General features: G+C 70.4%; 48 protein-coding genes and 1 pseudogene (2 of these 49 only partly in view). 19 read left to right on the top strand and 30 right to left on the bottom strand.

Features of this window, described 5'->3' with window-relative positions; translation table 11 throughout:
• Nucleotides 1-118, top strand: partial view of a hypothetical protein gene (locus F8566_RS20955; protein WP_151562343.1) — the final stretch only. 872 nt of this gene lie to the left of the window's left edge; 118 of the gene's 990 nt are visible here — the last part of the coding sequence; the start codon falls outside the window, past its left edge; its stop codon occupies nucleotides 116-118.
• On the opposite strand, the gene malQ is transcribed toward F8566_RS20955, so the two are convergent.
• Together malQ and F8566_RS20945 are read right to left on the bottom strand one after the other, a co-directional pair.
• Nucleotides 102-2,006 carry a 4-alpha-glucanotransferase gene (malQ, locus tag F8566_RS20950; RefSeq protein ID WP_151562341.1) on the bottom strand — a complete coding sequence of 635 codons (1,905 nt, stop codon included), beginning with the start codon at nucleotides 2,004-2,006 and terminating at the stop codon, nucleotides 102-104. The genes F8566_RS20955 and malQ overlap by 17 nt on opposite strands.
• A 42-nt stretch (nucleotides 2,007-2,048) precedes the next feature.
• Nucleotides 2,049-3,488, bottom strand: coding sequence for an amidase (locus tag F8566_RS20945; protein ID WP_151562339.1), 1,440 nt, complete (start codon nucleotides 3,486-3,488; stop codon nucleotides 2,049-2,051).
• 226 nt (nucleotides 3,489-3,714) lie between these two features.
• Here F8566_RS20945 and F8566_RS20940 point away from each other — a divergent pair, with 226 nt between their 5' ends.
• Entirely contained in the window at nucleotides 3,715-4,521 is an 807-nt protein-coding gene (locus F8566_RS20940; protein ID WP_151562337.1) for a nuclease-related domain-containing protein, read from the top strand.
• Between the two features lie 360 nt (nucleotides 4,522-4,881).
• Complete coding sequence (ilvD, locus tag F8566_RS20935) at nucleotides 4,882-6,729, top strand: dihydroxy-acid dehydratase (RefSeq protein ID WP_151562335.1); 1,848 nt, start codon at nucleotides 4,882-4,884, stop codon at nucleotides 6,727-6,729.
• 229 nt (nucleotides 6,730-6,958) lie between these two features.
• Here the strand turns inward: ilvD and F8566_RS20930 are convergent, their stop codons facing one another.
• From F8566_RS20930 to F8566_RS20920, 3 genes are all read right to left on the bottom strand, one after another.
• Nucleotides 6,959-7,183: an FmdB family zinc ribbon protein gene (locus F8566_RS20930; RefSeq protein WP_151562333.1), complete on the bottom strand. Its 225-nt coding sequence runs from the start codon at nucleotides 7,181-7,183 to the stop codon at nucleotides 6,959-6,961.
• A 40-nt stretch (nucleotides 7,184-7,223) separates the two neighbouring features.
• Complete coding sequence (locus F8566_RS20925) at nucleotides 7,224-7,733, bottom strand: HNH endonuclease (RefSeq protein ID WP_151562331.1); 510 nt, start codon at nucleotides 7,731-7,733, stop codon at nucleotides 7,224-7,226.
• A 297-nt stretch (nucleotides 7,734-8,030) separates the two neighbouring features.
• Nucleotides 8,031-8,618, bottom strand: a complete 588-nt coding sequence (locus F8566_RS20920; protein ID WP_151562329.1) for a DUF11 domain-containing protein — start codon at nucleotides 8,616-8,618, stop codon at nucleotides 8,031-8,033.
• 123 nt (nucleotides 8,619-8,741) lie between these two features.
• Here F8566_RS20920 and F8566_RS20915 point away from each other — a divergent pair, with 123 nt between their 5' ends.
• The 3 genes from F8566_RS20915 to F8566_RS20905 all read left to right on the top strand — a co-directional run bounded on the left by F8566_RS20915 (nucleotide 8,742) and on the right by F8566_RS20905 (nucleotide 12,647).
• Complete coding sequence (locus tag F8566_RS20915; protein WP_151562327.1) at nucleotides 8,742-9,662, top strand: hypothetical protein; 921 nt, start codon at nucleotides 8,742-8,744, stop codon at nucleotides 9,660-9,662.
• 84 nt (nucleotides 9,663-9,746) lie between these two features.
• The gene (locus F8566_RS20910) at nucleotides 9,747-11,834 is read left to right on the top strand and encodes a prolyl oligopeptidase family serine peptidase (RefSeq protein ID WP_151562325.1); all 2,088 of its coding nucleotides are present in this window, start codon (nucleotides 9,747-9,749) and stop codon (nucleotides 11,832-11,834) included.
• A 39-nt stretch (nucleotides 11,835-11,873) separates the two neighbouring features.
• A complete protein-coding gene (locus F8566_RS20905; protein WP_225993366.1) occupies nucleotides 11,874-12,647 on the top strand; it encodes a class I SAM-dependent methyltransferase in 774 nt (257 codons plus the stop codon).
• Nucleotides 12,648-13,569: 922 nt separating this feature from the next.
• Here the strand turns inward: F8566_RS20905 and F8566_RS20900 are convergent.
• Nucleotides 13,570-14,211 carry a GNAT family N-acetyltransferase gene (locus tag F8566_RS20900; RefSeq protein WP_151562323.1) on the bottom strand — a complete coding sequence of 214 codons (642 nt, stop codon included), beginning with the start codon at nucleotides 14,209-14,211 and terminating at the stop codon, nucleotides 13,570-13,572.
• Between the two features lie 8 nt (nucleotides 14,212-14,219).
• Nucleotides 14,220-15,842: an XRE family transcriptional regulator gene (locus F8566_RS20895; protein ID WP_151562321.1), complete on the bottom strand. Its 1,623-nt coding sequence runs from the start codon at nucleotides 15,840-15,842 to the stop codon at nucleotides 14,220-14,222.
• Between the two features lie 474 nt (nucleotides 15,843-16,316).
• Between F8566_RS20895 and F8566_RS20890 the strand changes: the two genes are divergently transcribed.
• The 4 genes from F8566_RS20890 to F8566_RS20875 all read left to right on the top strand — a co-directional run bounded on the left by F8566_RS20890 (nucleotide 16,317) and on the right by F8566_RS20875 (nucleotide 21,096).
• Complete coding sequence (locus F8566_RS20890; protein WP_225993364.1) at nucleotides 16,317-16,706, top strand: hypothetical protein; 390 nt, start codon at nucleotides 16,317-16,319, stop codon at nucleotides 16,704-16,706.
• 1,098 nt (nucleotides 16,707-17,804) lie between these two features.
• Nucleotides 17,805-18,821 (top strand): mechanosensitive ion channel family protein, encoded by a 1,017-nt coding sequence (locus tag F8566_RS20885; RefSeq protein ID WP_151562319.1) that lies wholly within the window; start codon nucleotides 17,805-17,807, stop codon nucleotides 18,819-18,821.
• Between the two features lie 74 nt (nucleotides 18,822-18,895).
• Nucleotides 18,896-19,279 carry a globin gene (locus tag F8566_RS20880; protein ID WP_151562317.1) on the top strand — a complete coding sequence of 128 codons (384 nt, stop codon included), beginning with the start codon at nucleotides 18,896-18,898 and terminating at the stop codon, nucleotides 19,277-19,279.
• 17 nt (nucleotides 19,280-19,296) lie between these two features.
• Nucleotides 19,297-21,096 carry a glycoside hydrolase family 13 protein gene (locus F8566_RS20875; RefSeq protein WP_225993363.1) on the top strand — a complete coding sequence of 600 codons (1,800 nt, stop codon included), beginning with the start codon at nucleotides 19,297-19,299 and terminating at the stop codon, nucleotides 21,094-21,096.
• Here F8566_RS20875 and F8566_RS20870 read toward each other — a convergent pair.
• Complete coding sequence (locus F8566_RS20870) at nucleotides 21,036-22,343, bottom strand: sensor histidine kinase (protein WP_151562315.1); 1,308 nt, start codon at nucleotides 22,341-22,343, stop codon at nucleotides 21,036-21,038. The two genes, F8566_RS20875 and F8566_RS20870, sit on opposite strands and share 61 nt — an antisense overlap.
• 10 nt (nucleotides 22,344-22,353) lie before the next feature.
• Complete coding sequence (locus F8566_RS20865) at nucleotides 22,354-23,019, bottom strand: response regulator transcription factor (protein WP_151562313.1); 666 nt, start codon at nucleotides 23,017-23,019, stop codon at nucleotides 22,354-22,356.
• A 182-nt stretch (nucleotides 23,020-23,201) separates the two neighbouring features.
• Here F8566_RS20865 and F8566_RS20860 point away from each other — a divergent pair, with 182 nt between their 5' ends.
• From F8566_RS20860 to F8566_RS20845, 4 genes are all read left to right on the top strand, one after another.
• On the top strand, nucleotides 23,202-23,696 hold the full coding sequence (locus F8566_RS20860) for a hypothetical protein (RefSeq protein WP_151562311.1): 495 nt from the start codon (nucleotides 23,202-23,204) through the stop codon (nucleotides 23,694-23,696).
• Between the two features lie 34 nt (nucleotides 23,697-23,730).
• A complete protein-coding gene (locus F8566_RS20855) occupies nucleotides 23,731-24,792 on the top strand; it encodes an efflux RND transporter periplasmic adaptor subunit (RefSeq protein ID WP_151562309.1) in 1,062 nt (353 codons plus the stop codon).
• Nucleotides 24,789-25,487, top strand: coding sequence for an ABC transporter ATP-binding protein (locus F8566_RS20850; protein ID WP_151562307.1), 699 nt, complete (start codon nucleotides 24,789-24,791; stop codon nucleotides 25,485-25,487). Before F8566_RS20855 ends, F8566_RS20850 begins: the two co-directional genes overlap by 4 nt.
• Before the next feature lie 800 nt (nucleotides 25,488-26,287).
• The gene (locus F8566_RS20845) at nucleotides 26,288-27,394 is read left to right on the top strand and encodes an ABC transporter permease (RefSeq protein ID WP_225993362.1); all 1,107 of its coding nucleotides are present in this window, start codon (nucleotides 26,288-26,290) and stop codon (nucleotides 27,392-27,394) included.
• 237 nt (nucleotides 27,395-27,631) lie between these two features.
• Here the strand turns inward: F8566_RS20845 and F8566_RS20840 are convergent, their stop codons facing one another.
• The gene (locus tag F8566_RS20840; RefSeq protein WP_151562303.1) at nucleotides 27,632-29,053 is read right to left on the bottom strand and encodes an alpha/beta hydrolase family protein; all 1,422 of its coding nucleotides are present in this window, start codon (nucleotides 29,051-29,053) and stop codon (nucleotides 27,632-27,634) included.
• Between the two features lie 286 nt (nucleotides 29,054-29,339).
• Between F8566_RS20840 and F8566_RS20835 the strand changes: the two genes are divergently transcribed.
• Nucleotides 29,340-29,951 (top strand): hypothetical protein, encoded by a 612-nt coding sequence (locus F8566_RS20835; protein WP_151562301.1) that lies wholly within the window; start codon nucleotides 29,340-29,342, stop codon nucleotides 29,949-29,951.
• Here the strand turns inward: F8566_RS20835 and F8566_RS20830 are convergent.
• The 3 genes from F8566_RS20830 to ettA form a co-directional block, all read right to left on the bottom strand.
• Nucleotides 29,912-30,556: a GNAT family N-acetyltransferase gene (locus F8566_RS20830; protein ID WP_151562299.1), complete on the bottom strand. Its 645-nt coding sequence runs from the start codon at nucleotides 30,554-30,556 to the stop codon at nucleotides 29,912-29,914. The genes F8566_RS20835 and F8566_RS20830 overlap by 40 nt on opposite strands.
• Nucleotides 30,553-30,993 carry an acyl-CoA thioesterase gene (locus tag F8566_RS20825; RefSeq protein ID WP_151562296.1) on the bottom strand — a complete coding sequence of 147 codons (441 nt, stop codon included), beginning with the start codon at nucleotides 30,991-30,993 and terminating at the stop codon, nucleotides 30,553-30,555. Before F8566_RS20825 ends, F8566_RS20830 begins: the two co-directional genes overlap by 4 nt.
• 908 nt (nucleotides 30,994-31,901) lie before the next feature.
• Entirely contained in the window at nucleotides 31,902-33,566 is a 1,665-nt protein-coding gene (gene ettA, locus F8566_RS20815) for an energy-dependent translational throttle protein EttA (RefSeq protein WP_151562292.1), read from the bottom strand.
• A gap of 84 nt (nucleotides 33,567-33,650) precedes the next feature.
• On the opposite strand from ettA, the gene F8566_RS20810 reads away from it, so the two are divergent.
• The 3 genes from F8566_RS20810 to F8566_RS20800 all read left to right on the top strand — a co-directional run bounded on the left by F8566_RS20810 (nucleotide 33,651) and on the right by F8566_RS20800 (nucleotide 35,769).
• Nucleotides 33,651-34,280, top strand: coding sequence for a TetR/AcrR family transcriptional regulator (locus F8566_RS20810; protein ID WP_151562290.1), 630 nt, complete (start codon nucleotides 33,651-33,653; stop codon nucleotides 34,278-34,280).
• A gap of 94 nt (nucleotides 34,281-34,374) precedes the next feature.
• Nucleotides 34,375-35,298: an NADP-dependent oxidoreductase gene (locus F8566_RS20805; protein ID WP_151562288.1), complete on the top strand. Its 924-nt coding sequence runs from the start codon at nucleotides 34,375-34,377 to the stop codon at nucleotides 35,296-35,298.
• Nucleotides 35,299-35,307: 9 nt separating this feature from the next.
• Nucleotides 35,308-35,769, top strand: coding sequence for an ester cyclase (locus tag F8566_RS20800; protein ID WP_151562286.1), 462 nt, complete (start codon nucleotides 35,308-35,310; stop codon nucleotides 35,767-35,769).
• 363 nt (nucleotides 35,770-36,132) lie between these two features.
• Here F8566_RS20800 and F8566_RS20795 read toward each other — a convergent pair whose 3' ends face one another.
• The 5 genes from F8566_RS20795 to F8566_RS20775 form a co-directional block, all read right to left on the bottom strand.
• Nucleotides 36,133-37,422 carry a sensor domain-containing diguanylate cyclase gene (locus F8566_RS20795; RefSeq protein ID WP_151562284.1) on the bottom strand — a complete coding sequence of 430 codons (1,290 nt, stop codon included), beginning with the start codon at nucleotides 37,420-37,422 and terminating at the stop codon, nucleotides 36,133-36,135.
• A gap of 276 nt (nucleotides 37,423-37,698) precedes the next feature.
• Nucleotides 37,699-38,640 (bottom strand): hypothetical protein, encoded by a 942-nt coding sequence (locus tag F8566_RS20790; protein WP_151562282.1) that lies wholly within the window; start codon nucleotides 38,638-38,640, stop codon nucleotides 37,699-37,701.
• Nucleotides 38,637-39,194, bottom strand: coding sequence for a single-stranded DNA-binding protein (locus F8566_RS20785; protein ID WP_225993361.1), 558 nt, complete (start codon nucleotides 39,192-39,194; stop codon nucleotides 38,637-38,639). The genes F8566_RS20790 and F8566_RS20785 overlap by 4 nt, the downstream gene beginning before the upstream one ends.
• A gap of 129 nt (nucleotides 39,195-39,323) precedes the next feature.
• Entirely contained in the window at nucleotides 39,324-41,012 is a 1,689-nt protein-coding gene (locus F8566_RS20780; RefSeq protein WP_151562278.1) for a P-loop NTPase family protein, read from the bottom strand.
• The gene (locus tag F8566_RS20775; RefSeq protein ID WP_225993360.1) at nucleotides 41,009-42,817 is read right to left on the bottom strand and encodes a GTPase family protein; all 1,809 of its coding nucleotides are present in this window, start codon (nucleotides 42,815-42,817) and stop codon (nucleotides 41,009-41,011) included. Before F8566_RS20775 ends, F8566_RS20780 begins: the two co-directional genes overlap by 4 nt.
• Nucleotides 42,818-42,926: 109 nt before the next feature.
• On the opposite strand from F8566_RS20775, the gene F8566_RS20770 reads away from it, so the two are divergent.
• Nucleotides 42,927-43,136, top strand: a complete 210-nt coding sequence (locus F8566_RS20770) for a hypothetical protein (protein ID WP_151562277.1) — start codon at nucleotides 42,927-42,929, stop codon at nucleotides 43,134-43,136.
• 760 nt (nucleotides 43,137-43,896) lie between these two features.
• Here the strand turns inward: F8566_RS20770 and cobA are convergent.
• The 12 genes and pseudogenes from cobA to F8566_RS20705 form a co-directional block, all read right to left on the bottom strand.
• Nucleotides 43,897-45,135 carry a uroporphyrinogen-III C-methyltransferase gene (gene cobA, locus F8566_RS20765; RefSeq protein ID WP_151562274.1) on the bottom strand — a complete coding sequence of 413 codons (1,239 nt, stop codon included), beginning with the start codon at nucleotides 45,133-45,135 and terminating at the stop codon, nucleotides 43,897-43,899.
• 124 nt (nucleotides 45,136-45,259) lie between these two features.
• A pseudogene (gene cobT, locus F8566_RS20760) lies at nucleotides 45,260-47,125 on the bottom strand (nicotinate-nucleotide--dimethylbenzimidazole phosphoribosyltransferase); the annotation flags it as partial.
• The gene (gene cobC / locus F8566_RS20755) at nucleotides 47,100-48,134 is read right to left on the bottom strand and encodes an Rv2231c family pyridoxal phosphate-dependent protein CobC (RefSeq protein ID WP_151562270.1); all 1,035 of its coding nucleotides are present in this window, start codon (nucleotides 48,132-48,134) and stop codon (nucleotides 47,100-47,102) included. The pseudogene cobT and the gene cobC, both read right to left, overlap by 26 nt.
• Before the next feature lie 51 nt (nucleotides 48,135-48,185).
• Complete coding sequence (locus F8566_RS20750) at nucleotides 48,186-49,214, bottom strand: sirohydrochlorin chelatase (RefSeq protein WP_151562268.1); 1,029 nt, start codon at nucleotides 49,212-49,214, stop codon at nucleotides 48,186-48,188.
• Complete coding sequence (locus F8566_RS20745; protein ID WP_225993359.1) at nucleotides 49,211-49,819, bottom strand: precorrin-8X methylmutase; 609 nt, start codon at nucleotides 49,817-49,819, stop codon at nucleotides 49,211-49,213. Before F8566_RS20745 ends, F8566_RS20750 begins: the two co-directional genes overlap by 4 nt.
• A complete protein-coding gene (locus F8566_RS20740) occupies nucleotides 49,804-50,061 on the bottom strand; it encodes an indolepyruvate ferredoxin oxidoreductase subunit alpha (protein ID WP_225993358.1) in 258 nt (85 codons plus the stop codon). Before F8566_RS20740 ends, F8566_RS20745 begins: the two co-directional genes overlap by 16 nt.
• Nucleotides 50,062-50,087: 26 nt before the next feature.
• On the bottom strand, nucleotides 50,088-51,875 hold the full coding sequence (gene cobJ, locus F8566_RS20735; RefSeq protein ID WP_151562266.1) for a precorrin-3B C(17)-methyltransferase: 1,788 nt from the start codon (nucleotides 51,873-51,875) through the stop codon (nucleotides 50,088-50,090).
• Nucleotides 51,872-53,224: a precorrin-6y C5,15-methyltransferase (decarboxylating) subunit CbiE gene (gene cbiE, locus F8566_RS20730; RefSeq protein ID WP_151562264.1), complete on the bottom strand. Its 1,353-nt coding sequence runs from the start codon at nucleotides 53,222-53,224 to the stop codon at nucleotides 51,872-51,874. Before cbiE ends, cobJ begins: the two co-directional genes overlap by 4 nt.
• Before the next feature lies 1 nt (nucleotide 53,225).
• Nucleotides 53,226-54,440 (bottom strand): cobalt-precorrin-5B (C(1))-methyltransferase, encoded by a 1,215-nt coding sequence (locus F8566_RS20725; protein ID WP_151562262.1) that lies wholly within the window; start codon nucleotides 54,438-54,440, stop codon nucleotides 53,226-53,228.
• Nucleotides 54,441-54,466: 26 nt separating this feature from the next.
• On the bottom strand, nucleotides 54,467-55,273 hold the full coding sequence (cobM, locus tag F8566_RS20720) for a precorrin-4 C(11)-methyltransferase (protein ID WP_151562261.1): 807 nt from the start codon (nucleotides 55,271-55,273) through the stop codon (nucleotides 54,467-54,469).
• A complete protein-coding gene (gene cobI, locus F8566_RS51395; RefSeq protein ID WP_225993357.1) occupies nucleotides 55,270-56,559 on the bottom strand; it encodes a precorrin-2 C(20)-methyltransferase in 1,290 nt (429 codons plus the stop codon). Before cobI ends, cobM begins: the two co-directional genes overlap by 4 nt.
• Nucleotides 56,556-57,671, bottom strand: the 3' portion of a protein-coding gene (locus F8566_RS20705; RefSeq protein WP_225993356.1) for a cobyrinate a,c-diamide synthase. The gene runs 255 nt beyond the window's last position; the window shows 1,116 of its 1,371 coding nt (coding positions 256-1,371); its start codon lies beyond the right edge, outside the window; its stop codon occupies nucleotides 56,556-56,558. The genes cobI and F8566_RS20705 overlap by 4 nt, the downstream gene beginning before the upstream one ends.

Genomic DNA, 57,671 nt, shown 5'->3' with positions numbered 1-57,671 from the left:
GGACGGCGGCTACCCGCTGCCCGGGCTGCCCGCGATCTTCTCGGCGATCGCCGGGGCGCCGATCGTGCCGGACGGGCTGCTGCGCGAGGTCACCACCCGCATCACCGCCAGTCTCTGAGCGGTTCGATCGCGGTCTCGACGCCGCGGTGCCCGGGCAGGTCGTCGATGTGGACGGGATCGCCTCCGGCGCCGGCCAGGGGGACGCGCCAGTTGGGGTACTCGTCGGTCGTGCCGGGCTGGTTCTGGGTGCGGCGTTCCCCCACGGCGTCGGCGAGCGAGATCCCGAGGAGACGGGCGGGCGTACGGGCCAGGAAACCGTGCAACGCCGCCACCACCTGCTCGTCGTACTCGGTGGAGCCCTGGTCGAGCGCCTTCATGATCGTGGTGGGCGGCACCTGGAGCAGCCCCTCGGCGTGCAGCAGGTCGAGCCAGTCCGCGAGCCCTCGCCGGTGCTCGTCCTCCTCGACCTCCAGCTCCCTGGTGAGCAGGCCGAGGCGGGCACGGAGGTCGAGGTGGTCGCCGTGCAGAATGCCGGTGATCGGCGGCATGTCGTGCGTGCCGACGGTGGCAAGGGAGAGCTCACGCCACCGCTCCGGCCTGCGGGGACAGCCCTTCCCGTCGCGTTCGAACCAGAGCAGCGAGGTGCCGAGGATCCCGCGCCGGGCAAGGTCCTCGCGCAGGCCCGGCTCGACCGTGCCGAGATCCTCCCCGATGATCACGGCGCCGGTCCGGGCCGCCTCGGCGACGAGACAGGCGAGCAGGGCGTTCCGGTCGTACGAGACGTACGTGCCCTCGGCCGGGGAGCGCCCCTCGGGCACCCACCAGAGCCGGGACACCTGCATGGCGTGGTCCAGCCTCAGCCCGCCGCCGTGCCGGAGCGCCGCCGCCAGCATCTCTCGGAACGGGGCGTAGCCGGCCTCCGCGAGCCGCCGGGGGTGCCAGGGCGGTTGGCCCCAGTCCTGGCCGCGCTGGTTGAACTCGTCCGGTGGCGCGCCGACGCTGATGCCGTGCGCGAACAGCGACCTGTACATCCACGCGTCGGCGCTGCCCTGGCTGACGCCCACCGCGAGATCGTGCACGATCCCGATCGGCATTCCGGCGGCGCGTGCCGCCTCCTGCGCGTGCCCGAGCTGCTCGTCGAGCTGCCACTGCAACCATGTGTGGAAGCCGGCGCGGTCGGCGAGCCGCTGGGCGGCCATGGTCACGGCGGAGCTGTCCGCGTCGCGCAGTTCCACGGGCCAGCGGCGCCAGTCGGTCCCTTGCTCCTCGGCCAGCGCGCACCACGTCGCGAAGGCGGTCAGGGACGAGCCCTCACGTTCGCGGAACCGTTCGTAAGCCTGCTGCCGGGAGGCAGAGCCCGGCAGCCGGTAGATCAGTTCGAGCGCCGTCTGCTTGGCCGCCCAGACGGCGTCGCGGTCGATGGTCTCGCCGCGTTCGCCCAGGGCCGCCAGATGCGCGACGCGTTCCCGTTCCAGGGCGGGCAGGCCGGCGTACTCCGGAACGTCTTCCACCCGCAGGTAGAGCGGGCTCGCGAAGCGGCGGCTCATCGGCGAGTAGGGCGACGGTGCGATCGGCGGCGCGGGCTCGGTCGCGTGCAGTGGGTTGACCAGGACGAATCCCGCGCCCAGCCCTCCGCTCCAGGACGCGAGATCGGCCAGGTCGCGAAGGTCCCCCATCCCCCATGAGCGGCCGGAACGCACGGAGTACAGCTGCACCGTGAACCCCCAGGCTCGCGGGGTCTGAGCAAGGCGCTCGGGCGTGGACGGCGGGGCGGCGGTGGCCGGCAGGGCGAAGGCAGCCGGCGAAGCGGGGGCGGCCCGTTCGTGCGCTCTCAGGCGCGCCAGCTCGTCCCGTACCGCCGCTGGGCTCGACGCGTCCACGCCCAGGGCGGCCAGCACGGCCACGAGGGTGTCGCGGGAGACCGCAGTCTCGTGGCCGCGCCAGTCGGTGTAGCGAGTGGAGACGCTGTGCGCCTCGGCCAGGGAGTTCAGATCCTCGTCCACCACGCTCCGACCATTCCCCGAGAAGCCGGACCGATGCCGGGGACTTCAGGCCTCCCACACTGCAGGTTTGCGGTCGATCCAGGGACGGGCCTCCTCCAGCTGGGCGGCGAGGGAGATCAGCGTGCCCTCGCCGCCCAGGCGCCCGGCGAGCATCACGCCGATCGGAAGGCTCTGCCCGTTCTCATCGCCGTCCGTCCAATGCAGCGGGACGTTGACGGCGGGCTGCCCGGAGATGTTGTACGCGGCGCAGAACGGGGTGAAGCGCTTCTGGCGTTCGAAGTTCTCGGCGGGCTCCTGATCGTGGAAGTACCCGATGGGCGCCGGCGGCTGGGCGAGGGTCGGGTGCAGGATCGCGTCGTACTCGTTCATGATCGGGAACGCGGCGCGGAGGGCGGCCTGGAGCAGGGCGTGCGCCCGGAAGAGGTCAGGGGCGGACGTGGCGTCGCCGCGCTCGCGCAACCAGCGGGTGAGCGGCTGGAGGAGATGCTCCGATTCGGGGGGAACGGGCGTGAGCGTGGCCATGACGCCCCACAGCAGCTCGAAGTGCGGCACGAGGTCGGGTCCGAGCACCGTGGGCAGCTCGACGACCTCGTGGCCGAGTTCGACCAGCAACGCCGTGGCGGCGTCATAGGCGGCGACGCAGTCGGGATGGACCTCGGCCCCGGGGACGGCCGGCTCGATACTGCGTGCGATCTTGAGACGGCCGGGCGGGCGGTCGGCGTACTCCAGGAACGTCCCCTCGACGGCGGGCGCCCGGTAGAGGTCGCCGGGCATGGGGACGGCCATGACGTCCAGGAGCATGGCGGCGTCGCGCACGGTCCGGGCGATCGGGCCGTTCGTCGCCAGACCGAACAGGTCGGGGACGATCGGACCCTGCGAGATCCTGCCGCGGGTGGGCTTGATGCCGAAGAGGCCGCAGGCGCTGCTGGGGATCCTGATGGAGCCGCCGCCGTCGCTGCCCTGCGCGACCGGCGCCAGCCCGGCGGCGACCGCCGCGGCCGCGCCGCCGCTGGAGCCACCCGCCGATCGGGACAGATCCCAGGGAGTGCGGGCGGGCGGCGCCACCGCATTTTCCGTATAACAGGGAAGACCGAATTCGGGTGTGGAGGTCTTGCCCAAAAGGACAGAGCCCGCTTGCCTGAGCAGTACCACAACATTGTCGTCGGCGAAACCGGTCAGATCGGCAAAAACTTCCGATCCAAGAGTAACTCGCACGCCGTTCACCATGTTCAGGTCCTTGATCGGCACCGGCACCCCGTGGAGGGGCGGCAGCGTCGCGGGATCCGAGGCGTCCATCACCTGCTTCTCGGCCCGGACGGCCTGCTCCCGGGCGAGCTCCGCGGTCACCGTGATATAGGCGCCGACCTGGGGATTTACCCGCTCAATGCGTTCCAGATAGTGATCGACGATCTCGACCGGGGAAAGATCCCGTGCGCGGACGGCCGCGGCGAGGGCGTGGGCGGTGAGGTCATGGGTATGCGTCACACCGCCGAACGGTAGACGCCGGATGCGCGAGCATCAAAGATGGCATCCGAAGGTACGCCGAAGAAGAGGGGATAGAAACAAACCTACCCGGACACCACACCCGTGAACCACCCAGTCGCGGCGACAAAAGTATTAACCCGACATGACTAGTCGCCAACCGCTGGAATCATTACTCTGCGCACAGAGGATCATGCTTCCCGCGAGAAAGGGATACGGAGCGTAGCTCATGGCCATCATGGAGCGGGGCAATAGCCAGGAGGCTCGTGGTCAGCCCCATGAGACACCCCTCAAACGCGGTGTCGACCAGCAGCCACAAACCTACGGTGACATGCTCAACAACCCCCAGATCCGCCGATGGATCGTACGCGGCGCCGTCGCGTTGGTCATCGGCGTGCTCTTCGCCGTCGTCTTCGACATCAGGATCGGGATCACCGCCGCGGTCGTGGCGGTCATCGTCGACACGGTCCGCAAGGCCCGCATGAACTCCAGCGTCACGGCCTGGCAGAAGTCGTCAGCCGCCGAGCGACGCACGGAGCGGCAGCTCAAGGCCCTGCAGAAGAACGGGTATCTCGTCCTGCACGCGCGCGCCGTCCCGATGGACGACGAGGGCGTCAGCGACGGCCGGATCGATCACCTGGTGATCGGCCCGAGCGGCGTCTACGCCATCGACTCGGAGAAATGGGACAAGCGCCTTCCGGTGCGGACCCTCTCGCACCGCAAGCTCTTCCACGGGCCCTTCAACAAGAAGGACCGGCTGGACGAGGCGCGGTGGGAGGCCGAGCAGGCGGCCAAGGCCCTCGAGGAGCGAGTCGGCTTCGAGGTGCCGGTGCAGGCGTCCGTGGCGATCTACGGCCCGTCCATCCCGTGGAAGGTCATGCGGGTCCGGGACGTGGACGTCTACGCGGGCAACCGGGCCAAGGGCTACCTGCGCCGGCGGCCCAAGGTCCTGACCGAGACCGACGTTCAGCGGATCTTCAAGGCCGCTGAGAAGGCGCTGCCCCCGAAGTATCCACAGGAACAGGAAGCGGCCTGACCCGGCGCGGCCAGGCAGCCTGACAAGCCGGCGCAGCCGCGTCGGACGGCTCAACGACGAGCCCCCAGCGATCGGAAACCCCTCGTGGGTACCGGAGCCGGAGGGGCACCTCGCACGGCGGGGTGCCCGCTCCACCTTCCTCGGTGTCCGCGTCTCCCCAACGCCGGCAGGGCGCGGCTCCCGCCCCCGGCGTTTTCTGTTCCCCCAGGTTGGTAAGCTCGGATGAGTCGACGCCGACCCCCCAGGACCTCTGCCGGGCCGGCATGGCAGCGCCGCGATCCGCCGCTGCGACATCCATCAAAAGCCCTGATCAACGCATACGATCTTGGGTACGGCTCGCAGATGTTGGGAGAGGTCCCTATGCCCCCGCTCAGGTCACGTACGGTCACCCACGGCAGGAACATGGCGGGCGCGCGCGCCCTGCTCCGTGCCACGGGCGTGGCGCGGGAGGACTTCGGCAAGCCGATCGTGGCCGTGGCCAACAGCTTCACCCAGTTCGTCCCGGGCCACGTGCACCTGCGCGAGGTCGGCGACGTGGTCGCGGGCGCGGTCCGCGAGGCCGGCGGCATCCCCCGGGAGTTCAACACGATCGCGGTCGACGACGGCATCGCCATGGGCCACGGCGGCATGCTCTACTCGCTGCCCTCGCGCGAGCTGATCGCCGACGCGGTCGAGTACATGGTCAACGCCCACTGCGCCGACGCGGTGATCTGCGTGTCCAACTGCGACAAGATCACCCCGGGCATGCTGCTGGCGGCGCTCCGCCTCAACATCCCCACGGTCTTCGTGTCGGGCGGCCCGATGGAGGCCGGCAAGCCCGTCAGCGGCGTGCACAACGGCAACAAGCTCGACCTGATCGACCCCATGATCGCCGCCGCCGACGAGTCGGTGTCCGAGGAGACCCTCGCCGAGATGGAGGAGAACGCCTGCCCGACCTGCGGCTCCTGCTCGGGCATGTTCACCGCCAACTCGATGAACTGCCTGACCGAGGCCATCGGCCTGTCCCTCCCCGGCAACGGCACGATCCTGGCGACCCACACCGCCCGCAAGGCGCTCTACCAGGACGCCGGCCGGACCGTGGTCGAGATCGCCCGCCGCTACTACGAGCAGGACGACCAGAGCGTCCTCCCGCTCAACATCGCGACCAAGGACGCGTTCGAGAACGCCATGGTCCTCGACATCGCGATGGGCGGCTCGACCAACACGATCCTGCACCTGCTGGCCGCCGCCGTCGAAGGCGGCGTCGACTTCGGCCTCAAGGAGATCGACGAGCTCTCCCGGCGCGTCCCCTGCATCTGCAAGCTGGCGCCCGCGACCGGCAAGTACCACGTCGAGGACTGCCACCGCGCCGGCGGCATCCCCGCCCTCCTCGGCGAGCTCGACCGGGCCGGTCTCCTGCACCGCCAGGTCACCTCGATCCACTCGTCCTCGCTCCCCGAGCACCTGGCGGCCTGGGACGTGCGTTCCCCGGAGATCACGCCCGAGGCCCGCGAGCTGTGGCACGCGGCCCCCGGCGGCGTCCGCAGCACCTCCGCGTTCAGCCAGAGCGCCCGCTGGGACGAGCTGGACCTCGACCGCGAGAACGGCTGCATCCGCGACGCCGAGCACGCCTACACCACCGACGGCGGCCTGGCCGTCCTCTACGGCAACATCGCCCCCGACGGCGCCATCGTGAAGACCGCCGGTGTCGAGGAGGAGCTCTGGACCTTCGAGGGCCCCGCCGTGGTCTTCGAAAGCCAGGACGACGCGGTCGAGGGCATCCTCGGCGGCAAGGTCACCGAAGGCGACGTCGTCGTCATCCGCTACGAGGGCCCGAAGGGCGGCCCCGGCATGCAGGAGATGCTCTACCCGACGAGCTTCCTGAAGGGCCGCGGCCTCGGCAAGGCCTGCGCCCTGATCACCGACGGCCGTTTCTCCGGCGGCACCTCGGGTCTGTCCATCGGCCACGCCTCCCCCGAGGCCGCCGCCGGCGGCGTGATCGCCCTGGTCGAGAACGGCGACCGGATCGTCATCGACATCCCCCGCCGCGTCCTGGATCTGGACGTCCCGCAGGACACCCTCGCCGCCCGCCGCGACAAGCTCCTGGCCAACGGCGGCTACCGCCCCCGAAACCGCCAGCGCCCCGTCTCCGCCGCCCTCCAGGCCTACGCCGCCATGGCGACCTCGGCCTCCACAGGCGCCGCCAGAGACGTCAACCAGCTCTATTAATTGCTTTCGCGGCCTCGGGGTCCTCGCCTGGCGGCTCGGACCCCGAACCGCAAAAGCGGCGGCCAAGCGAAGCTTGTCCTTTGAAAGGGCGGTTGGGCGGGGGGTGTAGCGGGTGGGAGCGCGGCATCGCTTCGCGATCTCTCGTGAAGCTTCGCCTCCGGCTCGCTTCACGACCCGTTAACGCGCTCGCGTGCGGGCTGAGGCAGTTGCGGGGTGGCGACGGCCGGGGTCAGCCGCAGCAGCCGCCTCCACAGCAGCCACCGCCGCCGCCCGAGCTCGGGCGCGGCGCGGGCGCGCTGGCCTTGCCGGAGCCGGTGACGGCGACCGTGGAGAGCAGTTTGACCGTGTCGTCGTGGCCTTCCGGGCAGGAGGCCGGGTCGGAGGCCTGGATCATCGGGCGGGACACCTCGAAGGTCGCCCCGCACGCACGGCAGCGGTAGTCATAACGTGGCACAAGCCAAGGATACGGGCATCGCGCCTTAGGGCGGGGGACGCTAGGCAGCTGGTTCTGTGACGTAGGCGGCCCATTGGGGGTCGCCGTCGTGGATGACGCCGATCAGGCGCCAGTGGGCGCCTCGGGGCACGCCGGGGGTGATGCTGAGGGTCCAGCCGAGCTCTTCGAGCAGGCGGTCGGCCTTGCGGTGGTTGCAGGACATGCAGGAGGCGACGCAGTTCTCCCAGACGTGCTTGCCGCCGCGGCTGCGCGGGTGGACGTGGTCGATCGTCTCGGCCCGGCGGCCGCAGTAGGCGCAACGGAAGTTGTCGCGCCGCATGAGGGCGGCCCGGGTCAGGGGAACGCGGGTGCGGTACGGGATGCGGACGTAACGGCGGAGCCGGATGACGGAGGGGACCTCGATCGACATCGTCGCCGCATGGAGGACCGCGCCCGAGGTGTCGTGATGAACGACGTCGGCCTTCTCCCGGAGCACGAGGCAGACCGCCCGCCGGAGCGGAAGCGTGGTGAGTGGTTCGTACGTCGCGTTCAGGAGGAGGACTTGTCGCATCAGACGCCCTCCACCGGGGCGTGCTTCCCTTTGGCCTCGGCGGACGCGCATCTGCGCGCCTCCCACCGAGGCCCGATTATTGTCTCCGGCACCTGCGCACCCGCCATGAGGACCTCCCCAGGGGCGAACCGAACCCGAAATCAGTGTGGCGCCTGAGAAGGCCGTCCGCTACCCCAATAATCCCCAATCGCGCACGAGATCGAACGCAAATGGCTTCCTCCACCACAGAAAGTGATGGAGGAAGCCCAGAAGCGGTAGACCGTGATCGTTGGTGAGGACACGGTGCGTGCCCGCACCTCATTGAGGTGCGGGGACGGCTCCTGGCGTGATGGGTTGCCCCGCTGGGGGCTGGACGTTGGTCGCCGGAGCGTCGGCGGGCGGCTGTGCGGCCCCGTTCTTGGGGGCCTGGTCCGCTGCCGGGCCCTGTTGCCAGGTCACACGGCCGTTGATCTGGACGGTGCCCGACGTGCTGGGCGCCAACTCGGCCGCCAGCGTGCCCTGCCGCTTCTGCCCGGCCTTCAGCGTGCCGTACCGGCACTGGATCGAGGTCTCCGCGACGACGCAGGGCTTGCTGACGGCCCGGACCTTCAGTTTCGGAGTCAGCCGGTGCGTGAGCACCACCTTCTCGACGCCCTCACCCCCGGTGTTCTTGATCGTCCAGCGCCAGGTGACCTTGTCGCCCGCGTCGGCGACGTCCGGCGCCGAGTAGTTGAACACGATCTTTCCGGTGTCCCCGGGCCCCGTTCGCGCGTCCGCCGGCACTGTGATGACCAGCAGCGACATTCCCGCCACCGCGCCGGCGGCGGTGCGCGCCGGCCAGCGGCGGTCCCCGATGATGCCCTTCATCTCAACCCCCGTCTCGAAGAGCTCAGTGATCACTGCCACTTCTACCGAAGATGGCGGGTCGGTTCATCTCGCCACACATGACAACCGGAGACCCCGCTCGCGCGACACGTATCTGATACGAGTACATGCCACTTTGCTCCAATCATCCGGAAAGAGCTTCGCGTGCGACATTTCTCCGCCCTCACGATCGCCGGTCTGGTCGCCGTCTCCCTCACCGCCTGCGGTGGCTCGGACTCGGCGGGCTCCGGCTCGGGAACACCCGGCGCCAAGGCCTCCACCTCGACCGCTCCGAAGACCCTCGCCCTCGCCGAGGTCGCCGGTCTGGTGCACAACCAGTTGAAGAACAAGAAGTCGGTCAGGATGAACGTCGACTCCGGCGACGGCTCGCAGGGAACCGTCGCGGTCAGCACCGAGAACGGCACGCCCGCGCTCGAAATCAAAATGACCTCCGAAGGTAAGGCGTTGCGGCTGATCAAGACCAAGAACGCCGTCTTCATGGAGGAGAAGGACCCCAAGGAGCAGCTGGCTCCCGGCAAGACGTTCATCCGTTTCGCCGCCGACTCCAAGAACCCGCTCGCCAAGCTGATGGTGGCCCTGGTCGGCGCGATGAGCAGCATCGCCGACACCGAGCAGCACAGGGCGCTGATGGCCTCGGGCGGCACGCTGGCCGGCCCGGTCACCGACAAGGTCGTCGACACGCCCGCGCAGCGCTACACGGTCAGCATCGACATGGCCAAGGCGCTCGAAACGATCGACCTGCGCAAATATCTCGCCTCGAACGTCGCGCTGGCCCAGCAGGTGACCAAGGGGCTGGGCGTCAAGAACGACCCGTCCGTGGACAAGCTGGCCAAACTGAGCGATGCCGATCTCGCCAAGCTGAAGGCCAACATGCTCAAGGCCGTCGCAGGAAAGCCCCTCACCTACGAGATCTGGGCCGACGCCCAGAACGTACCGCTGAAGTTCAGCGTGGAGGCCCCCACCAAGACGCGTGACAAGACCACCGTCACCCTTTTCGACTGGGGTATCGCCCCCGTCACGGCCCCGCCCGCCGAACTGGTCGCCGACATGCCCGATCTCAACTGACAGGGGCTTCCGCTCGTACCCACCAAGTCCCGTCGCGGATATCGGGCGGCCGGTGACGCGGGCCGGGCCGTTACAGTGCCAGCCATGAGCCGACCGCAGTACCCGTCCGCGCAGCGCCAGGAAATCGTCGATGACCTCTTCGGCCACCGGGTGGCCGATCCGTACCGGTGGCTGGAGGACCGGCAGGGCGAGGACACCGAGAAATGGCTGGCGGAGCAGGACGACCTGTTCCACCGCACGGTCGACGAGCTTCCCGGACGTGACGCGTTGCGGCGCAGGCTCGGTGAGCTGCTTGCGGCGGGCAGCGTCGGTTCGCCGGTGTGGCGGGGGGAACGGCGGTTCTTCACCCGCCGAACGGCCGGTCAGGAGCACCCGGTGCTCTACACGGTGGACCCGGACGGCACCGAACGGACCTTGCTCGACCCCATGGAGCTCGACTCGGCGGGGACGACCACGCTGGACGGGTGGCAGCCGGACAAGGAAGGCCGGCGCCTGGCGTACCGGGTATCGCACGGCGGCGATGAGGAGTCGCTGCTGTACGTGATCGACGTGGCCACCGGTGACATGGTGGAGGGGCCGATCGACCGGAGCCGTTACTCGTCGACCGCGTGGCTGCCCGGCGGCGAGGCGTACTACTACGTGCGCCGCCTGCCCGCCGACGGGGTGCCCGAGGGAGAGGACCAGTACCACCGGCGCGTCTACCTCCACCGCGTCGGCACCGATCCCGAGACCGACGACGTCCTGGTCTTCGGCGAGGGAATGGACAAGACCAACTACTACGGCGTCTCGGTGAGCCGGGACGGCCGGTGGCTCACGATCAGCTCGTCCCAGGGCACCGCGCCGCGCAACGATCTGTGGATCGCGGACCTGTCGGCCTCCCCGCCCGAACGTCCCGCCCTTCGTGCCGTCCAGGAGGGCGTCGACGCCGAGACCGGCCTCTATGTCGGACGCGACGGCCGCGCGTACATCTTCACCGACCGCGACGCGCCCCGTTCCCGGCTCTGCGTCGCCGATCCCGCCGACCCGTCGTTCGAGAACTGGCGGGACCTCCTCCCGCAGGATCCCGAGGCGGTGCTCAGCGACTACGCGATCCTCGACGACCTGGACCGGCCGATCCTCCTCGCGGGCTGGACCCGGCACGCGATCAGCGAGATCACCGTGCACGACCTGGCCACGGGTGAACGGATCGGCGAGGTGCCCATGCCGGGTCTCGGCTCGATCGGCGGCATCATCGAACGGCCCGAGGGCGGCCACGAAGCGTGGTTCGGCTACACCGACAACGTGACGCCGTCGTCGGTCATGCACTACGACGCCCGTACCGGTGAGACCACCCTGTGGGCGTCGGCACCCGGCACGGTCAGTGTTCCCGAGGTCGAGGCACGGCAGATCACGTACGAGTCGTACGACGGCACCGAGGTCCGCATGCTCGTCCTCGCCCTGCCGGGCGCGTCCGAGCCGCGCCCGACGATCCTCTACGGATACGGCGGCTTCAACGTGCCCCTGACCCCCGCGTACTCCGCGGGCATCCTCGCCTGGGTCGAGTCCGGCGGCGTGTACGCGATCGCCAACCTGCGCGGCGGCTCCGAAGAGGGCGAGGAATGGCACCGCGCGGGCATGCGCGACAAGAAGCAGAACGTGTTCGACGACTTCCACGCCGCCGCCGAGAAGCTGCGCGCCGACGGCTTGGCGAGCAAGCTCGCGATCTCCGGCGGCTCCAACGGCGGCCTGCTCGTCGGCGCGGCCCTGACCCAGCGCCCCGATCTCTACGACGCCGTGGTCTGCTCGGCGCCCCTGCTCGACATGGTCCGGTACGAGAAGTTCGGCCTCGGTGAGACCTGGAACGACGAGTACGGCACCGCCACCGATCCCGCCGAACTCACATGGCTCCTCTCGTACTCCCCGTACCACCACGTCAGCGAGGGAGTCGCCTATCCGGCCACGCTCTTCACGGTCTTCGACAGCGACACCCGTGTCGACCCGATGCACGCCCGCAAGATGTGCGCGGCGCTCCAGCACGCCACCAGCGGCGACGCACCGATCCTGCTCCGCAACGAGGCGGAGGTCGGCCATGACGCCCGCTCGGTCACCCGTTCGATCGGACTGATGGTGGACACGCTGTCGTTCATGGCCGCGCGTACCGGGCTCGTGCCGTCGGTCACATCCGGGCCCTGACGATGGCCGGAGTCAATTGACCCGTGGTCGAATAGCGGGGTGAGCTCAGTGCTGCGCCCCGGCGTCCAGGAACGTGTCCGCGCCCTCCTGGAGTCGCCGCCGGACCTGCACGACGGCTACCTCGACGTGCTCGGCCCCACCGCCGAGCCCACCCCGACCATCGCCCAACGGGTCATGCAGTCCACCTTCCTGCCCCAGATTTACGAACGCGTCTGGCGGCCGGTCGGCTTCAACCTCGCCAAGGGCTGGCCGGTGGGTCCCGACACCGCCGCCGAGCACACCCTCGCCCGCGACTGGCTCGGCCTCGCCCAGCCCGGCGACGTGCGCAAACCCGCCGCCACCGTCCTCGACGTCGCCTGCGGCCCAGGCAACGTCACCCGCGCCCTGGCCGCCGGCGTCGGGGAGAACGGCCTGGTCGTCGGCCTCGACGCGGCCCACGGCATGCTCGCCCGCGCGGCCGCCGACAGCACCGGCGACGTCGCCTACGTCCGTGGCAACGCCGTCGCCCTCCCCTTCCGCACCGACACGTTCGACGCGGTCTGCTGCTTCGGCGCCCTCTACCTCTTCGACGACCCCTGGGCCGCCGTCGACAGCATGGCGCGCGTACTCAAGCCGGGCGGGCGCCTGATCATCCTCACCACCCGCCGCCCGCCCCTGCCCGTGAGCCGCCTCAGCAGCGAACTCCTCCGCACCCTCTCCGGCGTCCGTATGTTCGGCGACCGCGAAGTGACCCGCGCCCTCACCGACCGCGGCTTCACCGACCTCAAACAACGCCGCTACCCGCTAATGCAACTCGTGGCAGCGTCGCACTGATCCAGAGCCCGGGCACCCCCTTGGAAGTGGCGGCGGCACACCAGCCAGATGGAGACATTGAGCCGAGGTGGGCCCCTATATGGCCGCGCCGCCGGGGCGGGTAACCCCCGCAGGCAGGGTGGGCGCGCGGGCAAGGGATGGGGACAAATGAGCCGCAGTGGGCTCCTGCCGGGCCACGCCGCCGGGGCAGGTAACCCCCGCGGGCAGGGGTAGAGACAACTGAGCCACAGTGGGCTCCTGCCGGGCCACGCCGCCGGGGCAGGTAACCACCGCAGGCAGGGTGGGCGCGCGGGCAAGGGGATGGGGACAAATGAGCCGCAGTGGGCTCCGGCCGGGCCACGCCGCCGGGGGGGTAACCACCGCAGGCAGGGTGGGGGCGCGGGCAAGGGAGTGGGGACAACCGAGCCACGTTGGGCCCCTGCATGGCCGCGCCGCCGGGCAGATAACCCCCGCGGGCAAGGTGAGTCGCGGTTAGGGGAGGTGGAGACAACTGAGCCGCAGTGGTCCCTGCATGGCCGCGCCGCCGGGCGGGTGACCACCGCGGGAGGGTGGGCGCGCGGGCAAGGGAGTGGGGGCAATTGAGCCGCGGTGGGCCCCTGCCGGGCCGCGCCGCCGGGTGGGTGACCACCGCGGCTCATCCGCTGTTCCCCTCAGCGGAGCTGTTACATGTCAGGCAAGCCCTTACATGTCAGGCAGACACTGCCGTTGTGCCAGGCGGACACATCAGCCCGCACGCGAGCGGGTTAACGGGTCGTGAAGCGACCCGAAGGCGAAGCTTCACGAGAGATCGCAAAGCGATGTCGCACTCCCACCTGCTACACCCCCGCCCAGCCGCCCTTTCAAAGGACCAGCTTCGCTTGGCCGCCGCTTTTGCGGTTTGACCCCCGAGCCGCCAGGCCAGGGGGTCAAGGCCGAAAAGCGATCAGCGCAGCCGTTTCTCCAGGTAGATGTTGACGATGCCGCCGATCACCTCGCGGCGGGTCTCCTTCCAGCCGAAGTTGCGGTAGAGCTTGAGCGCCGGGCCTTGGAGCTCGGTGGTGTCGGCCCGGAGGACGCGGTAGCCGAACTCGGCGGCGCGTTGCTCCAGGGCACGCACGATGGCGGCGCCGAAACCACGGCGTTGCACGCCAGGGCGAACGCGTAGGCGGACCATTTCGACGGCGTCGAGGTTGGGCGCGCCAGGGGCGTATCCGCCGAACGCACGCGCGCTGCCGCCTGGAACAAGGTCGGCGCGGCGAAGGCCGCCCATGGCGACGATCGTGCCGTCGAGCTCGCCGACGATGAACTCCCCGTCGTTCCGGAGATAGATGTCCTCCATTCGGAAGAAGTCGTGATCGTAATAGACGCCGTCGCCGGGGCGCAGACCCACCTGGGCCAGCCCCTCTCGATGGAGTTCGAGGACGGTGGCGTGGTCGGAGGCACGGTACCGACGGATGCGCAGGCCGCCGAAGGCCCAGATGGGCGGCTCCTGCTGGAGCCGGACCAGTCCTGCGCGGGTGCTGTCCACTCCCCCAGTGGTGAACTCGGGACGGCTTCGCCGGGGGTCGCCGTCCTGCGGTGCCATGGCGCCGCTCAGACCTGCTCGGAGGGGGGGACGGCAGGCGTTTCCTTCGTCGGGCTCTTCACCGAGGGTGCGGCGAGCGACTCGTAGAAGCCCTTGAGAGCGGGGATCTCTCCGTGTTTGGCGTTGACGGCCGCACCGAGCTGGCGCGCACGGTGGACCAGGATGTCGGAGCGATGCTCGTCGGGCAGTTCCAGGATGGCGTCCCGGCCCGCGTTCAGGGCGGCTTCGGGGTGGCCGGCGTGCAGCTTGCAGGCCGCCCGGTCAAGCCGTACGAGGGTCATGTCGACCCAGTCGGTGGCCGAGTACAACGTGAGGGCGTGACTCAATACCTCGTCGCCATGCTGGTGGTCGCCGAGATTAGTGAAGGTGTCACCCTCGTAGAAAGCCATCTGCCGGTCGGTGAACCCGAACGCCAGATCACTGGTCTGCGTCTTCGAGAGCTGGTCGAAGACGGAACGTCCGCGTACGAGAGCACGCCGGGCACTCGGAGCGGCATCGCTGCGGCCGCGCAGCGCCAGCTGGCCGAGCGCGCGCGCCTCGACCGCAGGAGCCATCGCCGCCGCGACACCGGGCGTGCGCCCGGCGAGGTCCTGCGCCTTGCGCGCCAGGTGCAGCGCCTCACGCGGATCGCCGTAGTACATCGGCACCAGGGACTCCCGCACCGTCACCCACGCCCGCAACTGCCGGTCGCCCGTCTCGTCCGCGGCGGTGCGCGCGGTGCGGAAGAACGACCGGGCCAGCCGGTGGTCACCCAGATTGATCATGATGAGACCTGACAGGCCGGACAACTGGGCGGCGATCCGGCAGAGCCGTTCCTGAAGCTCGACGGGCTGCCGCTTGTCACACATGCGGCGTACTTCGCTGAAGTCCAGCAGTACGTCGCACAACATCCGCAGGGACGGAGTGGCCTGGTATTGCTGGCCGTAGCCCAGGGTCGTCTCCTCCCACTGATCGAGCATGGTCGGTGACACTGTGGCGCTGACCAGGGTGTCGTCCATCTTGCGACGAAGGTTGTCCACCGCCCCAAGGAACTGCCCGTCGAGCGCCACGCCCGCTCCGGCCAGCAACTGCAGAAGGGTCCTACGAAGCACGATGTCCTCCTCTCCTACATCGACGGAGATGGGGGCTTCGGCGCGGTCATGCCCCCGCATTTCGTTGACTGAGATCCACTGACGGTCGTCCGGCCTGGGCACGACGACCGACCCCACAAGCGTGGCGGGTTCCTCCGGGACCCGCCGGTCGGCCGCCCTCCGATCCGCCGGCCGCGCGGGTCCCGACTCGCCCGGCCGGTCCACCGCACGCCCGTTCGCGCCTGCGGCGGTCTCGGGACGGGTCGCGTGCCCGCGACCGCAGATACAGGGACTCCGGTAACCGAGGTCGTCGGGCTCGACGCGGTAGACGGCGCAGAGGTAGTGCAGGTACTCGGGACCGGGACGCTTGTAGCCGCTCTCGTACGCCGACAGCAGCGTCTCCCCCAGCCGGGGACACGGCTTGCCGTCGACCTCGTACAGCGCCCGGACCTGAGCGACGATGTCGGACAATGCGACACCATGGGAAAGGCGGTGCGCCTTGACCCGGCTGGTGCCGAAAAGAGGGCCGCACTGATCGTGGATCTCAGCTGCGATCTCCACGGGGCAACGTCCTCGAGCCAGACCATGCGCGCGTATTCTGCGCGCTATGTCCGTTTCTTTCCGGGGGGGGTCCGACATCGTTTCCGGCCTCCTCACCGCTGAGCCCGGAAACAGGCCCTTTTAAAGGGGAAGGGGCCCGCGTCCGGCCACGGCGACCGGTGCTAGATGGACACGACAGATAATCTCTCGCGCACGCAGCGTAACTCTCGCAACGGGGCAGGCCAAGCCATTGTCATCGAAACCGAGGCGCTCCGCGGGCACCTTTAGACCCCGGGTAGAGGATCCTCCACCGGAGTGGGGTGAACCTACCCCTGAGGTGGGGCAATCCCGTACTTCAGCGAGCGGCATCCCTCTTGACCCACCATCGTGAGAGTTGCGATTCTCGCCGCGAGTAACGAAGTGCATTCAGAGAGTTCGATCACACGGGAACGTCCGAGCAGTCCTCGCAGCACGATCGACGGAGGGGGTGCGCAGGTGGTCAGCGACAGACGCGTCGGCTACCTCGAGGAGCTGGAGCACGAACTTGACACGCGCGGCCTGGTGGCCCGTGTGGTCAGGACCCGCTCGGGTCCGGCCTTCCTACGGGTGGTCAACCCGGAGGCCGCGAGCCTGGCGGAGGACGTCACGTGCGCGCCCGCTCCGGAGTCGCACGATCACTACTTCTGGTGGTCTTGGGGGGAGCGCATGCACCGGGTGGACGATCCGGAAGGCGCCGCGGTCAAGCTGGCGCACGTCCTGCAGGCCTACCGCCGCGAGACGCGCACCCTCGAACACCACGGCGTCGACACCCGCGGCCGCGGCGTCCAGGGTCGAGAGACCCACACGCCCCTGACCGCGAGACAGTGGCCGCCTGGCCACCGATGAGCCGGGCGTGTCCCGTGGGGTCACGGCCGGAACGGCGCGGCAGCCGGGCCCCACGGGACACGTTCGTCCTCCGGTGCATGCACAGGACACGCCCGGCTTCCCCATCCCAACTGAACACTCACCGCCCACCCTGCGCCAAGCCGACCCAAACGATCCGTCGGCCCAACCGGACTGGCAGCCCGAACCGTTCGGCGGCTCCACGGGCCGGCGATCCCAACAAGCTGGCGGCCCAACGGCTGGCGGCCCCAGGGCTAGCGACCCAACCGGGGCCGGTGGCTCAGCTGGGCCAGTGGCTCAACTGGTCGGCAGCCCGACGAACCGGCGGCACCAACGGCTAGCGGCCCAACCGGGCTAGCCGCCCCAACGAGCCAGCGGCCCAGGGCCTAGGGCCAGCGGACCGATGGCTCAACCGGCCGGCGACCCCGATGAGCCGGCCAGCGGGCCCCAACGGCCAGCAGCTCAACGGCTGGCGGCTCAAACGGGTCGGCGGCTCCGACAGGCGGCGACCCCAACGGGCCGGCGACCCCGGGAGCCTAAGGCCCAACTGGGCCAGCGGCTCAACGGAGCCGGTGGCTCAACCAGTCAGCGGCACCAACGGGCTGACAGCTCAACGGCTAGCGGCTCAAACGGGTCGGCGGCTCCGACAGGCAGGCGACCCTAGAGGGCCTAGCGGCCACAACGGGCTGGCGGCTCAAACGAGCTGGCGGCCCCAAGGTCTAAGGCCCAACAGGCCGACGGCTAGCGGCCAAACCAACCCGGCCGGCGGCCCTAGGGGGTCGGCGGCTCTGGTCGGTGCCGTTGGGGTCAAACGTTCCGGTGGATCTCATGGGGCGGCGGCCACAGCGGGGTGGCGGCTGCTAGGGGTCGGCCGCCATCGCTTCGCAACTCGACAGATCAGCCCACCGCGGATCTGGGGTCCAACGCCCGTACCCAGGTCCGCGGCAGAGGGTCAGTCCCTCCCCGGCCGGGTCCCGCCATGCCGCCGGCGCCGTACGAACCGCTCGTCACCGTCCCCTACGATCGGCTCGTACGACCGCCGCAGGTCCACGGCGACATGGCGGAGACACCCACACAAGCCGGCCGGGGAGGGTCTGCCACATGCCGCTCGCTCAGACGGCGCTCACCCTGGGGTCATCGCTGCCCTGGCAGCAGGAGGGCACGCCGGAGAAGGCGTGCGGCACTCCCAACCCCAGCGTTTCTTGCCGCTTGGTGTGGAACATCACGAACGACGAGCGCTTCACGCTTTTCTTCAAGACGTGGCTGGACACGCCGCTCAACGTCTTCTTCTGGATCGTCGTGACGCTGGTGTTCGCGCTGGTCCTGCGCAGCATCGCCCACCGCACGATCACCAAGGTCACGCTGCGCATGGCCGAGGGCACCATGTCGGAGAAGATCCGCGAGCGGACGCGGACGTCCTTCGAGGGCAGCCCCGCGCTGCTCAACCAGCGCAGGGCCCAGCGCGCCAAGACGCTGGGGTCGGTGCTGCGGTCGATCGCGTCCATCCTGATCATGGGTACCGCGGCGTTCAGCGTCCTGGGCGAGCTCGGTCTCAACCTGGCCCCCGTCCTGGCCAGCGCCAGCGTGATCGGCGTGGCCGTGGGCTTCGGCGCCCAGAACATCGTCAAGGACTTCCTGGCCGGATTGTTCATGCTGCTGGAGGACCAGTACGGGGTCGGTGACTTCATCGACGTGGGCACCGCCAAGGGCACGGTCGAGGCCGTCACCCTGCGCGTGACGCGCATGCGCGACGTCGACGGCGTGGTCTGGTACGTGCCGAACGGCGAGATCAAGAAGGTCGGCAACGAGTCCCAGAACTGGGGCCGCGCCGTCCTCGACATCCCGGTGGACATCCATGAGGACACCGAGCGGGTCAAGGAGATCCTCCAGGCGACCGCGGAGACGATGGCCGCGGACGCCGACTGGAAGGAACTGATCCTCGAAGAGCCGTCCGTCTGGGGCGTCCAGGCCCTCGCCGGCGACGCCGTCATCGTCCGAGTCGTGATCAAGACGGCGCCGGGCAAGCAGGCCAGCATCGCCCGTGAGCTGCGCGAACGCGTCAAGAAGGCGTTCGACGAGGCCGGTATCTCCGTGGCCACCCCGGGCGCGGGCGCCTGACCGGCTCACGACTTGATCAAGGTGATCTGTCACACACCGAGGGCGGGGCGCCCTCGCATAGGGTGGGGAGCGCCATGACACAACAGGTGACCTTCTACGAAGCGGTCGGCGGCGAGGAGACCTTCCGGCGCCTGGTCCACCGCTTCTACCAGGGTGTCGCTGACGACCCCCTGCTCCGCCCGCTCTATCCGGAAGAGGACCTCGGCCCCGCCGAAGACCGGCTGCGGCTCTTCCTCATCCAGTATTGGGGCGGCCCCAACACCTACAGCTCACAGCGCGGGCACCCCCGGCTGCGCATGCGGCACGCCCCGTTCGTCATCGGTGAGGCCGAGCGCGACGCGTGGTTGCGGCACATGCGCGACGCCGTGGACGAGCTTGAACTTCCCGAGGAGCTCGACACGATGCTCTGGAACTACCTCACGATGGCCGCGCAGAGCATGGTGAACGCCCACACCTGAGCGGGTAGATCGGCGGTATGACGCGATCCCCCTGGTGGCGTGACGCCGTCGTCTACGAGATCTATGTCCGCAGCTTCGCCGACTCCGATGGGGACGGTGAGGGCGATCTGCAGGGCGTCCGCTCCCGGCTCGGCTATCTGCGCGATCTCGGTGTGGACGCGCTGTGGCTCACCCCGTTCTACCGTTCCCCCCTGGCGGACGGCGGCTATGACGTGGCCGACTACCGTGACGTGGATCCGCGGTTCGGCGGCCTCGGCGACTTCGACGCGCTGGTCGCCGACGCGCACGCCCACGGGCTGCGGCTGATCGTCGACATCGTTCCCAACCACACGTCCGACCGGCATCCCTGGTTCCAGGAGGCGCTGGCCGCACCGCCCGGGTCTCCCGCGCGCGAGCGCTATATCTTCCGCCGGGGACGTCCAGGTGCAGGATCTTCCTCCGGCACCTCCCCCGGTGGAGGTTCTTCCACCCAAGTGGAGAAAGACCCCAAGTCGGTTGAAGGTTCCTCATACCGTGAAGGCGCGGAGGGGCCCCCGAACGACTGGCCTTCGGCGTTCGGCGGGCCGGCCTGGACGCGCCTGCCCGACGGGGAGTGGTATCTCCACCTGTACGCGCCCGAGCAGCCCGATCTCAACTGGCGCAATCCGGAGGTACGGGCGGAGTTCGAGGACATCCTGCGGTTCTGGCTCGACCGCGGTGTCGACGGCTTCCGGATCGACGTCGCCGCCGGTCTCTTCAAGGACGCCGCGTTCGCCGACCTCGCTGGCCGGAGCCGCCATGTCGTGAGCGGTCCCATCTACAGCCGGCCCGAGGTCCACGAGGTCTACCGCGACTGGCGCCGCATCCTGGACGGGTACGCGGGCGAGCGGATGGCGATCGGCGAGGTCTGGACCGAGAGCGCGGAGGACCTGGCGCTCTTCCTGCGGCCCGACGAGCTCCACCAGGTGTTCCAGTTCGATCTGCAGCTCGCCGGGTGGTCGGCGGAGTCGTTCCGCCAGGTGGTCACCACGGCGCTGGCCGCCGTCGCACCCACGGGTTCGGCGCCGACGTGGGTGCTCTCCAGCCACGATTCCGTACGCCACGTCTCGCGATACATGCCACCCGGCGGGCCCCCGGCCGCAGGGCTGGCCCGGGCCAGGGCCGCGCTGCTGTTCATGCTGGCATTGCCGGGTTCCGCGTACCTCTACCAGGGCGAGGAGCTGGGCCTCCCCGAGGTGGTCGACCTCCCCGACGCGGCCCGCCAGGATCCGGTGTGGAAGCGCTCCGGCGGCACGCAGCCTGGCCGGGACGGTTGCCGGGTCCCGCTGCCTTGGTCTGGGACGAACGAGCCGTACGGGTTCTCGCCCAACAGCAGCGGTGCCAAGCCGTGGCTCCCGATGCCCCCGGCGTGGGCCGACTTGACCGTTGAGGCGCAACTGTCCGACCCCGGCTCGACCCTCTCGTTCTACCGGCGGTCCTTGCAGCATCGCCGCGACCTGCACCTGCAGGAGTCGCTCGATTGGCTCTCCGCAGACCAGGATGTGGTGGCGTTCGCCCGCGGGCCACTCACGTGCGTGCTCAACTGCGGTGAACGTGCCGTACCGCTGCCCGCCGACGCCGGCCACGTCGTGATCAGCAGCGCCCCGGCCGATCAGCGTCTGCGACCGGCCGTCCAGGGTCAGCCGCACACCGATCAGGGTCAGCCGCACACCGATCAGCTTCTGCCGCACACCGATCAAGATCGGTCGCCGACAGGCCAAGGTTTGCAGTCGGCCGGTCAGGATCTGCTGCCCGCCGACACCTGCGCATGGCTGCTGCGCGCTCCGCAGTCGTCCTGATCGGGTGTTCCGAGGCCGCGCGTTCCGAAGGTCACCCGGATGCTCAGCCCACCGCCCGGGTTGGCCCGCGCGACAGCCTCGCCGCCATGTGCGCGGGCGATCGAGTCGACGATGGACAACCCGAGCCCGGTGCCTTCGCCGCGGGCATGGCGGCGCGGGTGCAGGCGGCGGAACGGTTCGAAGAGGTGAGGTACGACGTCGGAGGGCACCTTCGGCCCGGTGTTCCTGACCTTGAGCCCTGTGTCGTCCATGTGCACGAGGATCCGCCCGCCAGGGACGTTGTAGCGGAGGGCGTTCTCCAGGAGATTGCGCACCAGGTGCCTGAAGAGGGTCGGATCTCCCTCCAGCCGTACAGGCTCGATGTACGTTTCGACCGTAACGTCGCGATCGCGGGCCTCGGCTGCGTGCTCGGCCACGACGCCCTCCACCATCTCGCCTGCGTCGATCGGCTCGGGCCGGTCCAGCCCTCGATCGCTGGCCGACAGCAGCAGGAGTCCCTCGATGAGCCGCTCGCTGCGGTCCGCCACGTCCAGCAGTTTGGTGCGGACGCGCGCGACCCTCGCCGGGTCGGGATCGGCCAGGCCGATCTCCAGCGCGGCGCGCTGCACGGCGAGCGGGGTCCGCAGCTCGTGGGCGGCGTTGGCGACGAACCGCTGCTGCGCGGAGACCAGGCCCTGCAACCGATCGAGCATGGCGTCGAACGTGTCGGCGAGGTCCTTGAGCTCACCCGGCGGGGCCGCGAGGGCGATGCGTTCGTCCAGATTCTCGCCGGAGAGGCGCCGGGCGGTGGCGGTGATCGTATGCACGGGACGCAGCACGCGCCCGGCCATCCACCACGCCAGGAACACCGACACGACGGCGAAGATCGCGAGCGCGATGAGTGAGACGATCAGCAGCTGCTCGTACGCGGTGTCCTCGGCGGCGGTCGCGGCCCGGCCGAGGGTGGCGGCCCGGCCGCGCACCGCCTCCGGCGTCATGCCAGGGACCGCGTCTGTGCCCTGGACCGACTCTGTGCCCTGGACCGGCCCCGTACCCTGGGCCGACTCCGTGCCCTCAGCCGCCTGCGTGGGTTTCGCCGCCACTGCGGGCGCCCAGTCTGCCGGGATCGCCAGGGTGATCGCGGTGGGCAGGCGGTCGGCCAGGGACTTCCTCATCAGGAAGTAGACCGACGCGACGAGTCCTCCGCCTGCGACGAGCAGCAGGCCTCCGTACAGGGCTGTGAGTCTGGCCCGGGCAGTGATCCTCATGCGCTCGCTCTCATCCGCTCGCCCGCATCCGGTAGCCGGACCCCGACACGGTCTCGACCACGGCCGGCTGCCCCAGCTTGGCCCGCAGCTTGCTGACGGTCACCCGTACGGCATTGGAGTTGTAGCTGATGTGCTCCTCCCAGACCTCTTCGATCAGCTCATCGGTGCCGACCACCGCGCCGTCCGCGCGCATCAGCGTCTCCAGGACTGCGAACTCCTTGCGCGAGAGGTCGAGGCGGCGGCCGTCGCGATACGCCTGGCGGCGCGGGATGTCGAGGACGACCCCGGCCCGTTCCAGGACGGGCGGCAGCGCGGGGCGGGCCCGCCGTCCCAGGGCCAGCACACGGGCGACGAGTTCCTCGTAGGAGAACGGCTTGGGCAAGTAGTCGTCCGCCCCCAGTCCGAGGCCCTCGACGCGATCCCGGACAGTGCCGGACGCGGTCAGCATCAGGATCCGCGTCAACCGCCCGCTGCGTACGACCTGACGGCAGACGTCGTCGCCGTGGACCTCGGGCAGGTCTCGGTCCAGCACGACCACGTCATAGTCCATCGCCTCGAACCGGCGCAGCGCCTCCGCGCCGTCGTGGGCGACGTCCGTCGCGATCGCCTGGGCCCGGAGTCCCTCGGCGATCAGCTCCGCCAGGTAGTCCTCGTCCTCCACCACCAGCACGCGCATGCCCTAGGTCTACCTGACCTGCCATTTCGAAAAGATAAGCAGCCAGGCCCCGCCGGGATTAAGGAAAGGAAACACCCGGTCCGGCCACCCTCTCGGACATGGCCGGACGGATCGGGTCCGGCCCGACGGGAGGACATCCCATGATCACCAATCGTCATCGGTTGCGTGGGCTCACTGCAGCCTTGACTCTGTCCGCCTTGGCCTTCCTCGGCACAGCCTGCGGCGGGGACGCGGGTGGCAGCGGCAAGGAGAACCCCTCCGTCTCCGGCACCGCGCCCGCCGGCAAGGGCGGAGGCGACCGGATGCCCTCGATGGACCAGCAGCTCAAGTTCGCCAAGTGCATGCGCGAGCACGGCGTCGACATGCCTGACCCCAAACCCGGCGAGGCCCAACGCGGCATCGCCATCGGCGGGAAGGGCGCGAGCGCGGAGAAGATCGAGAAGGCCCTGAAGAGCTGCCGGAGCGTCGCGGGGATCCCGGAACCGAAGCCGATCTCGCAGGAGCAGAAGGACAGGATGCTCAAGTTCGCCCAATGCATGCGCCAGCACGGCGTAGACATGCCCGACCCGAAATTCGACGGCAAAGGCGGCATGGCGGCCGCCCAGCGTGCTCCGCAGAGCGAGGCCGAAAGAGTGAAGTTCGACAAGGCCAACAGGGCCTGCGCCGCGTTCGGATGATCTTCCGGCGCGCGGACGCGAGGGAAAGCAGGCCATGAAGCGAAAAACGATCATCGGCGCCACGGCGGCCCTGGTCGTCGCGGCCACCGGGGCGGGGATCACCGTCAATGCGACGGCCGACGGCGGCGGCAAGCGCGAGCGGCGCGGTCCGGGTGCCGCCATGACCACCGCCCCGGTGGAACGCGGCGACCTGAGCGACAGCACCTCCGTCCAGGGAACGCTCGGCTACGGGGGCGAACGCAAACTGAAGGCGGGCGCCGGTGGGACCGTGACGTGGGTCAAGAGCCCCGGTGCCACCGTCCGCCTGAACGGCAGGCTCTACGAACTGGACGGACGGCCCGTACGGCTGATGTACGGCACACGTCCGATGTATCGGACGCTCAAGACCGGCGACGAGGGACCCGACGTACTGCAGCTGGAGAAGAACCTCAGCGCCCTCGGCTACAGCCTGACCGTGGACCAGAAGTACACCGCGGCCACCGCCGACGCGGTCAGGCGCTGGCAGAAGGCCCACGACGGCAAGGCCACAGGAACGGTGGGCCCGGACGCGATCGTCTTCGCCCCCGGGCCGGTCCGGGTGAAGAGCCGGGACGCGTCAGCGGGCGACCGCGTCACCCCCGGCAGCCCGGTCGTGACCTCCTCCGGAGCCGAACAGGTCGTCAGCCTCAAGCTCGAAGTCGATCAGGCGAGCACCCTCAGAAAGGGCACGAAGGTCACCGTCGAGCTGCCCGCCGGCCGTACCGCACGGGGCGCCGTGCGCAGCATCGGCACCACGGCAGCCAAGGACGGCGGCGGAGGCGATGAGGGTGAGGCCAAGGTCGACGTGATCATCGAGCTCGACCACCCGAGCAAGGCGGGCGGCCTCGACCAGGCCCCCGTCACCGTGAACATCACGACCCAGACGAGCAAGAACGTGCTCTCCGTCCCCGTCCAAGCCCTGCTGGCGCTGCCAGGTGGCGGCTATGGCGTCCGGGTGGTCACCCCGGGCACGCCTCGTACCGTCAAGGTTGAGCTCGGTGTCTTCGGCGACGGCCGCGTAGAGGTGGCGGGCGAAGGTCTCAGTGAGGGCATGAAGGTCGAGGTGCCCAAGTCATGACCCCGCCAGTCGTTGAGCTCATCGGGGTGCGGAAGGAGTACCCGGGTGGCGTCGCCGCGCTGGCCGGGATCGATCTGACCATCCAGCGCGGCGAGCTCGTAGCGATCGCCGGGCCGTCCGGGTCGGGCAAGTCCACATTGCTCCACATCATCGGCAGCCTGGACCGCCCGTCCGCGGGCACGGTCCGGATCGCCGGGCACGAAGTGGCAGGGCTCTCCGACCGCGAGCTTTCGGCCCTGCGCGCCCAGAACCTGGGGTTCGTGTTCCAGTCGTTCCACCTGGCCGCCGGCGCCTCCGCACTGGACAACGTGGCGGACGGGCTCCTCTACAGCGGCCAGCCGTTGCGGGCCCGCCGGCGCAAGGCGAGGGCCGTGCTGGCACAGGTCGGCCTCTCCGACCGGATGACGCACCGGCCGCATGAACTGTCAGGCGGCCAGAAGCAGCGGGTCGCAATCGCCCGCGCGATCATCGGCGAACCCGCGTTGCTGCTGGCCGACGAGCCGACCGGCGCGCTCGACTCCGCCTCTGGCGACACCGTGATGGCACTGCTGCGCGACCTGAACGCCCAGGGCACGACGATCGCCGTGATCACGCACGACCACGAGATCGCTGCGGCACTCCCCCGGCAGATACGCCTCCGCGACGGCCTCATCGTCTCCGACACGCGAACACCAATGCAGGCAGGCGCCATATGAAGGTCGGGCCTATGAAAGCCGGGCCTATGAGGGGGGAGCCTGCGAGAGGTGAGCGTGCGAGGGGCGGGCGTGCGAGGGGTGAAGGTGCGAGGGCGGGCCGATGAGGAGCCGACGTGCAAGGGACGAATGTGCCAAGGACGGGCCTGCGAGGGGCGGGCCTGCGAGGGGCGGGCCTGCGAGGGGCGGGCCTGCGAGGGGCGGGCCTGCGAGAGATGAGCGTGTGAGGCGGGCGTGCGAGGCGTGATTGTGCGAGGGGCGAGCCCGCGAGGCGTGACCGTGCGAGGGCCGGGCCTGCGTGAGATGAGTGTGCGAGGGGCGGGCGTGCGAGAGGTGATCGTGCGAGGGCGGGCCGATGAGGAGCCGACGTGCAAGGGGTGAACGTGCAAAGAGCGAACATGCCAAGGACGGGCCTGCCAGGCGTGACCGTGCGAGGGCGGGCCTGTGAGAGGTGAACGTGCGAAGGCGGGCCTGCGAGAGATGAGCGTGTGAGGCGGGCGTGCGAGGCGTGATTGTGCGAGGCGCGAGCCCGCGAGGCGTGAGCGTGCGAGGGCCGGGCCTGCGAGAGGTGAACGTGTGAGGGGCGGGCCCGCGAGAGGTGATCGTGCGAGGGGCGGGCGTGCGAGAGGTGACCGTGTGAGGGCGGGCCGATGAGGAACGGACGTGCAAGGGGCGAACGTGCCAAGGACGGGCCTGCCAGGCGTGAGCGTGTGAGAGGGCAGAGATTGGTGCCTGCGCGGCTCTCGGTTGGCGATGTGCTGCGGGTCGGGGCGGTGGGGTTGCGTACTCGGCCGGTCCGCGTTGTGTTGTCTGCGCTCGGCATTGCGATCGGCATCGCGACGATGATCTCGGTGGTGGGGATCTCGGCGTCCGGCAAGGCTGAGGTGTTGCGGCAGTTGGACGAGCTCGGAACCAACCTGCTGGTGGCCGGGCCTGGGGAGTCGATGCTCACTGGTGAGAAGATCAAGCTCCCCAAGGGCGCGGAGAAGATGGTGCGGCGGATCGACGGCGTCGAGCAGTCGGCGGCCATCGGCTCGCTGCCGGGCACCGTCCGGCGCTCCGACAAGATCTCCAAGGACGAGACCGGCGGGATCACGGCGCAGGCGGCCACCGAGGAACTGCTTGAGACGCTGGACGCCAAGATCCGCGCCGGTACGTGGCTGAACGCGGGTAACGGGCGCTACCCGTCCGTCGTCCTCGGCTCCGTCGCGGCGGAACGGCTGGGCATCAGCGAGATCGGCCAGCAGGTCCTCGTCGGCGGCCGGTACTTCACCGTGATCGGCATCCTCGACCCGCTGCCGCTGGCGCCAGAGATCGAACGTTCCGCATTGATCGGCTGGACGGCGGCGCAGCGGTACCTCGGCTTCGACGGCCATCCGACCTCGATCTACGAACGTTCCGCAGATGACGCCGTGTCCCGGGTCCGCGAGCTCCTACCGCGCACGATCAACGCGGAGAACCCGCAGGACGTCACGGTCACCGATCCGTCGGCGGCGCTCCAGGCCAAGGCCGCCGCGGCGGGTGCGTTCACCGACCTGCTCCTCGGGCTGGGCGCCGTCGCGCTCCTCGTCGGCGGCGTCGGCGTCGCCAACACAATGATCATTTCGGTGCTGGAACGGCGGCATGAGATCGGGCTCCGCCGTTCACTCGGCGCGACCCGCGGGCACGTCCGCCTGCAGTTCGTGACCGAGTCGCTGCTGCTGTCCGGACTCGGCGGCGTCGTCGGGGCGGTGCTGGGCACGCTGGCAACCTTCGGGTACGCCACGTCCACCGGCCTGCCTCCCGTGGTACCCCTCTGGTCGATTGCGGGTGGCCTCGGCGCGACCCTGGTCATCGGCACCATCGCGGGCCTCTACCCGGCCGTCCGGGCCGCCCGCCTATCGCCCACCATCGCTCTCCAAACCGCCTGACCGAGCCCACCGTCCAACCGAATCCGTCGTCCAACCGAGCCCACCGACCGACCAAATCCGCTGCCTGACGTAGCCCGCCGACCAACCAAGTCCGCCGACCAACCAAGTCCGCCGCCGGGCCGAGTCCGCCGCCTGACGTAGCCCGCCGTCCGGAAGAGCCCGTCGTGCGGACGAGTCCCGCGGCGCAGGCGGACTGCGGCGCGGGACTCGTGCTGGTCAGAGCGGGGAGGGTCTGGGTTACAGCGGGGGACGGCCCTGCAGGATCAGCGGGTCGATGGCGTCGGAGGGCGTGGTGGTCAACGTCTGCGCCTGGGCAGGCACGTTCGCCCAGCGGAGCAGGTCAGCGATCGCCTTGGCTCGCTGCGCGGCCGGCAGCTTCTCGATGAGCTTGCCGCTGTGGTTCATGCCGGGGGCGGTGTAAACGGCCGAGTCGCGGGTGCCCTTGCCAAGCCTGAAGCGCTCAGAGCCCCATGGGTCGTTCGCCCCGTACAGGAACATCAGCTTGCTGCCCCGCGCACGCACCCAGCCGTCGATGTCGCGCATCGCCTTGCCGCCGTCGAAACGCATCCGGATGTTGCGCGGCACATACGTACGCGGCTGGTAGCTGCGCTCGTACCGCAGCAGCGGGCGCAGGTGCTTGAACTGCGGCGTGGGCCAGCCCAGCTGGGTGCCCGCCTGGTAGTAGTACGGGATGTACGGCTGCAGGCCCTGGTCCGTGTAGAACGAGATGCCCGCGATCGAGTCGAGGCTCTTGTAGAGCACGTCGTCCGAGGCGTTGAGGGCGGGCAGGGACTTGCAGTCGGACTGCAGGGCGTACTGCCAGAAGCCCCACTCGTAGTCCATGACCGAGTTCTCGAACGCGCGGTCCGGGGTGCGCAGGATCGTGAACGTCCAGCCGTTCTTGGCGGCGTCGGCCTTGAAGCGCTGCAGCATGGCGGGACGCCGCTTGAGGAGCTCGCGGGCCAGGCGCTTCACGTGCGTCCGGCACTGCGGGTCGGTGCCGACCGTCGCGAAGAACCGGTCGTACCTGCTGTCCTCCTTGTTGTTGACGTCGTTCGGCGCCACGTACACCACGCTGCCGTCGACGTCACGCGGGTAGAAGCGCTTGTGGTAGACGACCGTCATGCCGCCCTTGCTGACCCCGGTGGAGATCCAGCGCTTCTTGTAGATCTTCTTGAGCGCCTGGATGATCCGGTGCTCGTCGGTGGCGGCCTGCCAGATCGTGTCCTTCGTCCAGTCCGTCGGCTGCGGCCGGGACGGCGTGAAGTAGCGGTACTCGATCGAGATCTGGTTGCCGTCCACGAGCGCCGTCGGCTCGGTCTTGAACATGACCTCGGGCGTGTTGTAGCCGCTGGTGTACCGCACCATCGGCCGGTCGAGCGACTTGTGCTGGAGCATGATCCGCTGCTCGAACCACCGGCCCTTCGGGCGCCGGTGGTCGACCGGCTGCCGGTACTTGAGCCAGAACCAGCGGTAGCCGGGCATCGTGGAGGTCTTCTCCTCCACCGTCATGCCCTTGATCGCCTTGAGCCGCGCCGCGAGGTCGTCGTTCTGCGGCTGAGCGGCGGCCCGCGTGCCCGGGGTCGCTCCGGCCGCGGCCTGCGCGGTGGCGATGGCACCGGTGCTCGCGGCCAGCCCGGCGGCGAGCAGCAAGGCCATCGACCCTCTGGAAACGTTTACCATCGTCCGCCCTTCGTGTGGGGTCTCCACAATTCGCGAAGGCGACATTAGAGGGGTAGATGGGACATAAACGGATCCATGTTTTGCTTGTTATCCACCCGTGACAACCCGGTTGCCCGCACCGCAAGCCCTGTGTCAGCTCCCCGCGCACCATCGGACCGCTCGCTGGGCGTTGTCATGCGATTCGGATGGGCATAATGTCGGCTCTAGGAGTGGCTTTCCGTAGCAACTCCGTTCCAAACAGTGATCTTCGCGGGGGGACGCGATGTTCGTTCAGATCATCCAGGGCAAGGTCAGCGACGCCGCAGAGGTGAAGGACGCACTGGACCGCTGGGTCCGCGAGCTGGCTCCAGGGGCGAACGGCTGGCTCGGCAGCACGGCCGGAGTCTCCGACGACGGAACGTTCATCACGTTCGCCCGGTTCGAGAACCGGGAGGCCGCGCGGCGGAACAGCGATCGCCCCGAGCAGGGCCAGTGGTGGATCGAGACCTCCAAACTCTTCACCGCGGAAGTGACCTTCCACGACTGCACCCAGACCGACACCTGGCTCGGCGGCGGCTCGGACCGGGCGGGCTTCGTCCAGGTCATGCAGAATCGGATCCGCGACTTCGCGGGCCTCATCGACTACATGGGGCAGCAGGACGACAGGGCCATCCGCGCGTTCCGGCCCGAGATCATCGGAAGCGTCATGGCGGTGCACGAGGACGGCAGCGGCATCAGCGAAGCCGTCTACTTCACCTCCGAGGCCGAGGCGAGGGCGAGCGAAAGCAAGGAAATGCCCCCGGAACTGCGGGACCAGTGGGAGCAGATGATGCGCTTCTACGAGGGCGAGTTCACCTACCTCGACCTGCACACCCCCTGGCTGTACTCGCCCTGAGCAGGCGGGTGCAGGGCGTAGCCGTCGTCCCAGGGAGCCAGCCTTTCGAAGAGCCGCTCGTCGTGCCAGCGGCCATCCACATGGATGTGCCGGCGAGCGACGCCCACGGCCGTGAATCCGTTGCGCGCCAGCACGCGCTGCGACCTGTCGTTGTCCACCCGGGTGAAGGCTTCCACCCGGTGCAGGCCCAGCTCGCCGAAGGCCAGGTCGAGCGCCTGCCGTACGGCCTCGGTCGCGACCCCGCGGCCGGCGCGGTCCTGTGCCACCCAGTAGCCGACGAAGCAGCTCTGTAGCGGCCCGCGCAGGATGTTGTTGAGCGTGATCCTCCCGGCGATCTCCCCGTCCTCGAGGATCACGCCCGGCCACATCTCCCCTGCGGCATGCGCCCGAACGAGGTCATGCACGTTCGCCCGCTGGCCCTCCACGGTGAAGTACGACGCCTCGCGCACGGGCTCCCATGGCCGCAAATACTCCCGATTGCCCAGACAGAGCGCGGTCAGCTCCTCCGCGTCGCCCACCCGGACGGCCCGCAGCCGGACCGCCTGCCGAGCCCAGGCCGTGTCGCCGGGCGCCGTGACGACCCTCGGCTCGTCGGTGACGGTCATCGATCCGCCGGTGGCATGTAGCGCCCGATGAACTCCCGCTCCTCCGGCGTGAAGCGGCGCAGCCGGTTGCCCTCCACGTCGAACGCGACGAGCGTCGAGGTGGCGGTGGCGTACACGTTCTCGTCGTCCCGCACCTCGTAGGCGAGCTTGAACGAGGCGGCGCGCGCCTCGGTGACCCACGTCTCCACCCGCACCGGGTACACCGTCGGCAGCAGCGGCAGCTTGTAGTCGATCTCATGCCGGGAGATCACCATGCCGCGGACGGGCTGCTCCCCCTTGCGCACCGGGTCGCCGTGGAACATCTCCAGCCGCGCGTCCTCCAGGTAGCCGAGGAACTTCACGTTGTTGACATGCCCCTGCGAGTCGATGTCGCCGAACCGGAGATAGAACTCGTACACGTGCCGGAAGTCCGCCGGGGGCAGGTTCTTTCGCTGCATGTCCTCGCCTGGGGTCGGGTGCGAACGCCGGAGTCCTCCGCCCCGGCCTCCGGGTCGGATCTGGATCCCGATGCTATCCGCCCGCACCATGCGCCCCGTTCGAGACCCTTGACCCGCAACGTGCACTGTACTGGGCGGCGGGCAGCCCAGTTGCGCGCCCCAGCGCAGGTGTGCCGCTTGGCGCGCGGAATCTGCGCCCGGCTCAGGCACGCCGCCCGGCGCAGGTGCGCGGATGCCCAGTTGGTGGCGTGGGATGCGCAGCACATGACGTGAAGGCACAGCGAGCGGCGCCAATGTGCGCCACGTCGCAGGTCTGCCCCAGGGACGTATGCGCAGCAGGCAGGGCGCCGCCTGGCGTAGGTGCGCTGGCACATCACGGAAGGCTCCACCAGCGCGTGCGCGGCACGTGACGCGAAGGCACGGCAGGTGCGAATGTGCAGGAGTAGCGCCAACCTGCTCCCTGCACGGGTATGCGCCCGGGCACAGGTGCGCCGCCCGGCACAGGTACGCCGCCCGGCACAGATGCGCCGCCCAGCGCGGGTACGCGGCCCGGCACAGGTACGCCGCCCAGCGCGGGTACGCGGCCCGGCACAGATGCGCCGCCCAGCGCGGGTACGCGGCCCGGCACAGATGCGCCGCCCAGCGCGGGTACGCGGCCCGGCACAGATGCGCCGCCCAGCGCGGGTGCGCCGCCCAGCAGGTGTGCGGGTGCGCAGCGGCGGCCGGGCGCGGATGTCCAACTAGCGGCGCCCAATGTCGCCATGGCGCAGGTGTGCCCTAAGCGCGGGTGTCCAGCGGGCGGCGCTGGGGTGCGCTCCGACACAGGGGTACTGCGCGGCGGGGTGCGTGGGTGGCGGCGCCGGAGGGCGCCGCCCGGCGCGGGGTTCGCGGCGGGCGGCGCGGTGCGGTCAGTCGCGGGTGAGCTTGCGGTGGGTGACGCGGTGCGGGCGGGCCGCGTCGGCACCCAGGCGCTCGATCTTGTTCTTCTCGTAGTCGGCGAAGTTGCCCTCGAACCAGAACCAGCTGGAGCCCTCTTCCCACGCCAGGATGTGCGTGGCGATGCGGTCGAGGAACCACCGGTCGTGCGAGGTGATCACGGCGCAGCCGGGGAATTCGAGGAGGGCGTTCTCGAGGCTGGACAGCGTCTCGGTGTCGAGGTCGTTGGTGGGCTCGTCCAGCAGCAGGACGTTGCCGCCCTGCTTGAGGGTCAGCGCCAGGTTGAGGCGGTTGCGCTCACCGCCCGACAGCACGCCCGAGGCCTTCTGCTGGTCCGGGCCCTTGAAGCCGAACGCCGCCACATAGGCCCTGGACGGCATCTCGACCTGGCCGACCTTGATGTGGTCGAGCCCGTCGGAGACGACCTCCCAGACGTTCTTCTTCGGGTCGATCCCGCCGCGGCCCTGGTCGACGTACGAGATCTGGACCGTGTCACCCAGGCGCAGCTGTCCGGAGTCGGGCTGCTCGTCGCCAATGATCATGCGGAACAGTGTGGTCTTGCCCACACCGTTCGGGCCGATGACGCCGACGATGCCGTTGGGCGGCAGGTTGAACGAGAGCTTCTCCATGAGGAGCCGGTCACCGAAGCCCTTGGTCAGGTTCTCCGACTCGATCACCAGGTTGCCCAGGCGCGGGCCCGGGGGGATCTGGATCTCTTCGAAGTCGAGCTTGCGGGTCTTGGCGGCCTCGGAGGCCATCTCCTCGTACCGCTGCAGACGGGCCTTGCTCTTGGTCTGCCGGGCCTTGGGGTTGGACCGGACCCACTCGAGCTCGTCCTGCAGGCGCTTCTTGCGCTTGGCGTCCTTGTTGCCCTCGACCTTGAGGCGCTCGGCCTTCTTCTCGAGGTACGTCGAGTAGTTGCCCTCGTAGGGGAACAGGCGGCCGCGGTCGACCTCGCAGATCCAGCCGGCCACGTTGTCGAGGAAGTACCGGTCGTGGGTGACCGCCAGCACAGTGCCCTCGTACTTCTCCAGGTACTGCTCCAGCCACTGCACGCTCTCCGCGTCCAGGTGGTTGGTGGGCTCGTCAAGAAGCAGCAGGTCAGGGTGTTGCAACAGCAGCTTGCACAGCGCCACGCGTCGGCGCTCACCACCCGACAGGTTGGTCACGGCAAGGTCCCCGGCCGGGCACCGCAGCGCGTCCATCGCCTGCTCAAGCTGGCTTTCGAGATCCCAGGCGTTGCGATGGTCGAGTTGCTCCTGCAGCTTGCCCATCTCCTCCATGAGCGCATCGGAGTAGTCCGTCGCCATCTTCTCGGCGATCTCGTTGAACCGGTCGAGCATGCCCTTGGTCTCGGCCACGCCCTCCTCGACGTTGCCGAGGACCGTTTTGTCCTCGTTCAACGGCGGTTCCTGCTGCAGGATGCCCACGGTGTAGCCGGGCATGAGGCGGGCTTCACCGTTGGACGGCTGCTCCAGGCCGGCCATCATCCGCAGCAGCGTCGACTTGCCCATGCCGTTCGGACCCAGGACACCGATCTTGGCCCCGGGCAGGAAGCTCATGGTGACGTCGTCAAGAACGACCTTGTCACCGTGCGCCTTGCGCACGCGCTGAAACGTGAAGATGTACTCCGCCATATCGTCAAGCCTAGGGGACCCGGACCACCATTCGTTGCAGCGTCAGCCGACTGCCCCCGCCCCACCATGGAAGGAAGCCGAGGAATGGCCACAACCGCGGGCTCCCGCCGGAGCCAGCAGGAACGCACCAGGGCGACCACCGGCGCTCTGGTCGCGGCAGCGCGAGAGCTCTTCGTCCACGACGGGTTCGCGGGCACCTCGCTGGGCGCGATCTGCGACAAGGCCGGCGTCACCCGCGGCGCGTTCTACCACCACTTCGGCAACAAGGAAGAGATCTTCCGCGAGGTGTACGCGGCTGACCAGGAGGAACTGGCGGCGGTCGTCCGGCGGGCCTTCCGCGCCGAACAGGACCCGTGGGACGGCATGCTGGCCGGCTGCCGGGCGTTGCTGACGGCCTCCCTGGAGCCCGCCGTCTGCGAGATCTCGCTGGTCGAGGCCCCGGGAGCGCTCGGCTGGACCGTCATGCGCGACATCCAGTCGCACTGCAAGGGCCAGATGCGCGAAGGGCTCGCGATAGCCGTACGCGCGGGCTGCATTCCCGCGCGCCCACTGGAGCCGCTGACCTCCCTCTTGTACGGCGGCATCTGCGAAAGCGCACTGGACATCGCCCGAGCCGAGGACCAGCAGGCCGCCGTAGAAGAGAGCCTCTCGCAGGTAGAACTCCTGCTGGCGGGGGTAGCGGGCCGCTCCACCCCAGGCTGCGCCCACACCTGAGACCCGTTGTGCACACCTTGCCTTCACTTCTCTGCCTCATTGACATACATACTGTATGTATGTAACTTCTCGATCATCACGGGAGGAGAGGATCATGCGAGCGATCCAGCAGGCGGCGTGGGGCGGCACGGAGACCATGGAGCTGGTCGAGGTCGAGAGACCCAAGCCGGTCTTCGGCGAGGTGCTGGTCCGGGTCGTGGCGGCCGGGGTCAACCCGGTGGACGTCTACACGCGGATGGGCGTGGCCTACAACCGTGTGCTCGACCTGCCGTTCATCAACGGCTGGGACGTCGCCGGAGTCGTGGAGGAGACCGGGTACGGAACGTCGCGCTTCGAGGTCGGCGACCGGGTGTTCGGGATGCCGTGGTTCCCGCGTGCAGCAGGGGCGTACGCGGAGTACGTCACGGCCCCGGCCCGCCATTTCGCCCTCATCCCCGACGAACTGACCTTCATCGAAGCGAGCGCCCTCCCCTTGGCCGGCCTGACGGCCTGGCAGATGCTCACCGAGGTGGCCGACGTCCACCCAGGCGAGCGCGTGCTGGTGGCGGGGGCGGCAGGCGGCGTGGGGCATCTGGCCGTCCAGATCGCCAAGGCCCTCGGCGCCCATGTCACCGGAACGGCCAGCGCGGCCAAGCACCCCTTCGTCCTTGGCCTGGGCGCCGACGAGGTGATCGACTACACGACCGACGCGGCCCGCGACATGGACGTCGTCATCCAGATGTTCGGCGGCGAGCACGGCCTGCGAGCACTCGAAAGCCTCCGCCCTGGCGGTGTCCTGGTCAGCGGCCAGGCGGCCTGGACCCCTGGGATGCACGAACGCGCGGCCGAGCTGGGCGTGCAGGCCCGCGAGTACCTCGTCGACCCGGACGGCGCCGGGCTGGAGGCGCTGGCCGATCTCGTCCGCAGGGGACGGCTCAAAGCGCATGTCGAACGCGAGTTTCCCCTGTCCGAAGCCGCCGCCGCCCACGACCTGATCGCCAAGGGCCGTACCACCGGCAAAGTCGTCCTCACCATCTGAAGGAGAACCATGGCCGGCACATCCGACGTCGTCCGCACCTACGCGGAGGCCAAGAGCCGCTCCGACATCACAGCGGCACTGGCGGTCTGCCATCCCGACGTGATCTTCGAGACCATCCCCTTCCAGGCCGTCGCCCACGGAGCCGACGAGGCCAGGGCACAGTTCACCGGCTTCCTGCGAGCCTTCCCCGACTACAACGTGGAGCTGGAGTACCTGGCCGAGTCCGGTGACCTGGTCATCGGCGCCGGAACGATCCACGCGACGATGAAGGACTCCCTGGCCGGCATCGCACCGACCGGAAGGTCCTACGCCCTCCCCTTCGCCTGCCACTGGACCGTCCGCAACGACCTGATCACGCACGAGCGGTTCTTCTTCGACTTCCACCAGATGTGCGAGCAACTCGGCCTCTCCACCGACGAAGCAGGAGCCCACCTGGCAATCTGGCGAGAACGCACCAACCCCACCCCCTGAACCAACCCACCCCGATCCCCCACGCCACACCAGGCACCCCGCAGGGCCAGTCACACCTCCCGCGGGACCAAGTCACACCTCCCGCAGGGCCAGGGACGGGCCTGCAGGGCCAAGTCAGACCTCCCGCGGGTCCAGGGCCAGCCCCCACGGGGCCAGGGTGTGTCTCAAAGTCAGCCGCCTTATTACGCACCCGCAGGCACACCGCCGGATTTGCCCTCTCCTTGCACACCCGCAGGCACACCTCTGCGGAGTGGCCGCCGTACTACGGACCCCCAGACATGCACCTCGCGAGGTTGTCGCCGACCCACGAGATGTGCGCACCTGGACGCCGCTCACCACGGGCGGCGACTTCGCGACACGGAACTAGTTGTCGGTGGGTTTGGGGCCTTCGATCGCCGGGAGGCAGACCCGGTCGCGACCGGACTCCTTGGCGCGGTAGAGGGCCAGGTCGGCCGCGGCCAGGAGCTCGATGAGGTCCTCTCCGTGCATGCGGAAGAGGGAGACGCCCACGGAGATGGTGACGCCCACGGTGCCGTCCTCGGCGGGGACGGCCAGGCGGCGGACTCGGCCTCGAAGGCGTTCGGCCACGCGGCAGGCCTCCACGGTGTCGGCGCCGGGAAGGAGCACGACGAACTCCTCGCCGCCGAAGCGGCCTACCACGTCGTAGTCGCGGAGCTGGCCGCAGAGCGTGCTGGCCACGCCGATGAGGACCTGGTCGCCGACCAGGTGGCCGTGGGTGTCGTTCACCCGCTTGAAGTGGTCGATGTCGATGAGCAGGAGCGCCAGGGGGTCGTGGGAGCGCTGGGCGCGGGACAGTTCGGTGTCGGCCTCGCGTTGCCAGGCCGCGGCGTTGAGCAGGCCGGTCTTGGCGTCGGTGCGGGCGGCGGCCTGGAGCTGCTGGTGCATCAGGCTGCGCTGGAGGAGGACGACCGGCGGCAGGGCCAGCAGAAGGAGGAACGGGGAGAGGGCGCTGGTGATGGCCACGAGGACGCCGACGCAGAGCTCGACGACGTCCAGCAGCAGGCTCTCGCGGTTCCACAGGACGTCGCGCCAGCGGCTCTCGGGGTTGGCGGCGTGAGCGGCGACGGCCACGATGGCGGTGTTGACCACCGTGAACAGGGCCGCGCACGCAACGGCGACCGGGATGCCCGGATAGCCGTCGACCACCCAGGTGGGGTCGCCGCCCAGGGGATCGGGAACGGCCAGGTGGAAGACGACCGAGGCGGACGCCCCGGCCAGGCCGTGCGCGGCGGTGACCAGGACCCGGCGGTAGAGCAAGGTCCGGCGGACCCGGAACTGCAGCAGTATCTGCAGCGGGATCGGGATGAGCAGGGCGTAGACCGGGGGCAGCAGAAGGGCGACCGGCAGCCACCAGGCCGAGAGGAGGTCACGCGCCACACCGGCGGGCATGCCGAGCCGGCGGGAAGCTTCGATGCAGACGGCGCCACAGGCCAGCAACGCGGCAAATGTCAGTAGATCATTGAGCCGGACCGGGGTGCGAGCAAGGCCGACCAGGGTCAGCACGAGGTGCAGGGCGCCGACCGCGGGCACGTAGACGGCCAGCAGGGACAGGCGCCCGTGAATGCCACGGCGCCGGGGCCTGCGGGCCAGGTCCCCACCTCGGTCCTCGGCGGACGACTGCACTGCCGTCATCCTTCCCCCTTACGACTCACGTTGTGTAACACGATAGGTGCAACGTGTGCGGAACGGGTCGGAAAACGGTACCTTCAATAGCGCACATGTAGGTGACCGCTCTGGGTCCCTACGGACGGGGCCAGCGGGCACGCTGTCCTCAGCACCACCGGAGGGGGAAGAAACCATGCGCGGCGTTTCCTGGATATAAGGCGGCCCGCAACCCCTACGGCCGGGGGCGCCGACCGGCAGGTCGGCCGGCTGCCGACGACGCCCCCGCAACCGATGGGTCCCGGATCAGCCATCGGGGGGCTGGTCCTTGCCCATCACCTTGATCGACAGCGCATGCACATCCCGGTCGAGCGTTCGCATCTGCTCCTCCACCAGGCTCAGCCGCGCATCCACCTGATCCAGCCGGGCATCGACTCGGCCCAGCCGGGCGTCGACTCCCTCCAGCCTGACGTCCATCCCGTCCACGCGAGCGTCGAGCTGGTCGAAGCGAATATCCATCTCCCCTCGGAGACCCTCGAACAACGCCCGCATCTCATCGCGCTGCCCCTCGAACAACGCCCGGTATTCCGTGCGCTGGCCTTCGACCAGGGCCCTGTACTCGATGCGCTGGCTTTCGAGCAGGGCCGCGTTCTGGTCGCGGTGACCCGCCAGCATCGCCGCGTTCTCCGCGCGCTGGCCCCCGAACAATGCGCGGTACTCCGAACGGTGGCCTTCGAACAGCGCACGGTACTCGGTGCTCTGGCCCTCAAGGACCGCCGTCGTCTCCGCACGCTGATCCTCGAACAACGCCCGGTATTCGGCGCACTGACCGTCGAACAATGTGCGGTATTCGGTGCGTTGCGTCTCGAACATCGCCGCATTCTCCGCACGCATGCCCTCGAACTGCGCCTTCGTCTCGCTGCGGATCCACTCGAACTCCGCTCTCGTTTCGCTGTGGGAGCCCTCGAACTGCACCTTGGTCTCACTGCGCACACCCTCGAAGAGCGCCTTGGTCTCACTGCGCATGCCGTCGAACATCGCCTTGGTCTCGCTGCGGAGTCCGGAGACCTCAGCCTTCATCATGCGGACGGCGAACCCGATCGTCGCCATCATCGTGGTGACGAAGAGAGTGAGTGTGACCCAGGGCTGATTCACAGTCACAGAGAGTACGCCTTTCGGCGTCGCGAGGGGCGATATCCGCGCACTCTGTGACTGCAGACGGATACTTTCAGTGACGACAGCGCTCAAGCGGCCTCGGTCCGGAGATCGAGCTTGTCGTCTTCGCCACGTTCGGCGCCGTCCGCCTCCGTGGTCGCCTGGTCGGCCTCCGTGGTGACCTGGTCGGCTGTCTCTCCGGGGGCGGCGAGGGGACCTGCGACCGCCCACTGGTCGGCGGCGTCATGAGCCACCTGGCGGTCCTCCTCGCTGAGGGCGCCGCTTCGCTGGACGGGGCGGAAGTCGGCCGTGCCACGCGAGAGGTCATGGCCCAGCGTGCTGGCCTCGATCTCGGCGGAGAACCGGTAGTGCCCGTCCTTCTCGTACTGCCGGATGCGCAGCCTGCCGGTGACGACGACGGGATAGCCGCGCTTGAACTCGGACGCGTTGACGTTGTCGGCGAGCTGGCGCCAGCAGTTGACGGTCAGGAAGAGCGTGTCGACGTCCTTCCAGAGCCCGGACTGCCGGTCGAAGCGGCGCGGGGTGCAGCCGACCCGTAATGACAGGAACGGGGTGCCATTGCCCGTGATCGTGTAAAAGGGCTCTGCGGCGATCCAGCCGACGACGGTGATCTGGGCCTCGTTCACATGTCCTCCACTTCGGTCGTCGTGCGAAGCCTTCATGGCTCCGCACGACCACCACGTTGGCGCATGCTCACCCTCCGTGAAAAGCCCCTCACGAAACTGTGGATAACTTCGGGACAGCTCGAGACAGCCCTAGCTGCGGACGGCTTCCACGTTGTCGCGGAACCGCGCGTAGGCGTCGAGCTCGGCGGCCACCGGCGTCAGGACCTTCTCCTCGGCGACCACGGCGATGCGCTCCCGCATGTGCTGTTCCATGCGTTCGCCGTGCTTGGCCGACTGCAGCGCGACCATGTTGCGGCAGGCGGACGAGGTCAGCGCGCCCATGCCCAGCGTGCAGATGACAAGGATCGCGACGTACGGGATGAGGCCCGCCTCGCCGACCATGGAGGTCGGGGCGTCGGCCACCTCGAAGAGGCCGTACACGAGCAGGAGGCCGATCCAGGCGACACCCAGGATGGAGACCAGGACCAGGAAGTACTGCCAGGTCTTGACCAGCCACCACCAGCGCGGGATCTGGTTGAACGTGGGCAGCGCCTCCTTGAGCGCTTCACCGAGGGCCTCGGGGAGCTCGGCCGACTGGGAACGGGCCGCGGCGCGGACCGAGCGCGCCCAGGGGCCGGGCAGGTCGGCGACCACCCCGTCGGTGACGCCCTGGAGGGCGGTGTCGACGTCGCCCTGCTGGGCGCCGATGGGGCCGGTGAACGCGCCGCGCAGCTCGTCGCGCAGCTCGGTGAGGCGCATACGGCGCAGGGGGTCCGAACGGAGGCGGGTGATCAGGGCGCTGACCGGCCAGCCCACGAAATCGGCGGCGCGCAGCTCGTACGCGCTCTCCATCGCCTCGGCGACGGCGGGCGCGCCTGCCGCGTCGGTGAGGGCTTGGACGAGCTCGGTACGGCGTGCCTCGTCGACGCCCGCAGGCGGCTCGGCGGCGCCGCGGAACTCGACGAAGCGTTCGGAGAGCTTGTCGACGTCGGCGGTCAGCCGTTCGGAACGGGCGCGACGGGCGGCGACGGTGTCGACCAGCACCCTCCGGAAGCCCGCGACGCCCTCCTCGCTCACGGCGGACGTGGTGACGATCCGCGGGTCGGCCAGGCCTTCGGCCTCCAGGAGGCGGCGGAGGTCGGCCACACAGTCGTCGACCTCGGCCGGCTGCAGCTTGTCGACCTGGTTGAGGACGATCAAGGTGACCCCGGCATGGCGGGCGAACGGGACGATGTAGTTGCGGTGCAACGCCGCGTCCGCGTACTTCTGCGGGTCGACCACCCACACGAGGAGGTCGGCGATGGTGACGAAGCGGTCCACCTCGGCGCGGTGCAGCGCCTGGATGGAGTCGTGGTCGGGCAGGTCGAGCAGGACGAGACCCTGCAGCGAGCTGTCGGCGCGTTCCAGATCGAGCGCGCTGGCTCGGGCGTAGCGGTGGCGCTTGTCGACGTCGAGCCAGTCCAGGAGCGGGCCCGCGCCGTCGAGGCCCCAGACGCAGGCGTGCGCCTTGGAGGTCATGGGCCGCCGCACGCCCGTGGGCGACAGCTCCAGCCCGCAGATGGCGTTGAACAGCGAGGACTTGCCGCTTCCCGTACCGCCGGCGAGCGTGACGACGGTGTGCTCGCCCGACAGGCGCAGGCGCTGCCCGGCTCGGTCGAGGAGCACGGCGGCTTCCGCCAGGATCGGCGCGTCGAGCCGGCCGCTGCCGAGCTCGACCAGCTGGTCGAGCCGGTCGAGCCGGTCGGTGAGCCCGGCGGCGCCGTCGAGGGCGTCCGTCGCCGGGATCGGGATGCCGCCGGTCCCCGCCGGGGACTTCGCGGGAATGGCCGAGGTAGTCATCGGGCGACCTCGAGGTTGTACGTGGCCTGGTAAAGCTGGACTGGGGTCGTCTCGTCGGGTATGCCTGCGGCGTCGAGTACCTGCCCGTACCGCAGGGCCTCCTCGTCGAACAGCATGCCGATGCGGCTCCGCAGGTCGGCGCGGGCCTTGGCGCCCATGCCGCGCAGGGACTCCGCGCCGAACAACGCCTTGAGCAGCCGCTGCGGCACTGCGCTGGTGCCGCCCTCGACGGCGACGTCGGAGGTGCCGTAACCGAGCAGCCCGATCATCAGGACCAGCGACAGCGCCTCCTCGTCGAAGGAGACCAGCTTGGCGACCGAGCGCTTGGTGACGCCCTCGGTGCGGATCAGTTCCTGAACGTGGTCCTGCCAGGAGCTGACGGCCCGGGTGACGCGGCGCGACAGCTCTGGGGACGCGTGCCCGAGGCCGATGGCCGGACGGGCGAGGACCTGGCCGCCCGCCGGGTGCGCCCGCCACCGGACGAGCACCTGCTCGGCGGCGTGCTCGGCGGACGCGATGATCAACGACTCCAGCCCGCTGCGCAGGGCGCTCTTGAGCGCGCGCACGCGGGCGGGGCTGCGGCGCCGGCGGCTGGAGCGCCGTCCCGGCCGCCCACGCTGAACGTGGAGAGCGCGCAGGAGATCACCCGTTCCGGCGAAGTCCTGCCAGCGGGCCAGTACCTCGCCGCGCAGCAGCGAACCGTTGCGGGTGTCCTCGTCCAGCTCGGCGAGGGCCGTGCCGTACGCGGCCTCGACCTCCTGCGCCAGCTCGGCACGCTGCTCGACCTGGACCTCGACCTGCTTGGCCAGCTCCGGCACGCGGATGCGAAGGCTGTCGAGCACGCCGCCGAGGGTGTCGCCGATCACGATCTCGCGATCCTCGGCGTTCTCGGCCACCCCGACCAGCCAGGCCCGCACGTCCTCGGCGGCCTCCTCCGGCAGCCGGCTGTCCTCGATCTTGGTCTCCGGGATGGTGAACCGCCGCGCGTCACCGACGCCGTGCTCGGTGAGCATCTCGGCGAAGTGGTCGACGACCTCCGAGCCCGCGCCCTGCGGCACCCGCGAGAGCACGACCCCGATGGTGGCGCCGTTGTCCTTGGCCCGCTGCAACATCTGCCACACCTGGGCGTCGGCGTACCGCGCCGCCGTGGTGACGCACAACCACAGGTCGGCGGCGGCCATCAGCTTGGTCGCGAACTCGAAGTGGTCTTCGAAGACCGAGTCGAAGTCCGGGCTGTCCAGCAGCGCCAGCCCCGGCGGGAGCGCCTCGCTGGGGATGATCACCAGCTGGTCGCCCGCGATGGCGTCCGGCGCCGGGCCGGGAACGCGCCCCATGCCGGGCAGCAGCGGCCCCTCCAGGAACCAGTCGTTGTGGTCGGGGTGGCACACCAGGATCGGGCTGCTGGTGGTCGGCCGCAACACGCCGGTGGCGCTGACCCGCGCCCCCACGAGCGTGTTGACCAGCGTCGACTTGCCCGCCCCGGTCGAGCCGCCCAGCACCACGAGCATGGGCGCGCTCGCCGCCTGGATGCGCGGCAGCACGTAGTCGTCGAGCTGTGCCTTGATGTCGAGCTGCGCCGCCCGCGCCTCCTCGACCCCGGGCACGTCGAGCACCAGCTCGAACGCCCCGAGCTGATCGCGCAGCCCGGTCAGTGCCCTGGTGAGCTCTCCCTTGTGCACCGGTCCACGCCCGCTCACCGGCCGGCGCCCCGAGAGCGCCTCCGTCCCGCTGAGATCCACCGCCCCGGGCGGCATCCCGCCCTGCGCCGCCGAACCCTGATCACTGGACGCCCGTTCACCGGTCAAAGGCTCACCAGACACCCCTCCGCCAGACGAACGCTCGGCGGAGAACCACCCGCCGGACGCCCCCTGGCTGGACGAGCCCTCAGACGAACGCTCGCCGGACGACCACTCCGTGGACAACGGCTCAGCGGAAGACTGCTCGCCGGACGTCCCCTCACCAGGCGACCGTCCGCCTGAAGATCCCGCGCCGGACGGCGGCTCGCTGGACGAGCGCTCGGCGGACGCCCTGTCGCCGGGCGAGTCCTTCGCAGACGAACGCACGCCAGAAGACCGCGCGCCGGACGGCTCCTGGCCGGAGGACCCGGCGCCGGACGACCGCTGACCGGACGAACGCTGGATGGGCAACGGCTCGGCAGACGACCGCTCGCCAGACGATGGCTGGGCGGACGACGGATCACCAGACCCCCGCTCAGCAGACGACGGCTCAGCAGGAGACCGCTCGGCAGACGCTCCCTCACCGGGAGACCGTTCACCCGAAGATCGCGGACCGGACGACAGCTCGCTGGACGGCCGCTCGGCGGACGCCCTCTCGCTGGACGAGCTCTCGCCGGACGAACGCACGCCAGAAGAGTGCGCGCCGGACGGCTCCTCGCTGGACGCCCCCGCGCCAGACGACCGCTCCGTGGACGACGGCTCGGCAGACGACCGCTCGCCGGAAGACCGTTCACCCGAAGATCGCGGACCGGACGACGGCTTGCTTGACGATCGCTTGGCGGATGCCCTCTCGCTGGGCGAGCCCTCGGTGGACGGCTCCTCGCTGGGCGAGCCCTCGGCAGATGACGGCTCTGCGGATGAGGGGTCGCTGGACGGTTCCTTGGCGGGCGACGCCCGTTTGGCGGGCGACCGCTTGCGGGGTGACCGTTTGCCGGTCGAGCGCTCGCCGGACGAGCTCTTGCCGGACGAACGCTCGCCGGGGGAGCCTTCACTCGAAGACGGCTCGCCGGACGGCTGCTCGGTGGGGGCCGGTTCCTTCGCGGGCCCTGTGGTGGGCCGGGCGGGCTCGGGAACGGCGCCGGTGCCGGCGCGCTCCGGGCCGGCACCCGCCTCCTCGTCATGGACCGCGCTCTGCTCTGCCGGGGGTGTCACGGATCCCGTCCCATGTCCGCTCGAATCATGTCGATCTCTCGTGCCACATTGACCACGTCGCCCACGACCACGATCGCGGGTGGCCGGACTCCGGCGGCCGCCATCTCGTCGGCCACAGTGCCCAAGGTGGCCGTCAGCGCCCGCTGTCCCGGGAGGGTGCCGTCCTGAACCACGGCCACCGGCGTGTCAGACGACCGACCATAGCGCATGAGGGTGGCGGCGATGAGGCTCATCCGCTCCACCGCCATGAGCAGCACCAATGTGCCCTCTGACCTGCCAAGGGCTGCCCAGTCGACGGTCGACGCCGGAGTGTCGGGGGCGATGTGGGCGGATACGACGTGGAAGTCCTGGGCCACTCCCCGGTGGGTCACCGGGATGCCGGCCGCGGCGGGCGCCGCGACCGCGCTGGTGACGCCCGGCACCACCGTCACGGGAATGCCGTGCTTGGCGCAGTGCAGCACCTCCTCGGCGCCGCGGCCGAAGACGAACGGGTCGCCGCCCTTGAGCCGCACCACGAACCGGCCCTGCCGCGCGTGCTCGACCAGGTAGTCGTTGATGCGCTCCTGCGTCACCGTGCGCCCATACGGGATCTTGGCGGCGTCGATCACCTCGACGTCCGCCGGGAGCTCGTCGAGCAGCTCGCGCGGGGCGAGCCGGTCGGTCACCACGACGTCGGCCTGGGCCAGCAACTGCCGCCCGCGCACCGTGATCAACGCGGGGTCGCCGGGCCCGCCGCCCACCAGCGCCACACCGGTCGGCTTGTGCCGCGAGTGGCGCGCTTCGAGGGTCGCGTCGCGCAGCCCGTCCACGACCGCGTCGCGGATGCCCGCCGCGCGCCGCGGATCGCCGCCCGCCAGCACACCCACGGTGGTCTCGCCGACCTGCCCGCTCGCGGGGGTCCAGGCGGCGGAGGCGTCGGCGTCATCGGCGCGAACGCACCACACCCGGGCGTTCTCCGCCTCGGCTGCGACCGCGGCGTTGACCTTGCCGTCGTCGCTCACGGCCTGCACGAGCCAGGCCCCTGCGCAGTCGCCGCGTTGGTACTCCCGCTGGAGCCATGTCACCCGGCCGTCGTCGATCAGGCTCTCCAGCGAGGGCGTGACCTCCGGTGCGACGAGCACGACGTCGGCGCCGGCCGCGAGCAGCGCCGGTACGCGCCGCTGGGCGACCCGGCCCCCGCCGACGACGAGGACGCGCCGCCCGCTGAGTCGCAGGCCTAGCAGGTACGGGGGCAATGCACTCTCTCGATCAGGACGCGGGTGACTGACATGTGCCTTTGCGGACTAAAGGTACCGGGGTTGCGGAGCCCATGGAGAGTGCTCTCCCCCAGTCGATAGCCGAGCGTGACTCAACCCGTGATCAGCTCGTTACGGAGTCGACTCCCTTTTTACCGCTCACCCCCGCAGAGTCGAAGGTCGCGACCTCGTGCATGACTCGTACCGCGCCTTGGACGAGCGGCAGCGCGAGAAGAGCTCCCGTCCCCTCACCCAGCCGTAGTTCGAGATCGACCAGCGGCCGGAGGCCGAGGTGGTCGACGGCCGCCGTGTGGCCAGGCTCCGCTGACCGGTGCCCGGCCACGCAGGCACCGAGCACGTCCGGGCACATCGCCGCCGCCGCGAGGGCCGCCGCCCCGGCGATCACCCCGTCGAGGATGACCGGCACGCGCAGCGCCGCCCCGCCGAGGATGAATCCAGCCAGCGCGGCGTGTTCCAGCCCGCCGACCGCCGCCAGCACGTCCAAAGCCGCCGGGCCGTCCAGCGTCGCTAGGCCGTTCGAGGGCGCTGGGGCATTCTGGGGCGCTGGGTCAGATGGCAGGAGACCGTGGCGGGTGAGGGCCGCGCGGACGACGTCGATCTTGTGGGCGTGGGTCTCGTCGTCGATGCCGGTGCCGCGGCCCGTCACCCGCTCGGGGGGCAGGCCGGTGAACGCGGCGATCAGGGCGGCGGACGCCGTGGTGTTGGCGATCCCCATGTCTCCGGTGATCAAGCAGCGGGCGCCCGCGGACACCAGGTCGCGGGCGACTTCGATGCCGGTCTCCGCGGCCCGAACGACCTGGTCGGGGGTCATCGCCGGGCCTTGAGTCATGTCGGCGGTGCCCGGGGCGACCTTGCGGGGCAGCAGGCCCGGCGCGGGGTCCAGCTCGGCGGCGACGCCGACGTCCACGACGCTGACCTCCGCGCCCACCTGGCTCGCGAACGCGTTGACCACCGCGCCGCCGGCCAGGAAGTTGGCGACCATCTGGGCGGTGACCTCCTGGGGCCACGGCGTCACACCCTGGGCGTGCACGCCGTGGTCCGCGGCGAAGATCGCGACGGCGGCGGGCTCGGGCAGCCGCGGCGGGCTCTGCCTCGCCAGCCCGGCGAGCCGGACCGCCACCTCCTCCAGGACGCCCAGCGAGCCGGGCGGCTTGGTGAGCCGCGCCTGGTGATCGCGGGCGTCCCGCATCGCGGCCTCGTCAAGCGGCTCGATCGCCGCGACGGTCTGCTCGATCAGGTCCACGGGTGCCTCCCCTGGCAGCCTGCGCCGCCCGTACGTCTCGTCGTGGACCGCCCACGCGAGCGGGCGGCGGCGTGCCCATCCCGTCAGCGCCAGCTGCGGCGCCGGCGGGAACTCGGTGACATGGCCCACACACAGGTATGCCACGACTTCGACATGCGCAGGAAGGCCCAGCTCAGCGGCCAACTCACGTTCATCGAAGAAACTCACCCATCCAACGCCCAGCCCTTCTGCGCGCGCCGCCAGCCACAGGTTCTGCACTGCGCAGGCGACCGAGTACGCCGCCGTCTGTGGCTGGCTGTGCCGGCCGAGCGGATTCCGGCCGCCGCGTGTCCGGTCGCACGTGACGGCGATGTTGACCGGCGCCTCGCGGATCGCCTCGACCTTGAGGTGGTCGAACCGTTCAGCCCGTGGACGCGTCAGGCTCGCGGCGTACGCGGCGCGCTGCCGGTCGGCGAGCCCGCGGATCCGGTCCCGCCGGGCCGGATCCCGGATGATCAGAAAGTCCCAGGGCTGCGTCAGCCCCACCGACGGCGCCCGGTGGGCCGCCTCCAGGATCCGCGTCAGCACGACGTCGTCCACCGGATCGGGCAGAAACCCGTCGCGCACGTCGCGCCGCTCCGCGATCACACGTTGAACGGCGCTCCGCTCCACATCCGAAAAACCCCTAGCACCACGGACCGGCCCCGCGCCCTCGTTCGGGTTAGATGCCGAGGTCACTGAGGACCTCCAGCAGGGCGTCGTTGGAGGCGCGGTCGCGGACCGCTACGCGCAGCCAGTCCGGGCCCAGACCTGGGAAGGTGTCACCGCGCCGGACGGCGTAGCCGCGCTGCCGCAGCAGGGCACGGATGCCCAGCCCGTCGGGCACGCGCAGGCAGAGGAACGACGCGCGGGCGCCCGGGACCACGTACACCCCGCGGGAGGACAGCTCCGTCGCCAGGCGGGTGCGCTCCTCTCCCAGCTCGACGGCCCACTGCTCCGCCTCGTTCAGCGCGTCCGCCTCGCAGCAGGCCTCGATGGCGACGAGAGCGGGCGTGGAGAGCGCCCAGAGCGGCTGCGCGGCGGCCAGGCGGGCGGTCAGGTTGGCCTCGGCCAGCAGGTATCCGGCCCGCAGGCCCGCCAGGCCCCACGTCTTGGTCAGGCTGCGGATCACGACGAGTCCCGGTCCTGGCACTCCCGCCAGGCTCTCCGGCTCGCCCGGCACGCAGTCCATGAACGCCTCGTCCACCACGACCGTGCGGCCGGGGCGGGCCAGCGCGGCGACGGCGGCCTCGGGATGCAGCACCGAGGTCGGGTTGGTCGGGTTGCCGATCATCACCAGGTCGGCGTCCGCCGGTACGGCTTCCGGGTCGAGGGTGAAATCCTTGTCCAGGACGACCCGTTCGACCTCGTGGCCGGCGGCCCGCAGCGCCGCCTCCGGCTCGGTGAACTGCGGGTGCACGACCACCGCGCGGCGCGGTTCCAGCACCCGGGCCAGCAGCACGAACGCCTCGGCGGCACCGGCGGTGAGCAGCACCTCGTCGACCGCCCGGCTGTGCCGCCGCGCCACCGCGCACCGCGCCGCGCCCTGGTCCGGGTAGGCGGCCAGGTCGGCGATCGAGGCCCGCAGCCGGGACGCCAGCCACTCCGGCGGAGTGTTGGAACGCACGTTCACGGCGAAGTCGGCGAGGCCGTCGCCGACCTCGGCGTCACCGTGGTGCAGCAGGTCCGCCTCGTCGATCTGCTGCGGTTCGGTCACAAGACCACCCCTTCTCGGAACGGAGCGAAGGGGAGTTCGAGCACCAACGAATCAGTGTGCATGAGCATGCCCATGGCCGTGCCCGGCCGGATCGTCGGGGTGGTGGTGCGGGAGCTGCGGGGCCCCTACGCGGTCCTCGAATCCGGGCATCGCGATCCGGTAGACGCACGTGTCGCAGTTCATCCGGATGTCGCCCAGGAGGGCTTCCTCGTACCGCTCGACCACCAGCCCGGCCAGCCCGTCGCAGTCGCCGATCACCTCGGCGCAGCGCACGTCCAGCTCACGATGCTCGTCGGCATAGGCGCGCGCCTCCGCCACCACCCGATCCGGCAGAACGCCCGAGAAGAGGAAGTACGGCAGCACCACGATCCGCCGCGCGCCCAGGCGGCGAAGCCGGTCCAGGCCCTCGTCGACGCTCGGCCTGGCCAGCGAGATGAACGCCGGCTCCACAGCGGCCAGCCCGAGACCCTGATCAGCCCCGGACGCCCCGCGCCCTTCCCAGAACAGCCGCGCCACCTTGTGCACCTCGGCGTTGGCGTCCGGGTCCGTCGATCCCCGCCCCACCAAAAGGACCGCCGTATCCGCAGCCTCCCCTGACAGGTCCGGAGTCTCCTCCGGCAGGATCGCCGTCTCCGACGTCTCCCGCGACAGATCGACCGCTTTCCCTGGCACGTCCGCAGCCGCCTCTGGAGGGTCCGTCGCTTCGCCTGGTTCGGTCCCGAGTGCTGCTCTGAGCCGTTCTTCCAGCAGTCCGAGGAGCGTCGGATGAGGTCCGAGGGGCCTGCCATAGGTGTACGAGAGGCCTGCGTGTCGTGCGAGTTCGCGGGACATCGCGCCTGGGATGTCGCCCTTGCCGTGGCCTGCGGCGACGAGCACCAGCGGCACGGCGGCGACCCGCCTGTGGCCGGCCGTGTAGAGCTCCGCCACCGCATCGGTCAGCGGCGGAGGTGACAGCTCGATGAAGCCTCCCGCCACCTGCACGGGCATCCGGGCGCGCAACCGCGCCACGAATCTGCCGAACTCCGCGACGCCCGACTCGTCCCGCGTGCCGTGCCCGACCACCAGCAATGGCGGCTTCAACGTTGGTCTCCCTCGTAGTAGAGCAGCGCGTTGCAGGCGGCCGCGGCGACCGCCGACCCGCCCTTCTCGGAGTAGTTGCTGAGCTGCGGCAGCCCGCTGGCGCGCAGCGCCTCCTTGGACTCCGCGGCGTCCACGAAGCCGACCGGGAGCCCGATGACCAGCGCCGGCCGCACCTTCTGCTGGATCAGCTCGAACAGCGCCGTCGGGGCGCAGCCCACCACCCAGACCGCGCCCGGTCCCACCTCCGAGTACGACAGCCGGACCGCCGCCGCCGAACGGGTGATCCCCGCGGCCCGGGCCATCCGCGCCGACGCCGGGTCGCTCACGTGGCAGATCGTCTCCCGGGCGGTGATCCCGGCGGCGACCATCTCGACGTCGGTGACGATCGGGGCACCCTGCATCAAGGCCGACCAGCCCTGCCGGAGGGACTCCTCGGTGGTCACCAGGTCCACCGCGTACTCCAGGTCGGCGCTGGAGTGGATCACACGCTCGGCCACCGCGCGCCACAGCGGCGGCATCGGCGACAGGTCCACGCGCGACCGGAGGATCTCGTACGACCGCACCTCGATCGGGTGTGGCTGGCGAACGGTCATTTGATCGCGCATGGGCTCTCCTCGGTCGCGCATGGACTCTCCTCGATCGCGTCCAGCTTTTCGTCGATGGCGTCCAGCTTTTCCTCGATGGCATCGACGGGGCACACCTCGATGCACTCCCCGCAGCCGGTGCACAGTTCATCGAGGACGAGCAGGGGACGTCCGTGCGGGCGGATCGCGTGTTCGGGGCATGTCAGCAGGCATGCGCCGCACCCCTGGCACCGGTCGGTGACGATCACGCGCAGGTCGGTCACGTTCGGGTCGATACGGACCTTGGAGACTATGCCCACCGGTACCCCCGTGGAGTGACAAAGCGCCCGGCCACGTCACGGCTGACGCTCGACCCGACCAGGACCACGGTGAACATGTCCACCTGCGCCGGGTCCACCTCCGCGAGCGTGCTCAGCGTCGCCGTCTCATCCGGGCGGGACGCGTTCCGCACCAGGCCCACGGGCGTCTCGGGCGGCCGGTGCTCGGCCAGGATGCTCAACGCCTTGGGCAACTGCCAGTCCCGGGCCTTGCTGCGCGGGTTGTAGAAGCACACCGTGAAATCGCCCTCGGCGGCCGCCCGTACGCGACGTTCGATGACCTCCCAGGGGGTGTGCAGGTCGGACAGGGAGATGTAGGCGTGGTCGTGGCCGAGGGGGGCGCCGAGCACGTTCGAGGCCGCGAGCGCCGCCGTGATCCCCGGCACTCCCTCGACCTCGATGTCGTACGAGGCGAACTCCAGCGCCGGGCTCGCCATCGCGTAGACGCCGGCGTCGCCCGACCCGATCAGGGCGACCGCGTTCCCGCGCCCGGCCTCCTCGACGGCCGTACGAGCACGCTCCTCTTCCTGACCCAGCCCGCTCTCCAGGACCCGCGTCCCCGGGCGCAGCAGGTCGCGCACCTGATCTACGTACTGGTCGAGCCCGACCACGACCGCCGCCCGCCGCAGCGCCTCCACCGCACGCGGCGTGACCAGATCGCGCGCACCGGGCCCGAGTCCGACGATGCTCAGCCGTCCCTTCGGGGCGAGCCGCGCGATCGCGACCGTCGCGTTCGCCGACTTGCGCTTCTCGGCGACGAGTTCGCCGCTCCGTCCGTACAAGCGGGCGGCGTGCAGTGCGGACGCCTCGGCGACGCTCGGCGTCCCCACCTCCGCGCGGACCACGTCGGACGGGTTCGGCACCTCGATCTCCGCGAGCACGTCCGCCGGGAACGTGATCACCTCCCAGCCGCGCTCGCGCGCCGCCGCCAGGATCCCCTCCTCGTCCGCCTTGAGGTCCACGGTCGCCACGCACCGCACCGACTCGGGCGCGAGCCCGGCCTCGCCCAGCGCCATGTCGATCAGCCGCGAGACCTCCTCCGCCGGCACACCGCGCGCCGAACCCACCCCGATGACCAGCGACGGCGGCCGGTAGACCAGCCGGCTCCCGAACCAGCCCTCATGGCACATGCACGTGAGCTCCGCCGCGTCCGACACGAGGATCCCGGCCGAGGACGCCGCATCCGAGGACACTGGATCTGAGGACACTGGATCTGAGGACACTGCACCTGAGGACTCCGTGTCCGGCCGGACGTTCGGCGGCAGCGCGGGCAGCGGCCAGCCCTCCGCCCCCTCGATCAGCACCGGCTCGCCCGACAACACCGCCGCGCCGACGTGCGCGAGCATCTCCCGGTTGTGGACGGTGAAGCCCAGGTCGGCGCCGTACGAGTCCAGCGGCGTGACGTTGCTCTGGTCGCTCGCGGTCGTGACGATGGGCTCGCAGCCGAGGACGCCCGTGAGCCGCCGCGCCAGCACGTTCGCGCCGTGATGACCGCCGAGCACCGCCACCGCGTACTGCATGCTCTCGTCCACGCACACCACGGCCGGGTCTGCGGTCTTGTGCTGCAGCAGCGGCGCCAGCACCCGGACGGTCGCCCCCACCGCGAGGAAGCTCACGATCGCGTCGCAGCTCTCCCACGCCTCGCGCAGGCCGTCGCCCACCTTGCCCTCGGTGAACAGCCGCACCTCGTCCGGCCACACCTCGGCCAGCGTCGCCGCCGCCGTCCGGCCGCTCGCGGTCGCCGCGACAACCCCGATCATTCCGTGCCCTCCCCGTTCTCCACAGCCACGTTCTCCACGGCCACCTCTCCGGACGCGCCGTCTCCGGGCAGCGGAGCGATCTCCGCCCGCCGCTCGTTCCGCTCCTCGGGCGCCATCGGGCGCGGCGGCTCCTCCCGCACGCCCCACACGAGGTAGACCGGGTTCGTGGCCGCGAACCGGTGGACGTCGCCCGGCATCGGTGAGAGCCGGCTCGCCTGCAGGTGGACGGCGTCGGCCACGAGTCCCTCGGCTCGCAGGGCGTCCAGCGTGGGGCGCACCCGTTCCACCGCGATCAACGCGACCACCACGGACCGCAACGCCCGTGCGGCACACGCCCGGACGACCTCCGGGCCGCCGCCGCCCACGAAGACGGCGTCCGGGTCGGGCAGGTGGTCCAGGGCGCCGGGTGCCTCGCCGCGCGAGACCGCGACCTTGACCCCGTGCGCGCGCACGTTCGCACGGATGTGCTCGCACAACGCCTCGTCCCGTTCAAGCGCGACGACGGCGGCGCCGAAGCGGGCGCATTCGATGGCCACGGAGCCGCTGCCCGCGCCCACGTCCCACACCATGTCGCCGATCCGAGGCCCCAGCTTCGCCAGTGCGAACGCGCGCACCTCCGACTTGGTGATGAGCGACTCTCGGTGCTTGAACGCCTCCTCAGGAAGCCCCCAGCCCACCGGGCCGGCAGGCGCAGGCGCGCCCGCGATCCAGCCGCGCTCGCCGACGGCACGCCGCGAGTCCAGCACGAGCACGACGTTCGGGTCACACCAGGGCCGTGTCGTGGCCTCTGCCGGGCGGACGTGCACCACCCGCTCGTCCGGCCCGCCCAGGTCCTCGCACACGACGAAGGAACGCGGCGTCTGCGGGAAAAGCTCCCGGGCCAGCTCCGCAGGTCCCGCCCCCGGTGCGGTCAGCACCGCGACCTTCGGGAAAGCCCGGCAGGCGTTCACGGCTCGTCGCAGCTCACGTCCGTGCGCGGACACCACCACCGCGTCGTCCCAGGGCAGCCCGGCTCGTGCGAAGGCCTGCGCCACCGACGACACCGCCGGGATCACCTTCGGCGTGTGACCGCGCTCGCGCAGCGCCCGCACGATCCCGAAAAAACCCGGATCGCCGCTTGCCAGGACCACGACGTCACGGGTGCCGTCGCCGCCCTCCGCGGCGTCGATCTCGTCCAGCGCGGCCGCCACGTTCCCCATCACGATGGTCCGGGCGCCCTGTGGCACCGCGTGCTCGGAGTGCAGGGCGTCCAGATGCCGCGCCCCTCCCACGACCAGGACCGCCCGCGCCAGGCGTTCGCCCGCCTCAGCCCCGAGGGGCGTCCCGTCGTACCCGACCACCGTGATCATGTCAGCGCGCCATCCGGCCGTACATGCCGACCATGCGCTCACCGGTGAAGTCGACGAGCACGACCTGCGCGGCCAGCTCACCGCCCGCCTCCTCGACCGCGAACCGCTCCAGCACGCCCGCGACGCGGCGGCAGAGCTCGCGGCCACAGGGGCCGAGGACACCGGCGGCCTCCCACAGCTCGTACGCGTGGCGTGCGGTGTTGGCCTGCGCCACCTCGGCGGCCAGCTCCGCGGAGCCGCCCATGCCGGTGGTGATCTCGCCGAGCAGCTCGGTGTTCACCTTGGAACGTGTGTAGTGCGTCATGAGCACGCCCGCGGCCAGCTTGGTCAGCTTGCCCGCCATGCCGACGAAGACGACCTGCCTGAGGCCGTGCTCGACCGCGCGGCGCAGCGCCGCACCGGTGAAGTCGCCGACCTCGACGAAGCACACGTCGGGAAGCTTCGGCAACATCTTCATGGCGCCCTTCTCGGTACGGCCGCCGGTGCAGAGCACAAGGGTCGTCTCGCCCTGCGCCGCCATGACCGACACCGCCTGCTCCACACTGGCACGCCAGGACGCCGTGGAGAACGGGCGCACGATGCCCGTGGTGCCGAGGATCGAGATGCCGCCCAGGATGCCCAGCCGCTTGTTGGTGGTCTTGCGCGCCATGATCTCGCCGTCGGGCACCGAGATGACGACCCGGACGCCCCGCCCGGACGCCGGGTCGGTGACGTCCGCGGCCTCGGGCGTCTCGTCGAGCGGTGCCTCGAAGACGGCCTCGGCCACCGCATGGGTGATCATCTTGCGCGGCACCGGGTTGATGGCCGGGCCGCCGAGCTCCAGCCCGAGCCCCGGCCTGGTGACGACGCCGACGCCCTCACCGCCGTCGAGCTCCAGTCCGGGCCCGTCCCGCCACGACACATCGGCCGTGATGTGCGCGCCGTGCGTGACGTCGGGGTCGTCGCCCGCGTCCTTGACGACCACGGCCCGCGCACGGTCGCGCGTGGCGTCGACGACCGTGTCCTCGACCTTGAACGTCACGCGGTTGCCCGAGGGCAGCGCGATCTCGACGTACCCCGGCAGGTCCTCGCCGCGGAGCAGCAGAGTGGCCGCCTTGGCCGCCGCCGACGCGCAGGAGCCGGTCGTCCAGCCGGTACGCAGGGCCTTCTGCCGCACCTTCATCGTGCGCGGCAGATCGGGCTCCCGCAGCGGTGTCTCGTTGGGGTCTTCGGTCATCTGGTGCTCACTTCCTCGTCGCGTCGTCAAGAGGAGCGACGAGCCTCGCGGAGGCGGCGCCGGGCTGCGGGCTCGGCACGCCGGAAACCGTGGAAGTGACCCGGATGATAGAGATGCGACCGCGTGCCGCCGGCGGCCAGAGCCGGGCCGACCAAGACGAGTGTGTGCTTCCACAGCTTGTGGGTCTTCATGGTCTCCGCCAGCTCACCGAGGGTGCACCGTACGATCAGCTCGTCCGGCCAGGTGCACTGGTACGCGACCACGCAGGGGGTGTCCTCGGGGTAGCCGCCTTCGAGGAGCTCTTCCTGGAGCTGGCCAGAACGAGCCGCCGACAGGAAGAGCGCCATCGTCGTGCCGTGCCGGGCGAACTCGCGGACCTCCTCGCCCGGCGGCATGGGCGTCTTGCCGCCGCCGAGCCGGGTGAGGATGACCGACTGCGCCACCTCAGGGATCGTCAGCTCGCGTTCGACCGCCGCCGCGACCGCGCTGAAGCTGGAGACGCCCGGCACGACCTCCACGTCCAGGTCCATGTCGCGGCACCGGTCGAGCTGCTCCTGCAACGCCCCCCACAACGCCGGGTCGCCCGAGTGGATGCGGGCGATGGTCAGGCCCTCGGCCACCGCACGCTCGTAGTAGGGCATCATGCCCTCCATCGGGAGCTGCGCCGAGTCGACGATCTCCGCGTCCGCGCGGACGTGCTGGAGCACATCGGGATGGACCAGGCTGGCCGCCCAGATCACCACGTCGGCATCGGCGATCGCCTTCGCCGCCCGGAACGTCAGCAAGTCGGCGGCACCCGGCCCGGCGCCCACGAACAACACGCGACCATTCACAGCTTGCCTCCTCGCGTGGTGCGGTGACCCGGCACTATCAGCGTCGACAGGTAGGGCACGGCACCGGTGATCTCCCGGGCGGGCCGCACGTCCTCGCCCGCCAGGCCGAGCCGTGCCCCGTAGACCGCCTCCTCCAGCCGCCCCGCGTCCTTGAGCACGTCGACGACCTCTGCCGCCACCGAGCCGAACTTGTACGCGACGACCGTGTCACCGGTCTCCAGCGCCGCCCGGAAGCCCGCCACCCCGGCCGTCAGCGGCACCAGCGCGAGCGACTCGGCGCCCTCGGTGAGGACGGTGCCGGAACGCGCGGCGAGATCCTGCATGGCGGTGATCCCGGGCACGGTCTCCACGACCACGTCGGCACGGCGTTCCCGGACGGTCTGTGCCAGGTAGGTGAACGTCGAGTAGACGTTGGGGTCGCCGATCGTGGCGAAGGCGACCGTACGGGCACCTTCCTCGAATGCCCGCACGACCCGTCCGGCGGCACCATCCCAGGCGGCGGCCCGTTTCCCGGTCACGCCACCCCGGTCGTTCAGCGCGAAGACGACGCGTTCGGCCTTGCCCGTGTACGCGCGCACGACCGACTCGGCACGGCCCTCCTCGTCCAGCGCCATCACGGGCACCAGCACGACGTCGGCCTCGCGCAGGATCCGGATGGCCTTCGCGGTCACCAGCTCGGGGTCGCCCGGCCCGACACCAATCCCGACCAGTCTCGGCGGACCGGCTTCAGCACGGTCGAGGTCGGCGGCGAGAAGGCTGAAGACGAACTGGTCGCGGTTGACGCCCCCCTCGCGCTCACCGCCTCGCGCAACGCCCTCACAGACGTAGCCGCCCTTCTCCGCGACACGGATCGACTCGATGGCCGCGGCGCGGAGTTCGATGCGGTGCAGGCCGCAGTCGCGCAGGGCCCACGCGGAGATCAACCGCAGCGCCTCGGTCGCATAGCCGCGGCGCCGCGCTCGCGGGCGCATGCCGTAGCCGACCTCGCAGGTGAGCTGCGTCCAGTCCACCCGGTAAAGCCCGATGGTGCCGACGAAGTCGCCGCTCTCCCGGTCGAGCACCGCGAGCTGGATCGCCGCGCCGTACCGCTGCGGCTGGTGGACGCCGGTGGTCAGCCACCAGGCCAGGCGCTCGGCGTCGAGCCTGCGCGGGAAGTTGTCCGGAAGGAAGTCCTCACCGGCACGGATGATTTCGATGAGCGCGGCGGCGTCCTCGATCGAGAACGGCCGCAGCTCGACCCGTTCGCCGCGAAGCAGCACGGGGCCGCGGAAGGTGTCCTCGCTCATCGGCAGGCCTCCACGAATCGCTGCGCGAAGCCGGGCGACCCGGCCCAGTGCAGATGCAGGTACGAGGCGACGCAGCGGCCCTGGACGAATCCCGCAGGGCCGTCCGTCGACCACTGCCAGGCGGCGGTCGTGCCGTGCGCCGGGTCGGTGACCGTCCGGTGGAACTCGTGGCCGTGCACACGTTCTCCCGCGCGGGACACGACGGAGTCGGACACCGCGACGGCCGCGCGATAACCGAGCGTCAGCCGTTCGGCCATGGTCGCGGTCACCCCGGCCAGCACCCCGCACATCGGCTCTCCGTCGAGCTCGCGTGCCAGGTAGAGCAGGCCCGCACACTCGGCGTAGATCGGGCCGCCGAACGCGGCGACCTCCTTGCGGAGCGGCTCGTTGGCCGACAGCTCCGCCGCGTACACCTCGGGGAAGCCACCGCCGATCACGATGCCCGCCGTCCCCTCGGGAAGCCGTTCGTCGCGCAGCGGATCGAAGCGGACGACCTCGGCTCCGGCCGCCGCGAGCAGTTCCTCGTTCTCGGCATATCCGAACGTGAACGCCGAGCCGCCCGCCACCGCGACCCGCACTCCCGGCGCCGTGGCCTCCAGACCAAGTGCCCAAGGCCGGGCAGGCAACGCCGGAGCGCTGCGGGCCAGCGCTAGCACCGCATCCAGGTCACAGGACTCGGCGATGAGCGCGCCGAGGCGCTCGACCGTGGCCACGGCCTCGGCACTGCGTTCGGCAACTGGGACGAGTCCGAGATGCCGGGACGGCTTGGCGATGTCGTCGTGCCGCCGGAGCGCGCCCAGCACGGGGATCCCCAGCTCCTCGACGGCCTCGCGGCACAGGAGTTCGTGGCCGTCCGACCCGATCCGGTTGAGGATCACGCCGCCCAGCCGCACCCCCTCGTCGTACGAGCGGAAGCCGTGCACGGTGGCCGCCACCGAACGCCCCGCGGCCGCCGCGTCCACGACGAGGATCACCGGCGCGTCGAGCAGCGTCGCCACATGCGCGGTCGAGGCGAAGTCCCCTGAGCCCGAACCCCCGGAGCCACCAGCCCCGATTCCAGAAGCCCCGTCGTACATGCCCATGACGCCCTCGATCACGGCCACGTCGGAGCC

The sequence above is a fragment of the Actinomadura rudentiformis genome, assembly GCF_008923185.1.
Classification (GTDB): Bacteria; Actinomycetota; Actinomycetes; order Streptosporangiales; family Streptosporangiaceae; genus Spirillospora; species Spirillospora rudentiformis.
The sequence above is the reverse complement of the archived record's forward strand: the minus strand, read 5'-3'. Positions and strand labels throughout refer to the sequence as shown.

Bases quoted from the DNA above. Each gene is read 5' to 3' on its own strand.
- F8566_RS20900 (WP_151562323.1), bottom strand. From the start codon at position 14,211: ATGGCACCGCAGGACGGCGACCCCCGGCGAAGCCGTCCCGAGTTCACC.
- F8566_RS20725 (WP_151562262.1), bottom strand. From the start codon at position 54,440: ATGACCGAAGACCCCAACGAGACACCGCTGCGGGAGCCCGATCTGCCG.
- F8566_RS20810 (WP_151562290.1), top strand. From the start codon at position 33,651: ATGGCCACAACCGCGGGCTCCCGCCGGAGCCAGCAGGAACGCACCAGG.
- F8566_RS20880 (WP_151562317.1), top strand. From the start codon at position 18,896: ATGACACAACAGGTGACCTTCTACGAAGCGGTCGGCGGCGAGGAGACC.
- F8566_RS20795 (WP_151562284.1), bottom strand. From the start codon at position 37,422: ATGACGGCAGTGCAGTCGTCCGCCGAGGACCGAGGTGGGGACCTGGCC.
- cbiE (WP_151562264.1), bottom strand. From the start codon at position 53,224: ATGATCACGGTGGTCGGGTACGACGGGACGCCCCTCGGGGCTGAGGCG.
- F8566_RS20780 (WP_151562278.1), bottom strand. From the start codon at position 41,012: ATGACTACCTCGGCCATTCCCGCGAAGTCCCCGGCGGGGACCGGCGGC.
- F8566_RS20800 (WP_151562286.1), top strand. From the start codon at position 35,308: ATGGCCGGCACATCCGACGTCGTCCGCACCTACGCGGAGGCCAAGAGC.
- F8566_RS20835 (WP_151562301.1), top strand. From the start codon at position 29,340: ATGTTCGTTCAGATCATCCAGGGCAAGGTCAGCGACGCCGCAGAGGTG.
- F8566_RS20870 (WP_151562315.1), bottom strand. From the start codon at position 22,343: ATGAGGATCACTGCCCGGGCCAGACTCACAGCCCTGTACGGAGGCCTG.
- F8566_RS20875 (WP_225993363.1), top strand. From the start codon at position 19,297: ATGACGCGATCCCCCTGGTGGCGTGACGCCGTCGTCTACGAGATCTAT.
- F8566_RS20865 (WP_151562313.1), bottom strand. From the start codon at position 23,019: ATGCGCGTGCTGGTGGTGGAGGACGAGGACTACCTGGCGGAGCTGATC.
- cobJ (WP_151562266.1), bottom strand. From the start codon at position 51,875: ATGATCGGGGTTGTCGCGGCGACCGCGAGCGGCCGGACGGCGGCGGCG.
- ilvD (WP_151562335.1), top strand. From the start codon at position 4,882: ATGCCCCCGCTCAGGTCACGTACGGTCACCCACGGCAGGAACATGGCG.
- F8566_RS20940 (WP_151562337.1), top strand. From the start codon at position 3,715: ATGGCCATCATGGAGCGGGGCAATAGCCAGGAGGCTCGTGGTCAGCCC.
- F8566_RS20830 (WP_151562299.1), bottom strand. From the start codon at position 30,556: ATGACCGTCACCGACGAGCCGAGGGTCGTCACGGCGCCCGGCGACACG.
- F8566_RS20745 (WP_225993359.1), bottom strand. From the start codon at position 49,819: ATGCGCGATCAAATGACCGTTCGCCAGCCACACCCGATCGAGGTGCGG.
- F8566_RS20840 (WP_151562303.1), bottom strand. From the start codon at position 29,053: ATGGCCTTGCTGCTCGCCGCCGGGCTGGCCGCGAGCACCGGTGCCATC.
- F8566_RS20825 (WP_151562296.1), bottom strand. From the start codon at position 30,993: ATGCAGCGAAAGAACCTGCCCCCGGCGGACTTCCGGCACGTGTACGAG.
- F8566_RS20885 (WP_151562319.1), top strand. From the start codon at position 17,805: ATGCCGCTCGCTCAGACGGCGCTCACCCTGGGGTCATCGCTGCCCTGG.
- F8566_RS20910 (WP_151562325.1), top strand. From the start codon at position 9,747: ATGAGCCGACCGCAGTACCCGTCCGCGCAGCGCCAGGAAATCGTCGAT.
- F8566_RS20855 (WP_151562309.1), top strand. From the start codon at position 23,731: ATGAAGCGAAAAACGATCATCGGCGCCACGGCGGCCCTGGTCGTCGCG.
- cobI (WP_225993357.1), bottom strand. From the start codon at position 56,559: ATGAGCGAGGACACCTTCCGCGGCCCCGTGCTGCTTCGCGGCGAACGG.
- F8566_RS20850 (WP_151562307.1), top strand. From the start codon at position 24,789: ATGACCCCGCCAGTCGTTGAGCTCATCGGGGTGCGGAAGGAGTACCCG.
- ettA (WP_151562292.1), bottom strand. From the start codon at position 33,566: ATGGCGGAGTACATCTTCACGTTTCAGCGCGTGCGCAAGGCGCACGGT.
- F8566_RS20805 (WP_151562288.1), top strand. From the start codon at position 34,375: ATGCGAGCGATCCAGCAGGCGGCGTGGGGCGGCACGGAGACCATGGAG.
- F8566_RS20925 (WP_151562331.1), bottom strand. From the start codon at position 7,733: ATGCGACAAGTCCTCCTCCTGAACGCGACGTACGAACCACTCACCACG.